This window comes from Pseudomonas sp. 1L-C-7-B-C1, assembly GCF_057291635.1.
The window spans coordinates 1-57,050 of sequence record NZ_JBXAWH010000018.1; the positions used below are offsets into that span (position 1 = coordinate 1).

Annotated in this window: 49 protein-coding genes and 1 other RNA gene (1 of these 50 running past the window's edge); 26 read left to right on the forward strand and 24 right to left on the reverse strand. The window is 61.5% G+C overall.

Going from position 1 to position 57,050, the window contains the following annotated elements; translation table 11 throughout:
* Positions 1–754: 754 nt before the first annotated feature.
* Together AC0Z8Z_RS23665 and fliK are read right to left on the reverse strand one after the other, a co-directional pair.
* A complete protein-coding gene (locus tag AC0Z8Z_RS23665) occupies positions 755–1,075 on the reverse strand; it encodes an EscU/YscU/HrcU family type III secretion system export apparatus switch protein (RefSeq protein ID WP_122536808.1) in 321 nt (106 codons plus the stop codon).
* Positions 1,075–2,694 (reverse strand): flagellar hook-length control protein FliK, encoded by a 1,620-nt coding sequence (gene fliK, locus AC0Z8Z_RS23670; protein WP_485620730.1) that lies wholly within the window; start codon positions 2,692–2,694, stop codon positions 1,075–1,077. Before fliK ends, AC0Z8Z_RS23665 begins: the two co-directional genes overlap by 1 nt.
* A gap of 161 nt (positions 2,695–2,855) precedes the next feature.
* Here fliK and ccmA point away from each other — a divergent pair, with 161 nt between their 5' ends.
* From ccmA to AC0Z8Z_RS23720, 10 genes are all read left to right on the forward strand, one after another.
* Positions 2,856–3,491 carry a cytochrome c biogenesis heme-transporting ATPase CcmA gene (gene ccmA, locus AC0Z8Z_RS23675; protein ID WP_485620731.1) on the forward strand — a complete coding sequence of 212 codons (636 nt, stop codon included), beginning with the start codon at positions 2,856–2,858 and terminating at the stop codon, positions 3,489–3,491.
* A complete protein-coding gene (gene ccmB / locus AC0Z8Z_RS23680) occupies positions 3,488–4,159 on the forward strand; it encodes a heme exporter protein CcmB (protein ID WP_122536817.1) in 672 nt (223 codons plus the stop codon). Before ccmA ends, ccmB begins: the two co-directional genes overlap by 4 nt.
* A gap of 180 nt (positions 4,160–4,339) precedes the next feature.
* Complete coding sequence (locus tag AC0Z8Z_RS23685; protein ID WP_485620789.1) at positions 4,340–5,119, forward strand: heme ABC transporter permease; 780 nt, start codon at positions 4,340–4,342, stop codon at positions 5,117–5,119.
* The gene (ccmD, locus tag AC0Z8Z_RS23690) at positions 5,116–5,292 is read left to right on the forward strand and encodes a heme exporter protein CcmD (protein ID WP_485620732.1); all 177 of its coding nucleotides are present in this window, start codon (positions 5,116–5,118) and stop codon (positions 5,290–5,292) included. The genes AC0Z8Z_RS23685 and ccmD overlap by 4 nt, the downstream gene beginning before the upstream one ends.
* The gene (ccmE, locus tag AC0Z8Z_RS23695; protein ID WP_485620733.1) at positions 5,289–5,762 is read left to right on the forward strand and encodes a cytochrome c maturation protein CcmE; all 474 of its coding nucleotides are present in this window, start codon (positions 5,289–5,291) and stop codon (positions 5,760–5,762) included. Before ccmD ends, ccmE begins: the two co-directional genes overlap by 4 nt.
* 3 nt (positions 5,763–5,765) lie before the next feature.
* Positions 5,766–7,739: a heme lyase CcmF/NrfE family subunit gene (locus AC0Z8Z_RS23700; RefSeq protein ID WP_122536813.1), complete on the forward strand. Its 1,974-nt coding sequence runs from the start codon at positions 5,766–5,768 to the stop codon at positions 7,737–7,739.
* Positions 7,736–8,272, forward strand: a complete 537-nt coding sequence (locus AC0Z8Z_RS23705; protein ID WP_205482737.1) for a DsbE family thiol:disulfide interchange protein — start codon at positions 7,736–7,738, stop codon at positions 8,270–8,272. Before AC0Z8Z_RS23700 ends, AC0Z8Z_RS23705 begins: the two co-directional genes overlap by 4 nt.
* Entirely contained in the window at positions 8,269–8,805 is a 537-nt protein-coding gene (locus AC0Z8Z_RS23710; RefSeq protein WP_485620734.1) for a cytochrome c-type biogenesis protein, read from the forward strand. The genes AC0Z8Z_RS23705 and AC0Z8Z_RS23710 overlap by 4 nt, the downstream gene beginning before the upstream one ends.
* Positions 8,802–10,007 carry a c-type cytochrome biogenesis protein CcmI gene (gene ccmI / locus AC0Z8Z_RS23715; protein WP_485620735.1) on the forward strand — a complete coding sequence of 402 codons (1,206 nt, stop codon included), beginning with the start codon at positions 8,802–8,804 and terminating at the stop codon, positions 10,005–10,007. Before AC0Z8Z_RS23710 ends, ccmI begins: the two co-directional genes overlap by 4 nt.
* Before the next feature lie 30 nt (positions 10,008–10,037).
* Complete coding sequence (locus AC0Z8Z_RS23720; protein WP_485620736.1) at positions 10,038–10,454, forward strand: hypothetical protein; 417 nt, start codon at positions 10,038–10,040, stop codon at positions 10,452–10,454.
* A gap of 728 nt (positions 10,455–11,182) precedes the next feature.
* Here the strand turns inward: AC0Z8Z_RS23720 and AC0Z8Z_RS23725 are convergent.
* The 4 genes from AC0Z8Z_RS23725 to AC0Z8Z_RS23740 form a co-directional block, all read right to left on the reverse strand.
* Entirely contained in the window at positions 11,183–12,184 is a 1,002-nt protein-coding gene (locus AC0Z8Z_RS23725) for a sulfate ABC transporter substrate-binding protein (protein WP_485620737.1), read from the reverse strand.
* Positions 12,185–12,318: 134 nt separating this feature from the next.
* The gene (locus AC0Z8Z_RS23730; protein ID WP_485620738.1) at positions 12,319–13,185 is read right to left on the reverse strand and encodes an ion transporter; all 867 of its coding nucleotides are present in this window, start codon (positions 13,183–13,185) and stop codon (positions 12,319–12,321) included.
* A gap of 45 nt (positions 13,186–13,230) precedes the next feature.
* Positions 13,231–14,112, reverse strand: coding sequence for an urea transporter (locus AC0Z8Z_RS23735; RefSeq protein ID WP_485620739.1), 882 nt, complete (start codon positions 14,110–14,112; stop codon positions 13,231–13,233).
* Positions 14,113–14,267: 155 nt separating this feature from the next.
* Positions 14,268–15,899 carry a methyl-accepting chemotaxis protein gene (locus tag AC0Z8Z_RS23740; RefSeq protein ID WP_485620740.1) on the reverse strand — a complete coding sequence of 544 codons (1,632 nt, stop codon included), beginning with the start codon at positions 15,897–15,899 and terminating at the stop codon, positions 14,268–14,270.
* A 542-nt stretch (positions 15,900–16,441) separates the two neighbouring features.
* Here AC0Z8Z_RS23740 and AC0Z8Z_RS23745 point away from each other — a divergent pair.
* Entirely contained in the window at positions 16,442–16,840 is a 399-nt protein-coding gene (locus tag AC0Z8Z_RS23745) for a response regulator (protein WP_485620741.1), read from the forward strand.
* Between the two features lie 3 nt (positions 16,841–16,843).
* Here the strand turns inward: AC0Z8Z_RS23745 and AC0Z8Z_RS23750 are convergent, their stop codons facing one another.
* Entirely contained in the window at positions 16,844–17,452 is a 609-nt protein-coding gene (locus tag AC0Z8Z_RS23750) for a TetR/AcrR family transcriptional regulator (RefSeq protein WP_485620742.1), read from the reverse strand.
* A gap of 224 nt (positions 17,453–17,676) precedes the next feature.
* Here AC0Z8Z_RS23750 and AC0Z8Z_RS23755 point away from each other — a divergent pair, with 224 nt between their 5' ends.
* Entirely contained in the window at positions 17,677–17,901 is a 225-nt protein-coding gene (locus tag AC0Z8Z_RS23755; RefSeq protein WP_065988731.1) for a hypothetical protein, read from the forward strand.
* Between the two features lie 138 nt (positions 17,902–18,039).
* Here AC0Z8Z_RS23755 and AC0Z8Z_RS23760 read toward each other — a convergent pair whose 3' ends face one another.
* The 7 genes from AC0Z8Z_RS23760 to puuE form a co-directional block, all read right to left on the reverse strand.
* A complete protein-coding gene (locus tag AC0Z8Z_RS23760) occupies positions 18,040–18,828 on the reverse strand; it encodes an outer membrane protein OmpK (RefSeq protein ID WP_485620743.1) in 789 nt (262 codons plus the stop codon).
* 357 nt (positions 18,829–19,185) lie between these two features.
* Positions 19,186–20,541 carry a nucleobase:cation symporter-2 family protein gene (locus tag AC0Z8Z_RS23765; RefSeq protein ID WP_485620744.1) on the reverse strand — a complete coding sequence of 452 codons (1,356 nt, stop codon included), beginning with the start codon at positions 20,539–20,541 and terminating at the stop codon, positions 19,186–19,188.
* Positions 20,542–20,672: 131 nt separating this feature from the next.
* A complete protein-coding gene (locus AC0Z8Z_RS23770) occupies positions 20,673–22,007 on the reverse strand; it encodes a urate hydroxylase PuuD (protein ID WP_485620745.1) in 1,335 nt (444 codons plus the stop codon).
* A gap of 48 nt (positions 22,008–22,055) precedes the next feature.
* Positions 22,056–22,559: an ureidoglycolate lyase gene (locus tag AC0Z8Z_RS23775; RefSeq protein WP_074889347.1), complete on the reverse strand. Its 504-nt coding sequence runs from the start codon at positions 22,557–22,559 to the stop codon at positions 22,056–22,058.
* A gap of 181 nt (positions 22,560–22,740) precedes the next feature.
* A complete protein-coding gene (gene alc / locus AC0Z8Z_RS23780) occupies positions 22,741–23,736 on the reverse strand; it encodes an allantoicase (protein WP_485620746.1) in 996 nt (331 codons plus the stop codon).
* 43 nt (positions 23,737–23,779) lie between these two features.
* The gene (uraD, locus tag AC0Z8Z_RS23785) at positions 23,780–24,295 is read right to left on the reverse strand and encodes a 2-oxo-4-hydroxy-4-carboxy-5-ureidoimidazoline decarboxylase (protein ID WP_485620747.1); all 516 of its coding nucleotides are present in this window, start codon (positions 24,293–24,295) and stop codon (positions 23,780–23,782) included.
* A complete protein-coding gene (gene puuE, locus AC0Z8Z_RS23790; RefSeq protein ID WP_485620748.1) occupies positions 24,292–25,218 on the reverse strand; it encodes an allantoinase PuuE in 927 nt (308 codons plus the stop codon). Before puuE ends, uraD begins: the two co-directional genes overlap by 4 nt.
* Positions 25,219–25,616: 398 nt before the next feature.
* Here puuE and uraH point away from each other — a divergent pair, with 398 nt between their 5' ends.
* Positions 25,617–25,970 carry a hydroxyisourate hydrolase gene (uraH, locus tag AC0Z8Z_RS23795; RefSeq protein WP_485620749.1) on the forward strand — a complete coding sequence of 118 codons (354 nt, stop codon included), beginning with the start codon at positions 25,617–25,619 and terminating at the stop codon, positions 25,968–25,970.
* A 99-nt stretch (positions 25,971–26,069) separates the two neighbouring features.
* Here the strand turns inward: uraH and AC0Z8Z_RS23800 are convergent, their stop codons facing one another.
* The gene (locus tag AC0Z8Z_RS23800) at positions 26,070–26,696 is read right to left on the reverse strand and encodes a LysE family translocator (RefSeq protein WP_122622641.1); all 627 of its coding nucleotides are present in this window, start codon (positions 26,694–26,696) and stop codon (positions 26,070–26,072) included.
* A 110-nt stretch (positions 26,697–26,806) separates the two neighbouring features.
* A complete protein-coding gene (locus AC0Z8Z_RS23805; RefSeq protein ID WP_485620750.1) occupies positions 26,807–28,153 on the reverse strand; it encodes an NCS2 family permease in 1,347 nt (448 codons plus the stop codon).
* A 358-nt stretch (positions 28,154–28,511) separates the two neighbouring features.
* Between AC0Z8Z_RS23805 and AC0Z8Z_RS23810 the strand changes: the two genes are divergently transcribed.
* Complete coding sequence (locus AC0Z8Z_RS23810; RefSeq protein ID WP_192174191.1) at positions 28,512–29,276, forward strand: GntR family transcriptional regulator; 765 nt, start codon at positions 28,512–28,514, stop codon at positions 29,274–29,276.
* 260 nt (positions 29,277–29,536) lie between these two features.
* On the opposite strand, the gene guaD is transcribed toward AC0Z8Z_RS23810, so the two are convergent.
* From guaD to xdhA, 4 genes are all read right to left on the reverse strand, one after another.
* Positions 29,537–30,853, reverse strand: a complete 1,317-nt coding sequence (gene guaD, locus AC0Z8Z_RS23815; protein ID WP_485620751.1) for a guanine deaminase — start codon at positions 30,851–30,853, stop codon at positions 29,537–29,539.
* A 24-nt stretch (positions 30,854–30,877) separates the two neighbouring features.
* A complete protein-coding gene (gene xdhC, locus AC0Z8Z_RS23820) occupies positions 30,878–31,717 on the reverse strand; it encodes a xanthine dehydrogenase accessory protein XdhC (RefSeq protein WP_485620752.1) in 840 nt (279 codons plus the stop codon).
* A 148-nt stretch (positions 31,718–31,865) separates the two neighbouring features.
* Positions 31,866–34,319, reverse strand: coding sequence for a xanthine dehydrogenase molybdopterin binding subunit (gene xdhB / locus AC0Z8Z_RS23825; RefSeq protein ID WP_485620753.1), 2,454 nt, complete (start codon positions 34,317–34,319; stop codon positions 31,866–31,868).
* Entirely contained in the window at positions 34,312–35,781 is a 1,470-nt protein-coding gene (xdhA, locus tag AC0Z8Z_RS23830; RefSeq protein ID WP_485620754.1) for a xanthine dehydrogenase small subunit, read from the reverse strand. Before xdhA ends, xdhB begins: the two co-directional genes overlap by 8 nt.
* A gap of 317 nt (positions 35,782–36,098) precedes the next feature.
* On the opposite strand from xdhA, the gene AC0Z8Z_RS23835 reads away from it, so the two are divergent.
* The 6 genes from AC0Z8Z_RS23835 to AC0Z8Z_RS23860 all read left to right on the forward strand — a co-directional run bounded on the left by AC0Z8Z_RS23835 (position 36,099) and on the right by AC0Z8Z_RS23860 (position 47,929).
* Complete coding sequence (locus AC0Z8Z_RS23835; protein ID WP_122537308.1) at positions 36,099–36,758, forward strand: GntR family transcriptional regulator; 660 nt, start codon at positions 36,099–36,101, stop codon at positions 36,756–36,758.
* 3 nt (positions 36,759–36,761) lie between these two features.
* Positions 36,762–40,250, forward strand: a complete 3,489-nt coding sequence (gene smc / locus AC0Z8Z_RS23840; RefSeq protein WP_485620755.1) for a chromosome segregation protein SMC — start codon at positions 36,762–36,764, stop codon at positions 40,248–40,250.
* Between the two features lie 274 nt (positions 40,251–40,524).
* A complete protein-coding gene (zipA, locus tag AC0Z8Z_RS23845) occupies positions 40,525–41,376 on the forward strand; it encodes a cell division protein ZipA (protein ID WP_122537306.1) in 852 nt (283 codons plus the stop codon).
* A gap of 74 nt (positions 41,377–41,450) precedes the next feature.
* Positions 41,451–43,799: an NAD-dependent DNA ligase LigA gene (gene ligA / locus AC0Z8Z_RS23850; RefSeq protein WP_485620756.1), complete on the forward strand. Its 2,349-nt coding sequence runs from the start codon at positions 41,451–41,453 to the stop codon at positions 43,797–43,799.
* Between the two features lie 985 nt (positions 43,800–44,784).
* Complete coding sequence (locus AC0Z8Z_RS23855; RefSeq protein ID WP_485620757.1) at positions 44,785–45,951, forward strand: zinc-binding metallopeptidase family protein; 1,167 nt, start codon at positions 44,785–44,787, stop codon at positions 45,949–45,951.
* Positions 45,952–46,123: 172 nt separating this feature from the next.
* Positions 46,124–47,929, forward strand: a complete 1,806-nt coding sequence (locus AC0Z8Z_RS23860; RefSeq protein WP_485620758.1) for a putative bifunctional diguanylate cyclase/phosphodiesterase — start codon at positions 46,124–46,126, stop codon at positions 47,927–47,929.
* Between the two features lie 3 nt (positions 47,930–47,932).
* Here the strand turns inward: AC0Z8Z_RS23860 and AC0Z8Z_RS23865 are convergent, their stop codons facing one another.
* Entirely contained in the window at positions 47,933–48,427 is a 495-nt protein-coding gene (locus AC0Z8Z_RS23865; protein ID WP_485620759.1) for a GNAT family N-acetyltransferase, read from the reverse strand.
* Between the two features lie 235 nt (positions 48,428–48,662).
* Between AC0Z8Z_RS23865 and ffs the strand changes: the two genes are divergently transcribed.
* An RNA gene (gene ffs, locus AC0Z8Z_RS23870) (signal recognition particle sRNA small type) lies at positions 48,663–48,759 on the forward strand.
* Between the two features lie 396 nt (positions 48,760–49,155).
* Positions 49,156–50,238: a type I restriction endonuclease gene (locus AC0Z8Z_RS23875; RefSeq protein WP_485620760.1), complete on the forward strand. Its 1,083-nt coding sequence runs from the start codon at positions 49,156–49,158 to the stop codon at positions 50,236–50,238.
* 472 nt (positions 50,239–50,710) lie between these two features.
* Here the strand turns inward: AC0Z8Z_RS23875 and AC0Z8Z_RS23880 are convergent, their stop codons facing one another.
* A complete protein-coding gene (locus AC0Z8Z_RS23880) occupies positions 50,711–50,926 on the reverse strand; it encodes a hypothetical protein (RefSeq protein ID WP_485620761.1) in 216 nt (71 codons plus the stop codon).
* A 314-nt stretch (positions 50,927–51,240) separates the two neighbouring features.
* Between AC0Z8Z_RS23880 and coaA the strand changes: the two genes are divergently transcribed.
* From coaA to AC0Z8Z_RS23895, 3 genes are all read left to right on the forward strand, one after another.
* Positions 51,241–52,167 carry a type I pantothenate kinase gene (gene coaA / locus AC0Z8Z_RS23885; RefSeq protein WP_074889248.1) on the forward strand — a complete coding sequence of 309 codons (927 nt, stop codon included), beginning with the start codon at positions 51,241–51,243 and terminating at the stop codon, positions 52,165–52,167.
* The gene (locus AC0Z8Z_RS23890) at positions 52,167–52,535 is read left to right on the forward strand and encodes a Rap1a/Tai family immunity protein (RefSeq protein ID WP_485620762.1); all 369 of its coding nucleotides are present in this window, start codon (positions 52,167–52,169) and stop codon (positions 52,533–52,535) included. Before coaA ends, AC0Z8Z_RS23890 begins: the two co-directional genes overlap by 1 nt.
* A gap of 100 nt (positions 52,536–52,635) precedes the next feature.
* Positions 52,636–53,847, forward strand: a complete 1,212-nt coding sequence (locus tag AC0Z8Z_RS23895) for an MFS transporter (protein ID WP_485620763.1) — start codon at positions 52,636–52,638, stop codon at positions 53,845–53,847.
* A 220-nt stretch (positions 53,848–54,067) separates the two neighbouring features.
* Here the strand turns inward: AC0Z8Z_RS23895 and AC0Z8Z_RS23900 are convergent, their stop codons facing one another.
* Together AC0Z8Z_RS23900 and AC0Z8Z_RS23905 are read right to left on the reverse strand one after the other, a co-directional pair.
* Entirely contained in the window at positions 54,068–55,774 is a 1,707-nt protein-coding gene (locus AC0Z8Z_RS23900) for an acid phosphatase (RefSeq protein WP_485620764.1), read from the reverse strand.
* A gap of 228 nt (positions 55,775–56,002) precedes the next feature.
* On the reverse strand, positions 56,003–56,740 hold the full coding sequence (locus tag AC0Z8Z_RS23905; protein ID WP_485620765.1) for a substrate-binding periplasmic protein: 738 nt from the start codon (positions 56,738–56,740) through the stop codon (positions 56,003–56,005).
* A 234-nt stretch (positions 56,741–56,974) separates the two neighbouring features.
* Here AC0Z8Z_RS23905 and dnaX point away from each other — a divergent pair, with 234 nt between their 5' ends.
* Positions 56,975–57,050 carry the start of a DNA polymerase III subunit gamma/tau gene (dnaX, locus tag AC0Z8Z_RS23910; protein ID WP_485620766.1) on the forward strand. 2,084 nt of this gene lie beyond the right edge of the window, so the window shows 76 of its 2,160 coding nt (coding positions 1–76); it begins with the start codon at positions 56,975–56,977; its stop codon lies off the right edge, out of view.

Below are 57,050 nucleotides of genomic sequence, written 5' to 3' on the forward strand. Positions count from 1 at the left end.
TCGTTCGAGTAAGAAGTACGCATGCCCATAACACCTCCGATTTGGGCGCCATCTTAGCGCCCGATTGAGATGTCCAAAATCATTAGGCCAGTTCAAGCTCACTCCCACAGGTCTTGCGCCAACCGGAAATCCCGAGCCGAATCACCCTCCCGTGGGAGTCGAGCTTGGTCTCGAAGACTTACTTTCAGCCCCAGAGAAAGTGGCTGAATGCCCCGGCCTCTTCGTGAGCAAGCTCACTCCCACAGGTCCTGCAACAACCGGCGATTTTGGTCAGCCCACCGTCATGTGGGAGCGAGCTTGCTCGCGAAGGCTTACTTTCAGTCCCCGAGACAGTGGCTGAATGCCCCGGCCTCTTCGTGAGCAAGTTCACTCCCACAGGTCTTGCGCCAACCGGGAATCCCGAGCTGAATCACCCTCCCGTGGGAGTCGAGCTTGCTCGCGAAGACTTACTTTCAGCCCCCGAGAAAGTGGCTGAATGTCCCGGCCTCTTCGTGAGCAAGCTCACTCCCACAGGTCCTGCAATGACCGGCGATTTTGAGTCAGCCCACCGTCATGTGGGAGCGAGCTTGCTCGCGAAGACTTACTTTCAGCCCCCGAGAAAGTGGCTGAATGTCCCGGCCTCTTCGTGAGCAAGCTCACTCCCACAGTTTTTAGGCGTCTACCGAGAAACCGTAGAGCACAGAATACGGGTGGGAGGGACCGGGGTGGCGCTCCAGCTTGCTCGCGAAGGCGTCCGGTCATGCGCCACACACCTTCAACGCGGTGTGATGTCCCGCTCCACCGGCCCGGCGTCCGGGTCAAACCCCACCGGGAACTTGCCTTTCAGGCGCCAGGCAAAGGCGATGATTTCGGCGATGGTCAGGTACAGCTCCTGGGGAATGCTGTCGCCCAGTTCCAGGCGGGCGAGCATTTTCACCAGTTCGGCGTTTTCATAGATCGGGACTTTGTACTCTCGGGCGATCGCCAGTATTGCTTCCGCCAGGGCGTCGTCGCCCTTGGCGGTCAGCGTCGGGGCCTGGTGGCCGTCGTAGCTCAGGGCAATGGCCTGACGCGGGTTCTGCTCGGGTGTGCTCATCAGGCGTTCTCGTCAATCCAGCGTTGTTCGAGCACGGTACGTGGGCCCTGGGGCGGCACGCCTCGGTTGCATTCCAGCGCCTTGACGTTCAGACCGCACGCCACCAACCGCGCACGCAGATTATCCAGCTCGCCGGAAATCAACTCAGCGCTGCCTTCGCGTTCCGCCCACAACTGGCTGGCGATGCTGCCGGCCATCAGTTGCGCCTGCACGTGCAGCGGGCCGAGGGGCTCCAGATCGAATGCCAGCTCCACCCGCCAGAGCTTTTCTCGCTCCTTGGTCTCCTGCACTGGCGTGTCGGAATGCTCGTCCCGCTCGGGCGTCTCTTCGCGCTGAACCTTGACCTGCAACGGCACGATGTCGTGGGCGTTGCGCATCGGGATCTCCAGCTGCCATGTGGTGACCTGGGTGCCATCAGCATGGGTACGCGTCTGCTCCAGCCCGCCCAGCTGATGGCTCTGCAGGCGTGAAATCGCCCCCGCCGCGAGCTTCAGCAGCATCTCCAGATCGTCCTTGCTGCCTGGGTGCCCGAGGGTGCGCGGTGGCAATGGAAAGTTGATCGGATCGCTCGGCGGCGCCACCAGCCCCAACGTGCCGAAGGCGCTGCGCAACACGCTGGGCATGGCCCGCGCCAAGGTATTGCCGGCCGCCGCAGCGTCATAACTGACGTTGCCCGGCAGGCCCGGCATGATCTGTGTGACAAGCCGCAGCAGGTTGGCTTTCATGTCCGGCACCAGCGTCGGGTTTTGCCCGACGAGCAAGCGCGATTCCATGAACAGCCCGCTGGCATTCAGCGCCTGGGCCACGCCCTTGGCGGTGGTCATCTGCGGGACATCCGGCAGATCGGCCAGCAGTTGCTCGATGGTGGCCCGCAGCGACGGCGAAAGATTGTCGCCATCGGCAGCCGGCGGCGGCATGTTTTGCAGTGCGGCGATCAGGCCCTGCAGCGAGCCCTGACGGCTTTGCTGGGTCGATAACTGCTGGGCCAGGGCCAGTTCATCAAGGCGATTGGGCAAGGCGACGAAATTCAGCGCCTGACTGTTCTGCACTTGGGCGCTGAGCAGACTGCCGACCCGCAGCGGCTGCGGGCTGTCGACGGTCAGGCTAGTTCCGGCGAGGGCCGTGTTGAGCAGGATGACGATGGAACGGTAACTGGTTGGCAGCGCGCTGGCGGAGGACTGGCCGCTTAATTGCGCGACATTCTGCGCCGCCACTTGAGTGGTCAGTACCTTGCCCTGTAGCAGCGTGCCCGCGGGCAATTGCCGCGTGTCGATGCTGGTCAGGCTGTTGGTAGCGGCTTTCTGCAGGTCCTGCACGCTGATGGTCAAGGTATCCGCCGAACCCTGGGCGACATTGACGTTGGTGCCGGGGGTCAGCGGCAGCGAACTGCTGACGGGGAGGGTGGTTTGCCGGCCGTTGTCCATGGTCAGTTTGAGCAGCAGCTGAAAGTCCTGCCCCAGTTGCTTGAGGCTCACCACTTCAGCGCTGGCCACCTGACCCGAGGTCAACAGCCCTTCACGCGGCTCCATCAGCTTGAGCACTTCGCCCGCCGGCACGCCTGCACGGAGCAAGGCCGTGGCCGCTGCTACTGGAGAAAGATTGGGTATATCGCCTGTCATCAGATCCCGACTCGGTAAATTTGCGCTCTGGGTGGCGGGTCCGGGTATGTATAATCCGGCACCGACTGCGTCGGCGGTCCACCGTTAAGCTGCATCAGTATAACGGCCGTCATGATCCCGACTTGAACCGCCGTGCCGCTGCTACTGAAAAGAAGGTCCCCATGCCGATCCCCGTTCTTGAAGCCGTGGCGCTGACTTGCGAGCGTGACTGGCGCCTGCTGTTCGAGCACCTCGAATTGCGGCTGAGCGCAGGCGACATGGTGCAGATCAGCGGCCCCAACGGCAGCGGCAAAACCAGCTTGCTGCGCCTGTTGTGCGGGCTGATGCAGCCCACCGCCGGCAGTGTGCTTCTGAATGGCAAGCCCCTCGCCAGTCAGCGCAGCGAGTTGACCCGTCACCTGCTGTGGATCGGCCACACCGCCGGCATCAAAGATTTACTCACCCCTCTGGAAAACCTCGCCTGGCTCTGCGCGCTGCACACGCCCGTGGAAACCGCCGACATCTGGCGCGCCCTCGAAGCGGTCGGCCTGCGCGGCTTTGAAGACGTGCCGTGCCACACCTTGTCGGCGGGCCAGCGCCGTCGCGTGGCGCTGGCCCGCCTGTATTTGCCGGGCCCTCGCTTGTGGATGCTCGACGAGCCCTTCACGGCGCTGGACAAACAGGGCGTCGCGCAACTCGAAGCGCACCTGGCGGCGCACTGTGAAAACGGCGGCGCCGTAATGCTGACCACCCACCACACCCTGAGCCGCACACCGTCAGGCTATCGCGATCTGGACCTGGGGCAGTGGGCGGCATGAGTCACGTGTTTACCCTGTTGATCGCCCGCGAAGCGCGCCTGCTGTTTCGGCGCCCGGCCGAGCTGCTGAACCCGCTGGTGTTCTTCGCCATCGTCATCGCCCTGTTTCCCCTGGCCGTCGGCCCTGACACGCAGCTGCTGCAACGCCTGTCGCCGGGGTTGGTGTGGGTGGCGGCGCTGTTGTCCGTGCTGCTGTCGCTGGACGGTCTGTTCCGCAGCGATTTCGAAGACGGCTCCCTCGAACAATGGGTGCTGTCGTCGCAACCGCTGGCGCTGCTGGTGCTGGCGAAAGTGCTGGCGCACTGGGCGTTTTCCGGGCTGGCACTGGTCTTGCTGTCTCCGCTGCTGGCGCTGATGCTGGGCCTGCCCACCGCCTGTCTGCCGGTGCTGCTGCTGTCGCTGCTGCTGGGCACGCCGGTGCTGAGCCTGCTTGGCGCGGTGGGCGCGGCGTTGACCGTCGGGCTCAAGCGCGGCGGTCTGCTGCTGGCGTTGTTGATCCTGCCGCTGTACATCCCGGTGCTGATTCTGGGCAGCGGCGCGTTGCAGGCTGCACTTGAGGGCATGCCCGCGACCGGTTATCTGCTTTGGCTTGGCAGCCTGACCGCACTGGCGGTAACCCTGACGCCTTTTGCAATTGCCGCTGGTTTGAAGATCAGCGTTGGCGAATAATCGCACCCTGACCGAGCGGACAGTTTTTCCGCCGGCAGGTCCTAGACGCTTCAGTCATAAGAAGTGCCTTGCCCTGATAGCGCCTCTGGCGGAGACGCACTGTGATAACGAGCACCGTGATGAAAAGCACCGTGATGAAAAGGCAGCGTGATGAACACAAGCGCCAAGGCTAAAGGCGGCATGAGTTGGGCCTGGTTCCACAAACTCGGTTCGCCCAAATGGTTTTACGGCATCAGCGGCCGTCTGCTGCCGTGGCTGAGCATTGCTGCGGCGCTGTTGATCGGCATCGGCGTGGTCTGGGGCCTGGCGTTCGCGCCGCCCGACTACCAGCAAGGCAACAGCTTTCGCATCATTTATATCCACGTGCCGGCGGCGATGCTGGCGCAGTCCTGCTACGTGATGATGGCCGTGTGCGGCGTGGTCGGGCTGGTCTGGAAAATGAAGATGGCCGACGTCGCCCTGCAATGTGCGGCGCCCGTCGGTGCGTGGATGACCGCCCTGGCGCTGGTCACCGGCGCGATCTGGGGCAAGCCGACGTGGGGCTCGTGGTGGGTCTGGGACGCGCGCCTGACGTCGATGCTGATTTTGCTGTTTCTGTACTTCGGCCTGATCGCGCTGGGCAACGCCATTACCAACCGCGACAGCGCCGCCAAGGCCTGCGCCGTGCTGGCCATCGTCGGCGTGATCAACATCCCGATCATCAAATATTCTGTGGAATGGTGGAGCACCCTGCACCAGGGCGCGACCTTCAGCCTGACGGAAAAGCCGGCCATGCCTGCCGAAATGTGGCTGCCGCTGCTGTTCACCGTTCTGGGGTTTTACTGCTTCTTCGGTGCGGTGCTGCTGATGCGCATGCGCCTGGAAGTGCTCAAGCGCGAGGCCCGCGCCGGGTGGGTCAAGGATGAGTTGATGAAGCACTCAGGCCGCCCAGCGTCACCTCGCCATGGAGCCGAACGATGAGCTTCGAGTCTTTCAGCGATTTTCTCGCCATGGGCAAGCACGGTCTGTATGTCTGGTCGGCTTATGGCATCTGCTTCACCGTGCTGGCGATCAACGTGCTGGCACCGGTTGTCGCGCGTCGGCGTCACCTGCAACAAGAGGCGCGTCGTCTGCGCCGGGAGAGCATTACGTGAATCCGCTGCGAAAAAAGCGCCTGTTGATCATTGTGGCGATCCTCGCCGGGGTCGGCATCGCGGTCAGCCTTGCACTCAGCGCGCTGAAGGAAAACATCAATCTGTTCTACACCCCGACCCAGATCGCCGGCGGCGAAGCGCCCCATGATACGCGAATTCGCGCCGGTGGCATGGTGGTTCAGGGCTCGCTGCAGCGCTCGCCGGATTCCCTGGACGTCACCTTTGCCGTCACCGATTTCAACAAGTCGGTGCCCATCACCTATCGCGGCATCCTGCCTGACCTGTTCCGCGAAGGGCAGGGCATCGTTGCGCTCGGCAAGCTCAATGCCGACGGCGTGGTCGTCGCTGATGAAGTACTGGCCAAACACGATGAGAAATACATGCCGCCGGAAGTCGCCAAAGCGCTGAAAGACAGCGGCCAGCTCGCGCCCGCCACGACGCCCGCCGCTCTCCCGGACAAACAGGGGTAAACGATGATTCCCGAACTCGGCCATCTGGCCATGATTTTGGCCCTGTGTTTCGCCATCGTGCAGGCCAGCGTGCCGCTGCTGGGCGCCTGGCGCGGCGACCGTCTGTGGATGAGCCTCGCCCAGCCTGCCGCCTGGGGGCAGTTTGCATTCCTGGTGTTTGCCTTCGGCTGCCTGACCCATTCGTTCATGGTCGACGATTTTTCCGTGGCCTACGTGGCTGAAAACTCCAACAGCGCGTTGCCGTGGTACTACAAATTCAGCGCTGTCTGGGGCGCACACGAAGGGTCGTTGCTGCTCTGGGCGCTCATCCTCGGCGGCTGGACCTTCGCCGTGTCGATCTTTTCCCGGCAATTGCCCCAGGTCATGCTCGCCCGGGTGCTGGCGGTGATGGGCATGATCAGCGTCGGCTTTCTGCTGTTCCTGATCCTCACGTCCAACCCCTTCAGCCGCATCCTGCCGCAGATTCCCCAGGACGGCCGCGACCTTAATCCGTTGCTCCAGGACATCGGCCTGATCGTCCACCCGCCGATGCTGTACATGGGGTATGTCGGGTTCTCGGTGGCGTTCGCCTTCGCCATCGCCGCCTTGCTTGGCGGTCGGCTTGATGCGGCATGGGCGCGCTGGTCGCGTCCTTGGACCATCGTTGCCTGGGCCTTCCTTGGCATCGGCATCACCCTGGGTTCGTGGTGGGCCTATTACGAACTCGGCTGGGGTGGCTGGTGGTTCTGGGACCCGGTAGAAAACGCCTCGTTCATGCCATGGCTGGTGGGCACGGCGCTGATTCACTCCCTGGCGGTTACCGAGAAGCGCGGCGTGTTCAAAAGCTGGACTGTGCTTTTGGCCATCGCGGCCTTTTCGTTGAGCCTGCTCGGTACCTTCCTCGTGCGCTCCGGCGTACTGACGTCGGTGCACGCCTTCGCGTCTGATCCGGCCCGTGGTGTGTTCATTCTGATCTTCCTGCTAATGGTGGTCGGTGGCTCACTGACGCTATTTGCCATCCGCGCGCCGGTGGTGAAAAGCCATGTCGGTTTTGGCCTGTGGTCCCGGGAAACCCTGCTGCTGGGCAATAACCTCGTGCTCGTTGTGGCCGCGTCGATGATCCTGCTCGGCACGCTGTACCCATTGGTGCTGGATGCGTTGAGCGGGGCGAAGATGTCGGTCGGCCCGCCGTATTTCAATGCGTTGTTCGTGCCGCTGATGGGTTTGCTCATGGCGGTCATGGCGGTGGGTGTCCTGGTGCGCTGGAAGGACACGCCGGTCAAGTGGCTGTTGAGCATGCTCGCGCCGGTGTTGGTCGGCAGCGCGGTGTTGGCGGTCATCGCCGGTTTCGCCATGGCCGACTTCCATTGGGCGGTGCTTGCCACCTGTTTGCTGGCGGCCTGGGTATTGCTGGCCGGCGTGCGCGACCTGTTCGACAAGACACGCCACAAAGGCCTGCTCAAGGGCGCGCGCTCGCTGACCCGCAGTTATTGGGGTATGCAGGTGGCGCACCTCGGCATTGCGGTGCTGGCGCTGGGCGTGGTGTTGTCGAGCCAGAACAGCGCTGAGCGCGACCTGCGCATGGCCCCCGGCGAATCGGTAGAACTGGGTGGCTATATGTTTGTGTTCGAGGGGGCCCAGCATTACCAGGGCCCGAACTTCACCTCCGATCGCGGCACCCTTCGCGTGCTGGAAGACGGCAAGGAAATCACCGTGCTGCACCCGGAAAAACGCCTGTACACGGTGCAGCGTTCGATGATGACCGAGGCCGGCATCGACGCCGGTTTCACCCGCGATCTGTACGTGGCGTTGGGCGAACCGCTGGAAAACGGCGCGTGGGCGGTGCGTGTCCACGTCAAGCCGTTCGTGCGCTGGATCTGGTTCGGCGGGCTCATCACCGCGCTGGGCGGTCTGCTGGCAGCGCTGGACAAGCGTTATCGCGTCAAGGTCCGCACGAAGGTGCGTGACGCATTGGGCCTGACGGGAGCGGCGGTATGAAGCGCTGGATGTTGCTCGGTCCGCTGGTGCTGTTCCTTGGCATGGCGGGGTTGCTGTATCGAGGCTTGTATCTGGATCCGTCGGAATTGCCGTCGGCGCTGATCGGCAAGCCGTTCCCTGAATTCAGCTTGCCTGCGGTGCAGGATGGCAAGCCCCTGACTCGCGCCGACTTGCTTGGCAAACCGGCGCTGGTCAACGTCTGGGGCACCTGGTGCGTGGCCTGCCGCGTCGAGCACCCGGTGCTGACCAAGCTGGCGCAACAGGGCGTGGTGATCTACGGCGTCAATTACAAGGATGTGAACGCCGAAGCGCAGAAGTGGCTCAAGGACTTTCACGACCCGTATCAGCTGAACATCAATGATGAGGCCGGCAGCCTGGGTCTGAATCTGGGTGTGTATGGCGCGCCGGAGACCTTTCTGATCGATGGGAAGGGCGTCATTCGTTACAAGCATGTGGGCGTGATCGATGAGACCGTGTGGCGCGAGAAGCTGGCGGGGCAGTATCAGGCGCTGGTGGATGAGGGCTCAGAATGATCAGCCGGCATGATGTGGCGGCTGTTCGGGCCTCTTCGCGAGCAAGCTCGCTCCTACAGGGGGCTCGGCGGCTGGCGGCTGCTGCGGTACTGGCGTTGGGTTTTGCAGGTGTGGCCCAGGCAGCGATTGATGCCTACACCTTCAAGGACGACGCCGAGCGGGCTCGCTACACCGAACTGACTCGCGAGCTGCGCTGCCCGAAGTGCCAGAATCAGGACATCGCCGATTCCAACGCGCCCATCGCGGCCGACCTGCGCAAAGAAATCTACCGCATGCTTGGCGAAGGCCAAAGCAATCAACAGATTATCGATTTCATGGTCGATCGCTACGGCGAGTTCGTACGTTACAAGCCCGAGCTCAATGCCCACACCTGGCTGCTCTGGTTCGGTCCAGCCGGGCTGCTGCTGGTCGGCGCGGTGTTGATTGGTGTGATTGTCGTGCGCCGTCGCCGCTCAGACCGCGAAGACGCCGACGTGCTTTCCGACGAGGAGCGTCAGCGCCTCGCCCACTTGCTGGATAAAAACCGCGAATGATCGATTTCTGGATGGCCGCCGGCCTGTTGTTGCTGGTGGCCCTGAGTTTCCTGCTGATCCCGGTGTTGCGCGGCCGTCGCGCGCAGACTGAAGAAGATCGCACCGCCCTCAACGTCGCCTTGTATCAGGAACGCATCACCGAGCTGCAGACGCAGCAGGTGGAGGGCGTGCTCTCGGCGGCGCAACTGGACGGCGGCCGTGCCGAGGCTGCCCGTGAATTGCTCGCCGACACCGAAGGCGTGGGTCCCGAGCGGGTGTCCCGCCTGGGCAAGCCGCTGCCGTTGCTCGCCGCGATTCTGGTCCCTGTATTGGCGTTGGGCCTGTATCTGCACTTCGGCGCGTCGGACAAGGTCGAGCTGACCCGGGAATTTTCCCAGCCACCGGGTTCGCTGGCGCAGATGACCGAGCGCCTGGAGCGCGCGGTCAAGGCACAGCCGGATTCCGCCGAGAGCGCTTATTTCCTCGCCAGGACTTACATGGCCCAGGATCGCCCGGCCGACGCAGCGCGGATGTTCGAGCGCGCGGCCAAGCTGGCCGGCCGTCAGCCCGAACTGCTGGGGCAATGGGCCCAGGCGCTGTATTTCGCCGGCAACAAGGCCTGGAGCCCGCAGATTCAGGGGATTGCCGAAGAGGCGCTGAAGCTGAATCCCAAAGAAGTCACCAGCCTGGGCCTGATGGGGATCAACGCCTTCGAAAGCCAGCAGTTTGATCAGGCGGTGAGCTACTGGACGCGGTTGCTGGCGGTATTGCCGCCGGACGATCCCTCCCGCGGAGCGCTGGAAGGCGGGATCAAACGCGCCCGTGACAAGCTCGTACGAAGCGGCGGCACGCTTGAAAACACCCCGCCGGTGGCGGTGCAGGGCGCGCATCTGAAGGTGCGTGTCACGCTGTCGGAGACATTGAAAGCCAAAGTGCAGCCAGGCGACACGGTGTTTGTGTTTGCCCGCGCGGTGTCAGGCCCGCCGGCGCCGCTGGCGGTCAAGCGCGTGACCGTGGCCGACTTGCCAGTGGAAGTCGAGCTGACTGACGCCGACGCGATGATGCCGCAGCTGAAACTGTCGAACTTCGCCGAAGTCCAACTCGTGGCTCGGGTGTCCCGTGCCGGTCAGCCCACAGCGGGCGAATGGGTCGGTCGTAGCCAGCCGTTGCCGAGCAACGTGACGGCGCTGCAGGCCCTGACCATCGACAGCCCCGATCAGTAATCCCGTTAACGCAGCGAGTAGAGAGTCCTTATGTATCGCGTCGCCCGTTTTGCCTTGTTGACTCTGGTGGTGGGATTGACCGCCGCCTGTGCGGTGCAGCATCCAGGGCCGCAGAGTTCCGAGCCGATCCCGACCATCCCCGGTCCGTCGCCGACGCCGCAGCCCGGCACCCCGCGCACGGCGCCAGAGACGCCGCCGTCCACGCCGATCCCGGCGCCGGGCCCGAAAACTTCTTCGCACTTCGCCCCGCCGCCGGGTGGCAACAGTCACTGGGATGCGCGCCTGGGTGTGCATGTGCTGGATAATGTGCCGAATACGTTTTATCGCCAGCGCACGTATTACCGCTGGAACAACGGCTGGACCTGGTCGACTTCGCCCAGCGGGCCTTGGCAGGAAACCGATGCCAGCGGTGTGCCGCCGGGGTTGAGCAAGCAGTTCGGGAATTGAATTAGGCGGGTGGCCTAGTACGCCAAGATCAAGATCAAGATCAAGATCAGGATCAAGGGCGTCTGCCTGGGGGCAGACCGTATCGCCTTCGGCGAGTTACTTGGAAAAGCACCCCAAGTAACCAAGGGTGCTTGCTCCTGGTTGGGCCCTTCGTTCCTCAGGGTTCCTTCACTCCGGTCCCGCTCCGTGGGCCCGCGCCGAACGGGCATCCATGCCCTGACGGCGCTCTCGCCGCATCCATGCGGCTCGGCCCACTGCGCGAGACCTCCGTTCAGCCTGCACCCAAGTCGCGTTCTGCGGTGTCCGGGCTTTTTGTGTATGAAGATCAAGATCAAAAGCAGATCAAAGGCTTCCTGGCTGAAGCCGTTCCTACGGGCGGGCGCGGTCTGTTAGTGGGACTGGCTTTAGCCGGGAAGCTTTTGATCTGATCGTTCCCACGCTCCGCGTGGTAACGCCGCCCTGGACGCTCCGCGTCCCGCAGACGACGGGCATCAAGGCAGATGAACACGGCGGCTTTTCAGGTCGCCGAGATGTCGCGTGGCAAACCCGGTTCATGTGGGAGTGAGCTTGCTCGCGAATGCGATCTGTCTGTGACTTATGTGTTGTCTGGCACACTGCATTCGCGAGCAAGCTCGCTCCCACACGTTCTGCATTCCCCTGTGAATCACCGGTCAAGCCAAACAAAAACGGCGACCTCTTCAGGTCGCCGTTTTCGCATCGTCCGTTGCTTACTTGCCCGGGTAGATCTGATCAAACACGCCGCCGTCATTGAAGTGAGTTTTCTGCACAGTGCGCCAGTCGCCGAAGGTTTTTTCCACTGACAGAAAGTCCACTTTCGGGAAGCGGTCGTTGTACTTGGCCAGCACCGCCGGGTCGCGGGGACGCAAGTAATTGGCCGCCGCAATTTCCTGTCCTTCCGGCGACCACAAGTACTTCAGGTACGCCTCGGCCACCGCGCGGGTGCCTTTCTTGTCGACTACTTTGTCCACCACGCTCACCGGCGGTTCTGCCTCGGCGGAGACACTCGGGTAGACCACTTCGAACTGATCGCGACCAAACTCACGGGCGATCATTTCCGCTTCGTTCTCAAAGGTCACCAGCACGTCGCCGATGTGGTTGGTCATGAACGTGGTGGTCGCGCCGCGGCCGCCGGTGTCGAGCACGGGCACGTGGCTGAACAGCTCGCCGACGAACTTCTTCGCGGCCGCTTCATCGCCGCCGTTCTTCAACGTGTAGCCCCAGGCCGAGAGGTAGGTGTAGCGGCCGTTGCCGGAGGTTTTCGGGTTGGGCACCACCACTTCAACGCCCTCCTTGACCAAGTCCGGCCAGTCTTTCAGCGCCTTCGGGTTGCCCTTGCGCACGATGAACACCGTCGCCGAGGTGAACGGCGCGCTGTTGTTCGGCAGGCGAGTGACCCAGTCCTTCGGCACCAGCTCGCCATTGTCGGCCAGGGCGTTGATGTCGGTGGCCATGTTCATGGTGATGACATCGGCAGGCAGGCCGTCGATCACCGAGCGCGCCTGCTTGCTCGACCCGCCGAAGGACATCTGAATCGTCGCGTTTTCCTGATGCTCGGCGCTCCAGTGTTTCTGGAATGCAGCGTTGTAGTCCTTGTAGAAATCGCGCATCACGTCATACGACACGTTGAGCAACGACGGCGCGGCGGCCTGTGCAGCGCTGCCCAGGGCCAGTCCTGCGGCGAGCAGGGAAGCGGCGAAGATCTTTTTCACTGTGAATTCCTTGTGGCGTTGAGCAGGGGGCGTTTAGTGAATCGCTCTTGAAAGAGCCGCTGTTATAACCAAGCGCGATGGCGAATTGCTGGCGACTATAACCAAAGTCCTCAGCGGCCCAATAGATCAAAAACTCATGTGCTTATATCCCGTTGCGCGTCTGCCGGTGCAGGCATCGCACCGAGCTTGGGAAACAGCGCATTGCCGCAGCGCGAACAGAACGCCGCGTTGGGTTCATGGGCGTTCTTGGCGCAGACCGGGCAATCGTGCTGCAGCTGATCGCCGCGCATGGCATTGGCCAGTTCGGCGGTGAAAATCCCGGTCGGCACGGCGATGATCGAGTAACCGGTGATCATGACCAGCGACGACAGAATCTGCCCGATCGGGGTCTTCGGCACAATGTCGCCAAAGCCCACCGTGGTCAGCGTCACGATCGCCCAATAGATGCCCTTTGGAATGCTGGTGAAGCCGTGCTCTGGCCCTTCGACGACGTACATCAGCGTGCCGAACACCGTCACCAGCGTCGACACGGTGGCGAGAAAGACAATGATCTTCTGTTTGCTGCCACGCAGGGCCGCCAGCAAATAGTTGGCCTGCTTCAGATAGGGGCTGAGCTTGAGCACGCGGAAGATCCGCAGCATCCGCACCACGCGCACGATCAGCAGGTACTGCGCATCGCTGTAATAGATCGCCAGGATGCCCGGCACGATGGCCAGCAGATCGATCAGGCCGTAGAAGCTGAACGCGTACTTGAGGGGTTTGGGCGAGCAGTACAGGCGCACAAGGTACTCGACCGCGAAGATGAAGGTGAAAGCCCACTCGACCCAGGCCAGGGGCGTCGCGTAGTTGCGGTGGACGGCCTCGATGCTGTCGATGATCGCCACGAGCAGGCTGCAGAGAATGAGCACCAGCAGGATCTTGTCGAAGCGTCGACCGGGTTTGGTGTCACTCTGAAAAACGATGATGCGTAGCTGTTCGCGCCAGCTGATGGTGCTGTCCATGGGGTCGTTCCGCGTGCAAGGTCGGCAGAGCGTGGGACAAAGCGCTCAGGAGCGCAACCTGTCATCGCTGATCGACTTGTGCAGCAGCCGGGCGCTGGCCTGCACCAGCCAGCAGGCCAGAATGAACGGCGCGGTGAGGGTCGGAAGCCCCATAGCTGCAAACCCCGGCTGCAGCAGAATGGACAGCGCGATGGCGCTCGCCGGGAGCCAGGGTTTGTGCCGCGCCTGACTGAAGGCCAGTCCGGCCAGCGCCGGGTTATAGCCGCACAGGCCGGGCAGCGGCAAATCGGGCTGCGACTGCCACAGCACGAAAGCGAGGCCGCTGATGCAACCGACAAAGGCCCAGAGCGCGGCGCGCCGATTGGCGATCAGCAGCCCGACACCGATCAGCAGCCCTGCCAGCGGATGATCGAGCAAGAAGACCTGACCAAACCCCAAGGGCAGGGCGTGGATCGGGCTCATGTCTGCGACGCCGATTGAAGTCGGCTCGACAAACATCAATAACAACCAGCCAAACAGCACGAAGGGCGCGGTGTAGGCGTTGAGGCACGTAGTGCGCGGCGTGCGTTCCAGCCAGGCGTGCATGAGCATCGCGCTAAGTCCGCCGCAGGCAATGGTCAGCAGCGGCACCAGTGGCGACCATTCGACCTGAGAACCGATCAGCAGCCCGAGCAAGATGCCGTTGTAGCTATAGAGCCCGTCTTGGCGCCGGCTTTTCGAGTAGCCGCGACGTTGCGCCGTGAGCAAACCGGCGACGGCACCCAGCAGCGCGCCGCCCAGGGAGGAGGGCGCGCTGATCAGAATCGCCAACAGACAGAAAACCCCGCAGACGGGGCTGCGTTGCAGCAGCACCTGACTGAACCCGTTGAGCAGGGCTTCGGCCCAGTCGGGGCAGTGGTGGGGGGATGCAGTGGGAATGGTTGGCATATATGTATTCAATAGTTTTAGTTATTGTATACATAATGACTTGAGGTACGTAGCTCAGCAAGGTTGTAGGCAAGCTACATCCGCTTCATCGCCACTCTCGCTGACACACCGCATATCCCTGTGGGACCGGCTTCAGCCGGGAAGGCGTCAGTTGCTTAAACCCGAAACTGCCGCAACAACCCATTCAGCTGTTCACTCAACCCCTTGAGCTGATGGCTCGCCGCGCTGGACTGTTCCGCCGCCACCGCCGTGCTCTGGGACAACTGCGCCGCCTGAGTGACGTTCTGGTTGATGTCTTCCACCACATGGGATTGCTCAAGGGTCGCGCTGGCGATGGAGGCGTTGAGGCCGTTGAGGTTGCGCAGCGCCTGGCTGATCGAGGTCAGGCTTTTGCCGGCCAGATTGGCCTGCTCGATGGTCAGCTGCGACGAACGACTGCTGTCGGCGATCACTTTCACCGCCGCATCCGAATGCGCCTGCAGGCGCTCGATCATCGCCTGGATTTCCGCCGTGGATTTCTGCGTGCGCTGGGCCAGCAGGCGTACTTCGTCTGCCACTACGGCGAAACCACGGCCGTGATCACCGGCGCGGGCGGCTTCGATGGCGGCGTTGAGCGCCAGCAGGTTGGTCTGCTCGGCAATTGAACTGATCACCTCCAGCACGCCGCCGATTTGCGTGCTTTCGCTGGCCAGTGTGCGAATCACTTCCACAGCCTGATCGATCGTCCCGGACAGGTGCCCGATCTGCCTCAGGCTGCTGTCGATGTTGGCCTGACCCTGCTGCGCCTGGGACTCGGCGTTGCGCATCTCGCTGGCGGCGTGCTCGGCGTTCTTCGCTACGTCCTGCACGCCGTAAGTGACCTCATTGACCGCCGTCGCCACCTGCTCCATCTGCAACGACTGCTGCTGGCTGCGTTCCTGGGCTTGTATCGCATTGCTGCCCAGCTCACTGGACGCCTGACCAAGGCCGACGGCCGAGGATTGCAACTCGCTGACCACGCCACGCAGCTTGGCGGTAAACGCGTTGAAGTGCCGGGCCAGTTGGGTGACTTCGTCGTTGCCCTGAGTTGCCAGGGTGCGGGTCAGGTCGCTTTCCCCGCTGGCAATGTTGGCCATCGCCTCGACGGTGGCCTTGAGCGGGCCGGCGATGCTGCGCGCGATCAGAATCAACAGCAGCGCCATGACCAGAATGATCCCGGCACTGATCGACAGCGCCTTGACCACCTGCTTGTAGAACTCGGCCTGCACGTCATCGATGTAGACGCCTGAGCCGATGATCCAGCCCCACGGCGCGAACAGCGAAATGTAGGAGGTCTTGCCCACCGCGTCAGTGGCGCCGGGCTTGGGCCAGCGGTAGTTGACCATGCCGGCGCCTTTGGCCTTGGCCAGTGTCAACATCTCGTTGAAGACCTGAAAGCCGTCCGGGTCTTTGATGCCGGACAGGTCTTGGCCCACCAGCTTGGGGTTGGCCGGGTGCATGATCATCACCGGGCGCAGGTCGTTGATCCAGAAGTAGTCGGTCTGGTTGTAGCGCAGCCCGCGAATGGCATCCATCGCCTGCTGCTGCGCTTGTTCGCGGGTGAGGGTCCCGGCGGTTTCCAGGCCATGGTAGAAGTCGAGCAGGCCGCTGGCGGTCTGCACCACGTGCATGGTCTTGATGGTTTTGGCTTCATACAGATCGTCGTGGATCTGCTTGAGCATCGCCGCCGCCAGTGTAAACAGCATCACCACGGCGACGATGAGAATCAGCCACAAACGCCGGCTGATCGAGAGATTGCGCATATTCATGATCGTCACTCCGCTTCTTTATTCTTCTTGTCCGGGCAGGCCGCCCTGTCAGCGCTTGCACGACAGCGCATTGACCCGCGCCCTTTAACGAAGGGAAGCCACGGTGTCATTAAGCGTCTCGGCCTGACCGGTATAAACCTGAGCGTGGACGCAGGCAACTGACACAGGTATAGCGAAAGGCTTACACGACCTGAGGAACTTGGCTCTAGGTTGTAACACGCGCTCGCGGTACATTGGATCCATCAACTGCAGCAACGGATCGCTGCAGGATCAAGGACGATCGACCGTTGCCAGGCATTGGCGGCCAACAGGAAGTTGGACGGTGTTGCACAAACCCGCTTCGGCGGGTTTTTTATTGCCTGCGATTTGGCGAACACCCTTGTGTACCCATTCATTTGCCGAATCTGTACAACGTTTCGACCAAATGTTGCTTCCCGATGGAATTTCCGGCGCTTGCGCCGCTCACAGTACGGACTACACCCGAGTCCAGGACAGGGCCGGCCGGGCAGGCATGGGAAATAATTATTGTGGATGTGGCGCAAATGGCAGCAGACGTACCAAACATGGGACTCATTCTGGTGGTTGAGGACGAGCAAATCATTCGCGAGTTTGTGTGCGAGATCCTCGCTGATGAAGGCTTCGCCACCCATGCGATGGAGACTGCAGACGAGGCGGCGACGTACCTCGAAAGCAACTCGGGCGACGTGGCGCTCCTTCTCACCGATATCCTCATGCCGGGCAGCTTGAACGGTGCGGACCTTGCGAACCTGTCGAGCAACAAGTACCCGCACATTCCGATCCTGATCATGTCAGGTCATGAAACGCCAGAGAGCTCCGGTGTCGTAAATCCGGTCGAGTTCATCCGCAAGCCCTGGAGCTTCGGCCAGCTGTTACAAGGCGTGAACAGGGCCTTGGGCTACGACAAAGAAGAAAGCCAATGACCCTCAGCGGTCCGGCTCACAGCCCTTGAGTACCAGCCGGACGATGGTCTGCGCGGCGGCTTCGTAATCAGCGTCGTCCAGACTTGCTTTGCCCGTCACCGTGGAAATCTGCCAGTCGAAGTCGGCATAGGTCTGGGTTGCGGCCCAAATGCTGAACATCAGGTGATGGGGGTCGATCGGCGCAATCAGGCCGTCATCGATCCAGCCCTGAACGCATTCGATGTTGTGCCGGGCCTGCCCATTGAGTTGCTCAACTTGTTCGGGTGTCAGATGCGGCGCGCCGTGCATGATCTCGCTGGCAAACACCTTTGAGGCGAAGGGCAGGTCGCGAGAGATGCGGATCTTGGAGCGGATATAACGCGTCAACACGTCAGCGGGCACGCCCTCGCGATTGAATGGCGTGGACGCCTGCATGATCGGCTCGATGATGCTTTCGAGCACCTCGCGATACAGGTTGTCCTTGGACTTGAAGTAGTAATAGACGTTGGGCTTGGGCACACCCGCCTTGGCGGCGATGTCGCTGGTCTTGCTGGCGGCGAACCCCTTGTCGGCAAATTCCTCGCTGGCTGCGCGCAGGATCAGTTCTTTGTTGCGCTCGCGGATGCTGCTCATAAACCGGTCTGTCCTTGCCTGCTCGGCGGTGGCGAATGTTAGCACCGGCCTCCCGACAGGCTCAACATTGTCACTGCCACCCGACCCCGTCCCTTCCCCGCACCGGCTTGCCGCTGTTTCAATGGCGCGCCAGTGGTATTGTGTGGCGGGTTGTACCGAGAGCAGTAGCAGAACTGGCGCCTTATCAAGGCTGAACGCGTATTCGGTGGCGAGGTGTCGGCAGCATGAACAGCCCATTGTTTTCCAGCGTCGTTGCGTATGCCCAGCATTGCGAGCGGCAGTTGGTTGAAATCCTGCACCGCCGGCCGACGCTCGACCGGCAGCAGGTCATGACCTGGGTCGACGAGCAGAGTCATGCGATGAAGGACCGTGATCCCCTCGACCTGTTGCGCTCGCTGAATGCGAGGGTGCGAGCGGGCAAGCCGCTGCCGTGGGAAGGGCACTCCTGAAAGGGGGTTGTCAGCAGGCCTTGAGAAAGTGACAGCGCCGGATCAGCCACCCGCCCGGGTGTCTGATCCGTTGCGTTCCACGCCGGTTGATAACGATCTTCCCGGTCAGCCAGTAGTCGGCCTCAGATCAATCTTTACTTAGAAGAACACTTTCACCAGCAAACTCGCGGTGTTCTGGTCGGTATCGAAAGAGCGCGTGTCGTTGATGCCGTACTTGTTGCTCCAGTAGTCGTATTCGACGCCCACATACAACTGCCGGTCCGGAAGATTAAGCGCCTTGCCCAGGTCGTATTTGATCTGCGGGTTGAAGTGCAGGTTGGAGTGGTAATCGCCTTTGCTGTTGGACTGTTTATTGTCCACGACCCAGTCCATGAAACCGTCGATGAGAATGTCGGACTTGCCCACCGGAATCGTGTAGGACCAGACCGGCGTAATCTGCCAGGCGCCATAGCCTGCGCGGTGGCCGTCGGTGTAACGCTTGTAGAAGTTGAGCTGGAAGTAGTCAAAGCCAGGCACCTTCAAGTCAAAACCCGGGCCGATCAGATATGACTCGACATCCCCTTCGCCAAACTCGTACGTCGTCGCCAACAACACGTCAGTGATCGGCCCCAGCTGAAACTTCTGATCGAAGATCTTGCCCAGGGACAGGCGAGGGGAGATCTCCCCGTACGTCGATGCGTTGCCCAGGCTGCCGTCTTTTTCACCGTTGTAGCTGATGTAATCGAGGAACACGAAGTTATCGCCGTATTTCCAGCCATCGGCATGTTCGTAGGTGAACGTCTGCTGGTTCTCAGGGTTCACGGCGAAGTTCTTGCCGTAAAGGTAAGTCAGGCTGTTGCTCTGCCACTGCAGCAGATCACCCGACATGGCAGGCGCGGCCGCCAGCAGGCTACTGGCGGCCATCAGGCTGGAAAGCGTGCGGTTCATGTAAGACTCCCTTGGATTGACGTCGTGGTTTTTTTCGAACGGACGCTCTGTTATGGCGCCTTGGGTTTAATTAACTAAGTTGTCTGTTTGGTCAGCTTTGAGTGGTTAGCAAGAGCTGAGCCAACACCTTGAAAAAAGACAAAAAAGTCCTGCCGGCTGTTTAAAGAACAGTCGATTGGTCGTTTTTTCGATGCCGTTTGGAAGATGCACGGGCTGATCGGAGAGTTGTCCGGTCAGTCAGGTTAGTTGCAGTGTTGTTATTGGGCTGAATTCGAGCGGCGGCGGAGGATACTGGCTCGCGCAGCCGTGCTCAAGTGCTCTGTCACAGAGCACTCCCGTCGAAAACAGGGCAACCCCTCAGTGTGAATGCAGCGGCCCGGCCATCGCTGCACGCTCGGCACCGCCCAGCACGTTGAACAGCAGGTTCAGCAGCACGGCGCTCAATGTCGCCATGGCGATGCCGCTGTGGGTGATCGGCCCCATCCACTGTGGCAACTGGCTGAAGAATTCCGGCCTTACCACCGGGATCAGGCCCATGCCGATGCTCACCGCCACCAGCAGCTGATTACGCCGATCGGCGATGTCCGCCTCCTGGAGGATCTTGATCCCGGTGGCGGCGACCATCCCGAACATGGCGATGGCCGCGCCGCCCAGTACGGCGGGCGGAATCGAGGCCACCAGATAAGCCGCTTTCGGCAGCAGGCTGAGGAGGATGAGAAACCCGCCCGCGACGATGGTCACCGAGCGGCAGCGCACGCCGGTCATCTGCACCAAGCCGATGTTCTGCGCAAACGAGGAGTGGGTGAAGGTGTTGAGAAAGCCCGCAAGAAACGAGGCTGCCGCGTCGCAGAGCAGGCCCCGACGCAGCATGCCGGGCGTGACGTCGCGGTCGGTGATCTTGCCCAGGGCGAGGAACATTCCTGTGGATTCGACGAAAATAATCACCACCACCAGGCACATCGACAGGATCGGCGCGAGACTGAATTGCGGCAGGCCGAAGTGCAGGGGCGTGACCACCTTCAGCCATTCGGCCTGACCCAGTCCACTGAGGTCGACCATGCCGATGAAGCCGGAGAGGATGTAGCCCAGGCCCATACCGATCAGCACCGAGATGTTCACCCAGAAGCCGCGCATGAAGCGGTTGATCAGCAAAATCGTCAGCAACACCAGCGCGGCGACGCCGAGGTAGACCGGGTCGCCGAAGCTCACCGCCTTGCTGCCGCCGCCCGCCCAGTTGACCGCCACCGGAAACAGCGACAGGCCAATCGAGGTGATCACCGTGCCGGTCACCAGCGGCGGGAAGAAGCGCACGATTTTCGACATGAACGGGGCGATCAGCATGCCGAAGAAGCCTGCTGCGATGGTCGCGCCGAAGATCCCCGGCAGGCCGACGCCGCTCATTCCGGCCATCGCCACCATGCTGCCGACGGCGGCGAAGCTGGCGCCCATCATGATCGGCATGCGAATCCCCAGCGGACCGATGCCCAGGGATTGCACCACTGTGGCGATGCCGGCGACCAGCAGGTCGGCGTTGATCAGAAAGGCGATTTCTTCCCGGGAAAGCCCGGCGGCCTGGCCGATGATCAGCGGCACCGCAACGGCACCGCCGTACATCAACAGAACGTGTTGCAGGCCCACCAGGATCAGTTGCAGCAGTGGCAGGGGCTGTCGTGGCGGCGCGGCAGGGATGCGCGCGTGAGTTGACTCGGACATGCAACACCTCATTTGTTCTTATTTTGGGGTTGAAGCGGGTGGAGCGGTTAGCTGCAAGCTGCAAGCTGCAAGCTAAAGCCGACCGCTTACTGCTTCTAGCTTGTGGCTTGCCGCTTGCCGCTTGCAGCTGCTTAGTTCGCCTGCGCCCCTTTATCGATCCATTGCCCCAGCAGGTCGCGTTCCTGTTGGGTCATCTGGGTGATGTTGCCCAGCGGCATGATCTGCGCGGTCACGGCCTGGGCCTGAATGCGCGGGGCCAGTTGCTGGATCTGTTGCGGCGTGTCGAACATGATCCCGGCCGGCGCGCTGCTGAACAGCGGGCTGGTGGGTTTGGCAGAGTGGCAGACGGTGCAGCGTTCCTGAATCACGCTGTGGACCTTCTCGAAATCAACACCGCCGCTGCTGGCTTGCGCCGGTTGGGCTGCGGCCTCTGCGGCAGGTGCCGGGGCGGCGGCAGGGGCTGGCGCTGGTGCGACCTCAGGCTTCGCCTCGTCGGCGCGATGGCCACCGATGGCCGTACCCGGCAGCGGCTGGTACTGAATTTTCTCCGCCACGTCCGGGCCACGGGTCATTTGCGCCGGGCCGGTGACGTAGGCCAGGCAAATCATTCCCAGTGCCCCGACCGGCAAGGCCCAGGCGTATTTGTGGCTGTTGTGACGGGTGTTGAAGAAGTGACGCACCAGCACCGCACACACTGCGATCCCGGCCAGGATCAGCCAGTTGTACTGACTGCCGTAGGTGCTCGGGAAGTGGTTGCTGATCATGATGAACAGCACCGGCAGGGTGAAGTAGTTGTTGTGCCGTGAACGCAGCAGGCCTTTGGCAGGCAGCGACGGGTCCGGCGTGCGGTTCTCGGCGATGGCGGCAACCAGCGCGCGCTGGGCCGGCATGATGATGCGCAGCACGTTGCCGACCATGATGGTGCCAATGATTGCGCCGGTGTGCAGGTAAGCCGCCCGCCCGCTGAACACCTGGCTGAAGCCGAAGCAGGCCGCGATCACCAGCACGAACAGTACGAGGCCCAACAGGGCGGGGCGCTTGCCCAAGGGCGAATCGCAGAGGATGTCGTAGATCGTCCAGCTGGCGATCAATGAACCGACGCCGATGGCGATGCCGGCGCCGCCGCTCAGCGTGCTGCCGGGTGCCAGCAGGTAAAGGGTGGGGTTGGAATAGAACACGATGCACAGCAGCGCGACGCCCGACATCCACGTCCAGTAGGCTTCCCATTTGAACCAGTGCAGGTCGTCCGGCATGGTAGGTGGGGCCAGTTTGTACTTTTCCAGGTGATAGATACCGCCGCCGTGAATCGCCCAGAGGTCGCCCGACAGCCCGTCACGGGGGTTGGCGCGGTTGAGGTTGTTCTCCAGCCAGACGAAATAAAAGGACGCGCCAATCCAGGCGATCCCGACGATCATGTGAATCCAGCGCACGCCCAGATTCATCCATTCCATCAGATGTGCAGCCACAGTCTTTACCCTTTGCCTTCCACCGCTTAGCGGGTGGTCGGGCCCTTCTTATAGTTGGGGATCGAGAACCATCTTCTGACTCTCTTCGAAGAAATGCTCATCGCAGTTATTGCCACTGCCACTGCGATCAACCACCAGGAAGTCATCCCGCTTTTCGATCGTCAGCACCGGGTGGTGCCAGACGCCGCGATGGTAATTAACACCCTGCCTGCCATTGGTGATGAAGGCGCGGGTCAACTCGGGTTCAGGTGCATCGCCAAGTGGCGCGACCACGACCAGAAAAGGATGGCCGAGCAGCGGAATGAAAGCCTGGCTGCCCAGCGGGTGGCGCTCCAGCATGCTGATGGTCAACGGCATGTCCAGCGCCTCGGCACGGAAAATGCTGATGATCGCCTTGTCGTCCGGCGTGGCCGTTTCAACCTCGGCCAGACGGTGAAAGCGCATGGTCGAGCCGTTGTTGATCATGAAATGATCGCTGCCATCGGTTTCGATGACATCGCCGAACGGGGCGAAGGCTGCCTTGGTCAACGGCTCGATGATCAGTGTGCGCATGCGGGGTCTTCTTTCTCGAAATTCGTAAATTGAGGTGCATCTGGCGTAGACGTGAACTCTGTGGGAGCCGAGCTTGCTCGCGAAGAGGCCAGTGAATTCACCCCATCTCCGGCGATCATCCCACCGCATTCGCGAGCAAGCTCGCTCCCACAGTTAACCGCTCAGCCGCGCTCGTCAGGCGTTATTTCGCAACCTTGCCCAACACCCGCAACCGGCTCACACCGCCATCCGGGAACACGTTCAGGCGGATATGGGTAATCGGCCCCAGCGCCTTGATCTGCTCGACAAAGGTGTGTTCGGCGTGCATTTCCAGCTTCTGGCTCGGCAGCAGTTCGCGCCAGAACAGGCTCTGGGTCTCGATCTGGCTGTCGGTACCGCCTTTGACGAAAGCGGCCTGAATCGAGCAGCTGTCCGGGTAGTTGCCCTTGAAGTGCAGGGTGTCGACGACAATCTGCTCAACCTCGCCCGCATGTCCCAGCGCCACGATCACCCAGTCATTGCCAGGGGTGCGGCGACGGGCGGTTTCCCAGCCGTCGCCCATGTTCACGCCACGGCCGGGGTTGAGGATATTGCTCATGCGCCCGAAATGCTCGTCGGAGCAGGCCAGCGCACGACCACCATTCAGCGCAGCGGCCAGATCGATCTGCTCGTTGTCACCCACCGCCGACCAGTCCCGATGAGGCACGCCGTACACCCGCAGACGGGCCACGCCGCCGTCCGGGTAGATGTTGAAACGCAAATGACTGTAGGCCTTGGCGTCAGCGATCTCGTGGTAGTGGTGGCTGTCACCCTTGAGCTCGACGGCGGGCAGCACTTCGGTCCATTCGGTGTGCTCGTCCGGCTCGCCCGAGGCCAGGAAGCACGCTTCTAGCGAGGCCGAGGGCGGGTAGTTGCCGGTGAAGAACGAGGTGTCGATGTTCACGCCCTTGATCGAACCGGCGACGCCCAGACGGATCACTGCACTGTCGTAACCTTCGAAGCGCTTGCGGCGCGACTCCCAGCCGTCCATCCACTTGCCGTTGTCGTCGAACACGCCTTCTTTCCAGACCGCAGGGGTCGGCTGGAACAGGCGGTTGGCGTCGGCGAACCAGTCATCGGTGACGGAAAGGATCTTCGTCCCCAGACGCGCATCGGCCAGGTTGACGAACTTCTCGAAGGGTGCGGCGTAAGCTTTCATTCTTTTTGTCTGCCTTAGATAGGGGGGGCGTGGGAACGGTCGGTCAGAGGGCTTGCAGGCGGAACATCGCGATCTTGTTGATCTCGGCGAGGGCGCAGGCAAACTCGGCGTCGGCCGTGTTGTGAATGCGCGTCTCGAAAGCCGCGAGGATCTGATGCCGGTTGCTGCCTTTTACCGCCATGATGAAGGGGAACGCGAACGTCGCTTTATAGGCGTCGTTCAGCTCGGTGAAGCGCTGAAACTCTTCGGCCGTGCATTGGTGGATACCGGCGCCAGCCTGTTCAGAGGTACTGGCTTCGGTCAGTTGGCCTTGCACGGCGGCTTTGCCGGCAAGGTCCGGGTGAGCGTTGATCAGCGCCAGTTGCGCGGCGTGATCGGCACTCAACAGGATGTCGCTCATGCGTGCGTGCAGCGTCTCGATGTCATCGAGCTCGTGCAGCTGGCCCCGGTCGTACGCCTGTTTGGCAACCCAGGGCGAGTGTTCGTAGATGTCGGCGAACGCCTGGACGAATTCGTCGCGGCTGAGGGAAGAGGGCGTCAGGATCTGAAAACGGCTCATTCGGCAGCTCCGTTGAAGGGATGAACCTGGTGCCAGTGCCGCGCGATCTCGACGCGACGGGCGAACCAGACCTGCTCGTGACCTTTGACGTACTGAAGAAAACGCTGCAGCGACGCCAGTCGGGCAGGGCGGCCGATCAACCGGCAGTGCAGGCCGATCGACAGCATCTTCGGCGCCTCGGCGCCTTCAGCGTAGAGCACGTCGAAGGCGTCTTTCAGGTAATCGAAAAAGTCATCGCCCTTGTTGAAACCCTGCACCTGGGTGAAACGCATGTCGTTGGTGTCCAGAGTGTAGGGGATCACCAGATGCGGCTTGCCGGCGGGAGTGTTCGGCTCCCAATAGGGCAGGTCGTCGTCATAGGTGTCGCAGTCGTAGAGAAAACCGCCTTCCTCCATCACCAGTCGCCGGGTGTTGGGGCCGGTGCGCCCGGTGTACCAGCCCAGTGGACGCTCGCCGGTGAGTTCGGTGAGGATGCGGATCGCTTCGAGCATGTGCTCGCGCTCCTGGGCCTCGTCCATGTTCTGGTAGTCGATCCAGCGATAGCCGTGGCTGCAGATCTCATGGCCGGCGTCGACCATGGCGCGGATCACGTCCGGATGACGCTGGGCGGCCATGGCCACCGCGAAAATGGTGAGCGGGATATCGAATTGCTTGAACAGCTTGAGCACGCGCCACACGCCGGCGCGGCTGCCGTATTCATAGAGCGATTCCATGCTCATGTTGCGCTGGCCCTGCAGCGGTTGCGCGGCGACCATTTCGGAGAGGAACGCTTCGGACTCCTTGTCGCCATGCAGAATGTTGCGCTCGCCGCCTTCCTCGAAATTGAGCACGAACGATAGCGCGATACGGGCATTGCCTGGCCAGCGGGGATGGGGCGGGTTACTGCCGTAACCGATCAGGTCGCGTGGGTAGTCGGCGCTCACTGCAATCTTCCTTATCTAGCCTGTGTTCTGTGGCGGTGGTCGTCAGGGCGATGCATCAAGGTGCCGCGACGGTCATTGCGATGGTGAGATTGTATACAACTTTTTTTACAACTTGTAACCCTGTTTTTTCACTTCCCGCCGCTCTGGGCCTCATGGGATCACTGTGCAAGAAACCTGCCTGAGTGGTCAGATATGCCGTTTGTTATCGCGTATTCATCTGGCTTGTGTCGCTATCCGGGGCACGGGGCCGCGGCGGGCGATCAGTGAAAATTTAGGTGATTTTAATTGTGTACAATCTGCGCTCGAACTGTCTTAATCCTGCTCATGTCTTATCGCTGATGCCCTTTTCGGGTGCAGGCCCTCTCTTAATCTCTCACTGAATGAGGCAATGACACGCCATGGGACGACTCACCACTCACGTGCTGGACGCTGCATATGGCTGCCCCGGCAGCTCAATCCGCGTCGCACTTTATCGGGTCGAGGGCGACCGGCTGGAGAAAGTCGCAGAGGCGCTGACCAACAGCGACGGTCGCTGCGACGCGCCGCTGTTGCAGGGCGATGACTACCAGTCTGGCGTCTATCAATTGCAGTTTCAGGCCGGCGAGTACTTTCGCGGCAAAGGCGTGCAGTCCGGCACGCAGGCGTTTCTCGATGAAGTGGTGCTGCGCTTCGGCATCGATGCCGGGCAAGACCATTACCACGTGCCACTGCTGATTTCGCCATACAGCTATTCGACCTATCGCGGCAGCTAGATCGCTGCCGTTTGCGGCTCCCCCTGTTCCTCTTGCCCGCCCACACTGCGGGCTTTTTTTGCCTTTGGTTTCTGCCCCGAGTTTTTGGCTTTTAAGACGTCAGCGGCTGATCAGGGCGACGGTGCCCGCAGTGCCGAACAGGCCGGCGCTGATGCGGTTGAACCAGGTCTGGCCCTTGCCCGTACGCAGATAGCGGGCCGCGCCCTGGGCGCTGAGCCCGTAGAACAATTTGCAGCTCAGGTCGAGGACGGTCCAGGTGATGATCATGGTGATCAACTGGCCGAAGAACGGCTCATCAGCCTTGAGAAACTGCGGCAGAAAGGCGGCGAAAAACAGGATGTCTTTCGGGTTGCTGCCGCCCAGCACGAAGGCGCGCCAGAACAGTGAGCCAAACGCCGGTTTGCTGGACGCCTCGGGCACTTCGGCGGCGGTGGCGGGCCGGCGCGACTGTTTCCAGCTCTGCCAGGCGAGGTAAAACAGGTACAGGCCGCCGACGATTTTCAAGGCGCTGAACAACTGCTCGGACGCCAGCAGCAAGGCGCCCAGTCCCAGGGCCGAAGCGCTGAGCAGGCAGATCGATGCGCAGACGCCGCCGAGGAAGGCGGGGTAGGAGCGCAGCAGGCCGTAATTGAGGCTGTTGCCGATCATCAGCAGTGACAGCGGCCCCGGAATCAGAATGACCACCAACGCCGCGCCGCTGAACAGCAGCCAGGTCTCGAGTGTCATGGGGTGTTCTCCTTGTTTATTCGAAAGCGCAAACGCCGCGGGCTGCGCGGCGCTTCAGGTCATGAGCGGTTACGACTACCATCCATCAGCAGTGCGGCAGCCGGAAAGCGTTACAAAAACACGAACTTGGCGATGAAGATTGCGCACAGCACCCACAGGCTGATGGAGATTTCCCGATGGCGGCCGGTGCCGGCTTTCAGCACCACGTAGGTGATGAACCCCAGCGCAATCCCGTCCGCCACCGAAAACGTCAGCGGCATCATGATCGCCGTGACGATCGCCGGAATGCTGTCGGTGGCTTCGTCCCAATCGATGTGCGCCATGCCGCCCATCATCAGCATCGCCACGTAAATCAATGCACCTGCGGTCGCGTAAGCGGGAATCATGCCAGCCAGCGGGGCGAAGAACATCGCCGCCACGAACAGCACGCCCACGGTCACGGCGGTCAGACCAGTCCGACCCCCGGCCGCCACGCCCGAGGCGCTTTCCACGTAGCTGGTGACCGGCGGCACACCGACCATCGCACCGAACACGCTGGACGCGCTGTCCGCCTTCAAGGCCCGCGAGAGGTTCTCGATGCGGCCGTCTTCGCGCACCAAACCGGCGCGCTGTGCCACACCCATGAGCGTGCCGGCGGTGTCGAACATGTGCACGAACAGAAACGCCAGCACCACGCTGATCATGCTGACGTTGAACACGCCCGCCAGGTCCATGGCCATCCAGGTTGGCGCCAGGCTCGGCGGCATGGAGAAGATACCGTTGTAATGCACCAGCCCTAGGCCCCAGCCGGCCAGCGTCACCGCGATGATGCTGATGAGGATCGCGCCGAACACCCGGTGATAACTGAGCACGGCAATCATCAGAAAGCAGATGGCGGCGAGCAGCGGACCGGGCTCGCGCAACGAACCCAGTTTGATCAGCGTCGCCGGGCTGTCGACGACGATGCCGGCGGTCTTCAGGCCGATCAGCCCGAGAAACAGACCGACCCCCGCGCCCATGGCGTAACGCAGGCTGACCGGGATGCTGTTGAGCAGCCATTCGCGTATCCGCGACAGGGTCAGGACCATGAAGATGACGCCCGAGACGAACACCGCGCCCAATGCCGTTTCCCAGCTGTAGCCCATGGTCCCGACGACGGTGTAGGTAAAGAACGCGTTCAGGCCCATCCCCGGCGCCAGGCCCACCGGCCAGTTGGCGTACAGCCCCATCAACAGACAACCCAGCGCGGCGGCGATGCAGGTCGCGACGAACGCCGCGCCATGATCAATGCCGGCGTCGGCCATGATGTTGGGGTTGACGAAGATGATGTAGGCCATGGTGATGAAGGTCGTGAGCCCTGCCAGCAGCTCGGTTCGGACGGTCGTGCCGTGCAGGCTGAGCTTGAACAGGCGTTCAAGCAGGCCTTTGCGCGGCAGCGTGAGATCCAGCGGCGTGGCTTCGGTTTTGCGACTTTCCACAGTGAAATCCTCGGGACGTTTTTGTTGTTATGACTGAGCCGGTTGCGGGCTCCGGGAGGGGTATGGACCTGTCAGGCAGATTTGTTGACTGAAAGGTCAGAAACGTGCACGAACGGATTATGCTTTTGTATACAAATAATGCAAATAATGTTTTCGATCCTGTACAGAATATTTGGCGGATTGTGTGCATAACGCCCCGTCATTTCGGGGCCTGTGCAGACTTTGCCGGCTGTGTACAATGCGCCATTACTTTTACTGTGACTTTGCCGGGATATCTGCTATTGGTTGCGCCAACAGTGGTCGTACCCGCCCTGATCACGGCAAGGCCCCGCGCCGGATTCTGTTACCACGAGTGCCCATGAACGATCAGTTGCAACCCCTCAAGAAACACTCACGCACGGCCAAGTCCGGCCGTAGCGGCACCCAGGACGACATCGTCTACGCCCACATTTTCGAGGCGATCCTCGAACAGCGTCTGGCGCCCGGCACCAAGCTGAGCGAAGAAGCCCTCGGTGAAATCTTCGGCGTCAGCCGCACCATCATTCGTCGCGCATTGTCGCGTCTGGCCCACGAAGGCGTGGTGCTGCTGCGTCCGAATCGCGGCGCGGTGGTGGCCAGCCCGAGCGTCGAAGAGGCACGACAGGTGTTCTTCGCCCGGCGTCTGGTGGAGAAGGCAATCACCGAACTGGCGGTCGAGCACGCCACGGCGGAACAGCTCAGCGAGTTGCGCCAGATGGTCAGCGACGAGCGCGACAGTTTTTCGAAAGGGGATCGCGGGGCGGGTATTCGTCTGTCGGGGGAATTCCATCTGAAGCTGGCGGAAGCGGCGAAAAACGCCCCGCTGATCAGCTTCCAGCGCAGCCTGGTCTCGCAGACCTCGCTGATCATCGCCCAGTACGAAAGCGGCAACCGCTCGCACTGCTCGTACGATGAACACACCCAACTGATCGACGCCATCGAAGCCCGCGACGCGACCCTGGCGGTGAACCTGATGATGCATCACATGGATCACATCGACAGCAAGCTCAACCTCGACGAAGACAGCGCCTCCGACGACCTCCACGCCGTGTTCTCGCACCTGATGCTGCCGAAGAAAAAAGCAGGGCGCAGCACGGCGGTCTAAATGTGGCAGTGACGGGGGTGGCGCTCCACCTTGCTCACGAATGCGGTGGGTCTGCCACATCCAGGCTGACTGACAAAACGCCTTCGCGAGCAAGCTCACTCCTACAACTGCTTAGCCGTACCCAAGATCAGCGCTGAACGCAAATCTCTTGTAGGAGCAATCTGCGGTTACGACGGTCGCGAAGCGGCGGGCCAGTGACATTACTGTCGGCTGGCACACTGCATTCGCGGGCTAGCGCTTCTACCGTTTGCGGCACTGCCTCAACGCCTATGCACCAACGCCCCCGCCGAATACGTTTCGCTCACGGCCCGGTCATCGCCCAAGGTCATCAACACAAACAGCTGCTCTTCAATGCTCGTCGCCTGACTCATGCGGTAGGAGAGCAACGGGGTGGCGTTGGAATCCAGCACCACAAAGTCCGCTTCGCTACCCGGCTGCAGATTGCCGATCTTGTCTTCCAGCCGCAGCGCCCGTGCGCCGCCCAGCGTCGCGAGATACAGCGATTTAAACGGGCTCAGTTTGGCGCCTTGAAGCTGCATCACCTTGTACGCCTCGTTCAGCGTGTGCAGCAGCGAGAAGCTCGTCCCGGCGCCGACATCGGTGCCCAGGCCGACATTGACCTTGTGTTTTTCGGCCATCGGCAAGTTGAACAGCCCACTGCCGAGAAAGAAGTTGGACGTCGGGCAGAAGGCGATGGCTGACCCGGTTTCTGCCAGGCGCTCACACTCCTGGTCGCACAGGTGCACGCCGTGGGCAAACACCGAACGCTCGCCGAGCAGGTTGAAATGGTCGTACACGTCCAGATAATTCTTGCGCTCCGGGAACAGCGCCTTGACCCACTCGACCTCCTTCAGGTTTTCACTGATGTGGGTCTGCATGTACAGGTCGGGGTATTCAGTCAGCAACTGCCCGGCGAGGGTCAATTGTTCAGGTGTACTGGTCGGGGCGAAGCGTGGGGTGACGGCGTAATGCAGGCGGCCCTTGCCGTGCCAGCGCTCGATCAGCGCCTTGCTGTCGACGTAGCTGGATTCGGCGGTGTCCACCAGATAATCCGGGGCGTTGCGGTCCATCATCACCTTGCCGGCGATCAGGCGCAGATTGAGTTTCTCGGCGGCACTGAACAGCGCCTCCACCGACTCCTTGTGCCGGCTGCCGAACACCAGCGCAGTGGTGGTGCCGTTGCGCAGCAATTCCTTGAGAAAGATGTCAGCCACCTGGGCCGAATGCTCGGGGTCTTCGAACTGTCTCTCGCAGGGAAACACGTAGGTATTCAGCCAGTCGAGCAACTGCTCACCGTAGGAACCGACCATGCCGGTCTGCGGCAAATGGATGTGAGTGTCGATGAAACCGGCGGTGATCAGCGCGTCCTGATAGCTGACGATTTCGACGTCGGCGGCGAGCGTGCCGATCAGGTCTTCGGCATTGCCGAGGGCAATGATCTTGCCGTTTTCGACCACCATCAGGCCGTCTTCGAAATACTCGTACGACGCTTCCACCGCCACGTCGGCAGGGTCGGCGATGCTGTGAATGATGGCGGCGCGGTAGGCTTTTTGGGTGGTGCTGATATCAGGGGTCATGTCAGTTGATCGTTCTTCCGGGATTCATTGGGCCTGGCTGCGGCGGGACACCGGCAGCAGCTTGGCGACAGGTTCGGCGATGGTGCTTTGCTCGCCGAAATGAGCGTTGTAGGTGGCGATCACTTCGCCGGCGATGGACACGGCGATTTCCATGGGCAGTTTGCCTTTGACTTCGGTCAGTCCCATGGGACAACGCATGCGCTGCACTGCAGCGGCGTCGAAGCCGCGATCCCGCAGGCGATGCTCGAATTTCACGCGTTTGGTTTTCGAGCCGATCAGGCCGAAATAGCTGAAATCGCCGCGCTTGAGAATCGCCTCGGTAAGCTCCAGATCCAGCTGATGGTTGTGGGTCATGACGATGCAATAGCTTCCAGCGGGGAGGTTGTCGACTTCTTCGATGACGTCCTCGCTGAGGATCTGCGTCACGCCTTCCGGCAACTGCGCAGGAAATTCGGCCTCGCGGGAATCGATCCAGCGCACGCGGCAGGGCAGGCTGGCGAGCAACGGCACCAGCGCCCGACCGACGTGGCCGGCGCCGAAAACGGCGATATGCGCCTGGGGCTGGCCCATGGGTTCGAACAGCAACACATTCACGCCGCCGCAGCACTGACCCAGGCTGGCGCCGAGGCTGAAGCGCTCGAGACGGGTTTGCTGGCTGCCGCTGGCGAGCATCTCCCGGGCGATTTCCATGGCCTTGTATTCCAGATGCCCGCCGCCGATGGTGTCGAAGATTCGCCCGGCGCTGACGACCATTTTCGAGCCGGCATTGCGCGGCGTCGAGCCACGCTCCTCGATGATCGTCACCAGCACGCAGGCCTCGCCCTGCTGCTGCAAGTCGGCGAGGGCGCTGATCCAGTTATTCATGTGATTTCTCCTGATCGGCGGGTTGGCAGATCAAACATCGTCATTGCCCGTGCTGGCCTCATCGCGAGCAAGCTCACTCCTACACGGATCGCATTTGCACTGTAAGAGTGAGCTTGCTCGCGAAAGCGTCAGCACAGGCCGCCACTGCTTAATCGACGCGAAGCGTCTCGGGCTGCATTCCCACGCGGAGCCCCGGAGCAGGTTCTGAAACGATCTCGGCAGCGTTCTCGGCAGCTAACTCCGCATCGCGACGCAACGCCCGCATCTGCTCACACCCCCACAACACCCGCTCCGGGGTCGCCGGCGCGTCGATTTTCGGCTGATGCTTGTAATCGCCCAGACTTGCCACCGCATCCTTGATCGCGCACCACGCGGCGATGCCCAGCATGAACGGCGGCTCGCCCACGGCTTTGGAATGAAACACCGTGTCTTCCGGGTTCTTGCGGTTTTCCACCAGCTTCACGCGCAGGTCCGCCGGCATGTCGGCCACGGCCGGAATCTTGTAGCCGGCCGGTCCGTTGGTCATCAGCTTGCCCTTGTCGTTCCACACCAGTTCCTCGGTCGTCAGCCAGCCCATGCCTTGGATGTAGCCGCCCTCGACCTGACCGATGTCGATGGCCGGATTCAGGGAGGCGCCGACGTCATGAAGAATATCCGTGCGCAGCATTTTGTATTCGCCGGTCAGGGTGTCGACCAGCACTTCGGTGCAGGCCGCGCCGAAGGCAAAGTAATAGAACGGCCGACCCCGCGCCTGGCTGCGGTCGTAGAAGATCTTGGGTGTCTTGTAATAGCCGGTGCTCGACAGCGACACCTGGCCCATCCACGCCTGCTGCGCGAGGGTATCGAAGCTGATGACCTGCTCGCCGACGCGCACATGGCCGTTGCGAAACTCAACCCGCGACTCATCGCACTGGTAATGCTTGGCCGCAAATTCCACCAGCCGCTGCTTGAGGATTTCTGCAGCGTTCTGCGCCGCCTTGCCGTTCAGGTCGGCGCCGCTTGAGGCTGCGGTTGGCGACGTGTTCGGCACCTTGTCGGTGTTGGTCGCGGTGATCTGCACGCGGTCGATGTCGACCTGGAACACCTCGGCCACCACCTGCGCCACCTTGACGTTCAGGCCCTGGCCCATCTCGGTGCCGCCGTGATTGAGGTGGATGCTGCCGTCGGTGTAGATGTGGATCAGCGCGCCGGCCTGATTGAGGAAGCTGGCGGTGAAGGAAATGCCGAATTTCACCGGAACCAGGGCCAGGCCTTTCTTCAGAATCGGGCTGTTGGCGTTGTAAGCCTTGATCGCCTTGCGCCGCTCCGCGTAGTCACTGCTTTCCTCAAGCTCGGCGGTCATTTCTTCGAGCATGTTGTGCTCGACCGTCTGGTAGTAATGGGTGACGTTGCGCTCGGTCTTGCCGTAGTAGTTGGCCTTGCGCACTGCCAGCGGGTCCTTGCCCAGATGCCGGGCGATGACGTCCATCACTTCTTCAATGGCGACCATCCCTTGAGGGCCGCCGAAGCCGCGGTAGGCCGTGTTCGACGCGGTGTTGGTCTTGCAGCGATGGCCGTTGATCGTGGCGTCGCCCAGGTAATAAGAATTGTCGGCATGAAACATCGCCCGGTCGACGATGGACGCTGACAGGTCTGGCGAGTAGCCGCAGTTGCCGGCCAGCTCCAGCTGAATGCCGTGCAGGCGCCCGTCGTTGTCAAAGCCCACGTCGTACTCGACGTAAAACGGGTGGCGCTTGCCGGTCATGATCATGTCTTCCATGCGCGGCAGGCGCATTTTGGTCGGCTGGCCGGTCAGGCGCGCCACCACCGCACACAGGCACGCGGGGCTCGCGGCCTGGGTTTCCTTGCCGCCAAAGCCGCCGCCCATGCGGCGCATGTCGACGACGATCTTGTTCATCGACACATCCAGCACTTCGGCCACGAGCTTCTGCACTTCGGTGGGGTTCTGCGTCGAGCAGTAAACGATCATGCCGCCGTCTTCCGTGGGCATGACCGACGAAATCTGCGTCTCCAGGTAGAAGTGTTCCTGACCGCCGATGTGCAGCGTGCCCTGAACCCGGTGGGGAGCGGAGGCCAGCGCCGCCGCCGAATCACCGCGCTGGTGGGTGTGGCTGTCGAGCACGAAGTGCTTGTTGCGGTACGCCTGAACCACGTCGAGCACGGGCTCCAGGTCTTCGTATTCGATGATCGCGGCCATCGCCGCCTTGCGTGCGGTTTCCAGATCCCGGGCGGCCACGGCAATCACCGGCTGACCGACGAACTCGACCGTGTCGACGGCCAGCAACGGATCGCCGGGCAGCAGCGGGCCGATGTCCTTGAGGCCCGGAATGTCTCCGTGGGTGATGGCGATGCGCACGCCGTCGAAGGCGTAGCAGGGCGACACGTCGACGCGGACGATGCGCGCGTGGGCCCGGTCGGACAGCCGCGCATACACGTGCAGCTGATTGGGGAATTCGAGACGGTCGTCGATGTAGATCGCTTCGCCGGAGACGTGCTTGTCGGCGCTGTCGTGCTTGACGCTGCGGCCCACGCCGGTGGTCAGGTCCTGTTGAAACAGGGCGACCATTTCTTCCTGGGACCTGGCTGAATGATGATTAGACATAAGCTGTCACCCGCGTCTGGATGTGAGGCGTTTGCACTTCAATGAAGTATTTGCGCAGCAGGTTCTGCGCGCTGAGCAGGCGGTATTCCTTGCTCGCGCGGAAGTCCGTCAGCGGCGTGAAATCCTCGGCCAGCGCAGCGCAGGCGCGCTCGATGGTGGCCGACGTCCACGGCTGGCCGATCAGTGCCTGCTCGCAATGGGCCGCGCGTTTGGGGATTGCCGCCATGCCGCCAAAGGCCGCGCGGGCGTCGACGATGGCGCCGTTTTCGACGTGTACGCGGAACGCCGCGCAGACCGCCGAGATGTCGTCGTCCAGCCGCTTTGAAACCTTGTACGCGCGAAACGTCTGCCGGGCATTGGCGCGGGGCACGATGATGCGCTCGATGAACTCGCTTTCCTGACGCACCGTCACCCGGTAATCGATGAAGTAATCCTCCAGCGCCAGGGTGCGGGTCTGCTCCCCTTTGCGCAGCACGATCTTCGCGCCCAGTGCGATCAGCAGGGGCGGGGAGTCGCCAATCGGCGAGGCGTTGCCGATGTTGCCGCCGAGGGTGCCCTGATTGCGGATCTGCAGCGATGCAAAACGGTGCAGCAATTCACCGAAATCCGGGTACTCGCGGCTCAAGGCTTCGTAGCAATCAGTGAGGGCCGTTGCCGCGCCGATCTCGATGCGGTCTTCGAAGTGCTCGACTTTCTTCATCGCCGCGACGTTGCCGACGTAGATCATCACCGGCAGCGGGCGATGGAATTGCGTCACTTCAAGGGCCAGGTCGGTGCCGCCGGCCAAGAGCCGGGCCTGGGGATTGGCCTCGTAGAGTTCGGCCAGATCCGCCACGGTCAGCGGCACCAGGCAGCGCTTGTCGCCGCTGTTCAGCTCGCCGGTTTGCGTTGGCGCGATGGCCTTGAGGCGGGCGATGGTCTGCGCCTTCAGGGCATCGAACTGGTCCGACGACGGCTGACTGCAGCTTTGCTCGGCCGCCGCGAGGATCGGGCGATAACCGGTGCAGCGGCACAGATTGCCGGCCAGGGCTTCGTGGGCCTGAGCATGTTTTGTTTCAGAGGAGGCGGATTCGGCGCTGTTCTTTTGCAGCGCGAACAGCGACATGACAAAGCCCGGCGTGCAGAAGCCGCATTGGGAACCGTGGCAGTCGACCATCGCCTGCTGAACGCTGTGCAAGCGGCCCTGATGCTTGAGGTCTTCGACGCTGATTAGCTGCTTGCCGTGCAGCGAGGCCACGAAGGTCAGGCACGAATTGAGGCTGCGATAGCTCAACTGCTCACGGCCCGCCGCGTCGGTGGTCAGCTCGCCGACAACCACGGTGCACGCGCCGCAATCGCCGCTGGCGCAGCCTTCTTTAGTGCCGGATTTGTGCAGGTGCTCGCGCAGATAGTTGAGCACCGTCACATTGGGGTCCAGAGCCTGTTCGGTTTTCAGCTCTTGGTTCAGGAGAAACTGGATCACGGGTCGCGCCTCGTTCTTGTCATTAAAAGCACTGGTCACAGCTGCCGGCGGATGGGTCATCGAACATGTCGATGAATCTATCAGCTCTGACTATCGGGTCAATTAGTTTCTGACTCAAAGGTCAAGAAATTCATTATTTCGAGAAATGGCCGATAACCCACAAGACGATAACGTCTAAAGACTGAGTGCTCGTGAGCAGAACATGTCCGTGTTTCTGCTTAATTCGTGCCAGTTTCCACAGTATGGCCCTGCGCCACAGACCTGCAGTGCGATACACTCCGCCGCTTGTTTGCGACCAAAGAAGTTGAAGGTAAGAAATGACGTTCAAGGCACCTGACAGCCTCGCCGAGCAGATCGCTCACCACCTGGCCGAGCGCATCATCCGCGGCGAGCTCAAGCCAGGGGAGCGGATTCAGGAGCAGAAGGTCACGGCCGCGCTGAACGTGAGCCGAGGCTCGGTGCGCGAGGCCTTGTTGATCCTCGAGCGCCGCCATCTGATCGTGATCCTGCCCCGTCGTGGCGCGCAGGTCTCGGTCCTGACCCCGCACAACATCACCAGCCTCTGCGCCCTCATGAGCGAGATGTACATCCTCCTCGGTCTGGCCGTGGCGCGCAGCTGGAAAGAGCCGGTTGACCTGGCGGCGTTCCAGCAGATTCAGCAGCGGCTCATCGCCAGTTGCGAACGCCAGGACGTCAAAGGCTTCGTCGAAGAGAGTTTCAACGTGATGCGCGCGGCCTATCCGTTCGCCAACAACCCGTACCTGGAAGAGACCGTCGAGAACCTGCAGCCGTCCATGAGCCGCTTCTACTTCCTTGCCCTGGATCAACGCCAGGCGGAAATGAGCGAGTACCTGACCCTCTTCGGCCAGTTGCTCGAAGCGGTGGTGGCGCGGGATCTGGTGCGGATCCGCGACGTACTGACCTGCTACGCCGAGCGCAGCTGCCAATCGGTGTTGTCTGCCCTGGCGGCCAGCTGATTCATGCGCCTCAAGTGCATCAGGCTGGCGGGGTTCAAATCGTTCGTCGACCCGACGACGGTGAACTTCCCCAGCAACATGGCGGCCGTGGTCGGCCCCAATGGATGCGGCAAATCCAACATCATCGACGCGGTGCGCTGGGTCATGGGCGAAAGCTCGGCCAAGAACCTGCGCGGCGAGTCGATGACCGACGTGATCTTCAACGGCTCCACCAGCCGCAAACCGGTGAGCCAGGCGAGCATCGAGCTGGTTTTCGATAACTCCGACGGCACCCTGGTGGGCGAATACGCCAGCTACGCGGAAATCTCCATTCGCCGCAAAGTGACCCGCGACAGCCAGAACAGCTACTACCTCAACGGCACCAAATGCCGTCGCCGCGACATCACCGACATCTTCCTCGGCACCGGCCTGGGCCCGCGCAGCTACTCGATCATCGAACAGGGCATGATCTCCAAGCTGATCGAAGCCAAGCCCGAAGACCTGCGCAATTTCATCGAAGAAGCCGCTGGCATCTCCAAGTACAAGGAGCGCCGCCGCGACACCGAAAACCGCATTCGCCGCACCCACGAGAACCTCGCGCGCCTGACCGATTTGCGCGAAGAACTGGGTCGTCAGCTGGAGCGTCTGCAGCGTCAGGCCCAGGCGGCCGAGAAGTATCAGGAATACAAAGCCGAAGAGCGTCAGCTCAAGGCACAACTGTCGGCGTTGCGCTGGCAGGCGCTGAACGAGCAAGTGGCCCAGCGTGAATCGGTGATCGGCAATCAGGAAGTCGGCTTCGAGTCACTGGTCGCCGATCAGCGCAGCGCTGACGCTGCCATCGAGCGCCTGCGGGACGGTCATCACGACCTGTCCGAGCGATTCAATCTGGTGCAGGGGCGTTTCTATTCGGTGGGCGGCGACATCGTCCGGGTCGAGCAGAGCATTCAGCACGGTCAGCAACGTTTGCGGCAGTTGCAAGACGATTTGCGCGAAGCCGAGCGCGCGCGCCTGGAAACCGAATCCCACCTGGGCCACGACCGCACGCTGCTGGCGACCCTCGGCGAAGAGCTGGAAATGCTCGAGCCGGAGCAGGAGATCACCCTCGCCGCCGCCGAAGAATCCGCCGCCGCGCTGGAAGACGCCGAAACCGCGATGCACGCCTGGCAGGAACAGTGGGACGCCTTCAACCTCACGTCCGCCGAACCCCGGCGTCAGGCAGAAGTGCAGCAGTCGCGCATTCAACAGCTGGAAACCAGCCTGGAGCGTCTGGCCGAGCGTCAGCGGCGTCTGGGCGAAGAGCGTCAATTGCTCGCGGCGGACCCTGAAGACGCGGCAATTCTCGAACTCAGCGAAGACCTCGCCGCCCGGGAAATGGCTTTCGAAGAGCTGACCGCCGAAGAAGAACACCTGATCGAGCGCCTTGAGCAACTGCGTGTCGATCTGCAACAGGCCACCCAGGCGCAACAGCAGGCCCAAGGCGATCTGCAACGCTTGAACGGCCGGCTTGCGTCGCTGGAGGCGCTGCAACAGGCAGCACTCGATCCCGGCACCGGCACCGCCGAATGGCTGCGTGATCATCAGTTGAGCGAGCGTCCGCGTCTGGCCGAAGGGCTGCGGGTCGAGGCGGGCTGGGAAATGGCCGTGGAGACCGTGCTGGGCGCTGACCTGAATGCGGTGCTGGTGGATGATTTCGCCGGTCTCGATCTGGTCGGATTCAGTCAGGGCGACTTGCGCCTGGTAAGTCCCGGCGCTGACGTCACGCGGATCCCTGGCAGCTTGCTGGACAAGGTCGACACGCAGGTCGATCTGACCCACTGGCTGGGCCAGGTCAAACCCGTTGAAACCCTGGACGATGCGCTGGCGCTGCGCGGCCAACTGGGCGCCGGTGAGAGCTTGATCAGCCGCGACGGCTACTGGGTCGGGCGGGATTTTCTCCGTGTGCGCCGTGCAAGCGAGGCCGAAAGCGGCGTGCTGGCGCGGGGTCAGGAATTGCAGCGTCTGGAAGGCGAGCGCGAAGAGCGCGAAGCGACCCTGGCCGCGCTTGACGAGCAGCTGTCGACCCAGCGCGAGCAGCAACGTATCCAGGAAGACAACCGCGAGCAATTGCGCCGCCGCTTGCAGGACGAAGCCCGTCAGCAGAGCGAGCTTAAAGCGCAGTTGTCGGCCGCCAAAGCCAAGGTCGAGCAACTGACCCTGCGCCGCACGCGGCTCGACGAAGAATTGACCGAGCTCGCCGAACAGCGGGCCATGGAGCAGGAAACCCTCGGCGAATCCCGCCTGCAGTTGCAGGACGCCCTCGACAGCATGGCGCTGGACACTGAACAGCGCGAGTTGCTGCTGGCACAGCGCGACAGCCTGCGCGAGCGTCTGGACCGGGTGCGTCAGGAAGCCCGCCAGCATAAGGATCACGCCAACCAGTTGGCCGTGCGCCTGGGTTCGCTGCGCGCGCAGCATGATTCCACGCGCCAGGCCCTGGAACGTCTGGAGATGCAGTCCGAGCGCCTGACCGAGAAGCGCGAGCAACTGAGCCTGAATCTGGAGGAGGGCGCCGCGCCGCTGGAAGAACTGCGCATGAAGCTCGAAGAGCTGCTGGAAAAGCGCATGGTGGTCGACGAAGAGATGCGCACCGCCAAGAACGCCCTGGAAGATGCCGACCGCGAACTGCGCGAGGCCGAGAAACGCCGCAACCAGGCCGAGCAGCAATCAGCGCTGTTGCGTGGGCAACTGGAGCAGCAGCGCCTTGAATGGCAATCGCTGACCGTCAGACGCAAGGCGCTTCAGGAGCAACTGCACGAAGACGGCTACGACCTGGATGGCGTATTGGCGACGCTCACCGCCGAGGCGAACGAGAAGGCCGCCGAAGAAGAACTGGAACGCATCGCTGCGCGAATTCAGCGTCTGGGCGCAATCAACCTCGCCGCCATCGACGAGTATCAGCAGCAGTCCGAACGCAAACGCTATCTGGACGCCCAGGACGCCGATCTGGTCGAAGCGCTGGACACGCTGGAAAGCGTGATCCGCAAGATCGACAAGGAAACGCGCAACCGTTTCAAAGAGACCTTTGATCAGATAAACAGCGGAATTCAGGCACTTTTTCCAAAAGTTTTCGGTGGTGGCAGTGCTTACTTGGAACTGACGGGCGAAGATTTACTCGATACAGGGGTGACGATCATGGCGCGTCCTCCCGGCAAGAAAAACAGCACGATCCATTTGCTGTCCGGGGGTGAGAAAGCCTTGACCGCGCTGGCGCTGGTTTTCGCCATCTTCAAACTCAACCCGGCGCCGTTCTGCATGCTCGACGAAGTCGATGCGCCGCTGGACGACGCCAACGTGGGGCGCTACGCCCGGTTGGTCAAAGAGATGTCGCAGACCGTGCAGTTCATCTACATCACCCACAACAAGATCGCCATGGAAATGGCTGACCAGTTGATGGGCGTCACCATGCACGAGCCAGGCTGTTCAAGGCTGGTGGCAGTCGACGTAGAGGAGGCGATGGCGCTGGTGGAGTCGTAGCAGGATGCGCAGTTGATCGCGTGGCGATCATGCAGATTTGCAGGGAAAAGTGGTGCACGGGCGTCCAGTACAGGAACCACCGCCGCAGCGTAACAGATGCTTGTGACCTGCCAGATGTAACAGACGGTGTAAAGTTGCCTTTGGTCGTGCTAGCTTAATGTCCACTTTTCCATTTCGCGTGGGTAAAAGGCCATTCAGAACATAGAGTTGGCTCCACGTTTTAAAGGGGTTTGCGCCCTTAATTTTCAGAATTTCATTAGAGGCACGGGACTACATGGAAATCGGTCTGCGAGAGTGGCTGATCGTCATCGGCATTATTGTCATCGCCGGTATTCTGTTTGACGGCTGGCGCCGGATGCGCGGTGGCAAGGGCAAATTGAAATTCAGGCTGGACCGCAACTTGTCCAACCTGCCGGACGACGACGAACCGACGTCCGCTGAAGTGTTGGGCCCTGCGCGCGTTCTCGACACCCATAAAGAACCGAAACTCGACGAGCATGACCTGCCTACGATGAGTGCAGCGCCCCGCGAGCGCGCCGAACGTGAACCGCGACGCGGCAAGCGCAAGGACGAGCCGCACCAGGGTGATCTGAACCTCGGCGCCAACGGCCCGGACCTGTTCAGCGCTCGGGACGATGATTTCCCGGACGACAAGCCGAACCAGCGCATCACCGAAGACAAGGATCTGCCACCGGTTGAGGAAGTGCTGGTGATCAGCGTGATCTCCCGTGACGAAAGCGGCTTTAAGGGACCGGCGCTGTTGCAGAACATTCTGGAAAGCGGTCTGCGCTTCGGCGAAATGGACATTTTCCACCGTCACGAAAGCATGGCCGGCAACGGCGAAGTGCTGTTCTCGATGGCCAACGCAGTCAAGCCGGGCGTGTTCGATCTGGACGATATCGACCACTTCAGCACCCGCGCCGTGAGCTTCTTCCTGGGTCTGCCAGGGCCGCGTCACCCGAAGCAGGCGTTTGATGTCATGGTCGCAGCGGCTCGCAAGCTGGCCCATGAGTTGAACGGTGAGTTGAAAGATGACCAGCGCAGCGTCATGACCGCGCAGACCATCGAGCATTATCGTCAGCGCATCGTCGAGTTCGAACGTCGCGCCCTGACCCAGCGTCGTTGACTGGCGCTCCCACAGATTCAAGCATCACCAAATGAGCAGCTTCGGCTGCTCTTTTGCATTTCGAGAACACACCTATGAAAGCCGCCGAAACCCGCATCCTTGAACTGCGCGCTGAGCTGGATCAGCACAACTACCGCTATCACGTCCTCGACGAGCCGAGCATCCCGGACGTCGAATACGATCGGCTGTTCCACGAGCTCAAGGCGCTGGAAGCGGAGAACCCGCATCTGGTGACCCCGGACTCGCCGACCCAGCGTGTCGGCAGCGCGGCCCTGTCGGCGTTCACCCAGGTGCGCCACGAAATCCCCATGCTCAGCCTGGGCAACGCCTTCGAAGAAACCGACATGCTCGAGTTCGATCGTCGGGTCAACGAAGGCCTGGACCTGCCGGCTGCTTCGAAGAAAGTGGAATACAGCTGCGAGCCGAAACTCGACGGCCTGGCGGTCAGCCTGCTGTATCAGAACGGCGCCCTGGTGCGTGGCGCCACCCGCGGCGATGGCACCACCGGCGAAGACATCAGCGTCAACGTGCGCACCGTGCGTAATATCCCGCTGAAGCTGCACGGCAAAGGCTGGCCGGACACCCTCGAAGTGCGCGGCGAAGTGTTCATGTCCAAGGCCGGCTTCGAGCGTCTGAACGCCAGCCAGCTTGAAGTGGGTGGCAAGACCTTCGCCAACCCGCGCAACGCGGCGGCCGGCAGCCTGCGTCAGCTGGATTCGAAAATCACCGCCAATCGCCCGCTGGAATTCTGCTGCTACGGCATCGGTCAGGTGTCCCATGACATCGCCGAGACCCACACCGGCAACCTGCAGCAGTTGAAAGAGTGGGGCATGCCAATCAGCCGCGAAATGAAGATCGCCCACGGCATCGAAGACTGCCTGAAGTACTACCACGACATCGGCGAGAAACGTCTGTCGTTGCCGTACGAAATCGACGGCGTGGTGTTCAAGGTGAACAGCATCGCCGCCCAGCGTGAGCTGGGTTTCCGCGCCCGCGAGCCGCGCTGGGCGATCGCCCACAAATTCCCGGCCATGGAAGAACTCACCGAGCTGCTGGACGTGGAATTCCAGGTGGGCCGCACCGGCGCCGTCACGCCGGTGGCCCGTTTGAAGCCGGTGAAAGTCGCCGGTGTCACCGTCGCCAACGCGACGCTGCACAACATGGACGAAGTGGCGCGTCTGGGCCTGATGATCGGCGACACGGTGATCATCCGCCGCGCCGGTGACGTGATTCCTCAGGTGGTACAAGTGGTGCAAGAGCGCCGCCCGACAGACGCCCGCGCCGTCGAGATCCCGCAGACCTGCCCGGTGTGCGGCTCGCTGGTCGAGCGCACGCAGCTGATCAAACGCAGCAAGGGCAAGGAAACCATCAGCGAAGGCGCGGTGTATCGCTGCGTCGGCCGTCTGGCCTGCGGCGCGCAGCTGAAACAGGCGATCATCCATTACGTGTCTCGTCGCGCGATGGACATCGAAGGCTTGGGCGACAAAACCATCGAGCAACTGGTGGACGAGAAGCTCATTGGCTCGCCGGCCGATCTGTACAAGCTGACGTACGAGCAAATCATTGATCTGGAGGGTTTTGCCGACATCTCCAGCAAGAAGCTGCTCAAGGCCATCGACGACAGCAAGCAGCCGACGCTGGCGCGGTTCATCTATGCGCTGGGCATTCCGGACGTGGGCGAGGAGACGGCGAAGGTGTTGGCGCGCTCGTTGGGTTCGCTGGATCGGGTGATTGTGGCGCTGCCGGAGGTGCTGACGTATCTGCCGGACGTGGGTCTGGAAGTGGCCCACGAGATTCACAGTTTCTTCGAGGACGAGCACAACCAGAACGTGATCGGTGCCTTGCTCGGCGAATGCCAGATGCAGCTGCAGGACACGGGCGATCTGGGTGCCGAGTTTGCGGCGAGCGCGACGTTGGGCGGCCTGCTGGATAAGTTGAATATTCCGTCGGTGGGGCCGGGTGCGGCGCAGAAGCTGGCGGACAAGTTCGGCACCCTTGAGGCGGTCGTCAAGGCGGACTGGCTGGATATGCGGCAGACGCTGCCGGAGAAGCAGGCGCAGGCGGTGCGGGCGTTTTTCGATGTGCCGGAGCATGCGCAGCGGGCCTTGGCGATCGAGCAGCAGCTGAAGGATTTCGGCATGCACTGGCAGAGCGAGAAGAAGGTGGTGGAGGGTTTGCCGCTGGCCGGGCAGACGTGGGTCCTGACCGGGTCGCTTGAGCTGATGAGCCGGGATGTCGCGAAGGAGAAGCTGGAGGGGCTGGGCGCGAAGGTGTCCGGTTCGGTGTCGGCGAAGACCCACACGGTGGTGGCCGGGCCGGGGGCGGGCTCGAAGTTGACCAAGGCCAATGAGCTGGGGCTTACGGTTTTGGACGAAGCGGCGTTCGTGGCATTTCTGAAAAATCATGGCGTTGACTTAGGCTAGAGCAAAATCAAGAGCGTCTGCCTGGGGGCAGACTGTTTCGCCTTCGGCGAGTTACTTGATAAAGCCCCAAGTAACCAAGGGCTTGTGCTCCTGGTTGGGCCCCTCGTTCCTCGGGGTTCCTTCACTCCGGTCCCGCTCCGTGGGCCTGCGCCGAACGGACATCCATGTCCTGACGGCGCTCTCGCCGCATCCATGCGGCTCGGCCCACTACGCAAAACCTGCGTTCAGCCTGCACCCAAGTCGCGATGGGTGGTGACTGAGCCTCTTGTGTTTGAAGAGCAAAAGCACATCAAGTGCAAGATCAAAAGCTTCCCGGCTAAAGCCGGTCCTACAGTCGAGGTTTTCCGCGAGTCCTGCGAGATGCATGCGCTGCCGTTCGTGGGACCGGCTTCAGTCGGGAAGGGGGTGGCTCAGGCGCCATCCATTTTGCTGATGGCACCTCCTCCCTGTGGGAGCGAGCTTGCTCGCGAATGCTTTATCCAACACGCCAGATATCCGATGGATGTACCGGCCCCTTCGTGAGCAAGCTCACTCCCACAAGTCCGTAGCGACTGATCTGCCCTCGATCTGCTCTTGATCTGCCTTGCTTTGCTTTTGATCTTTCCTACGAAGCAAGTCCAGACACCGCCAAACGCGACTTTGGTGCAGGCTGAACGCAGGTCTTGCGGAGTGGCTCGAGCCGCATGGATGCGGCGAGAGCGCCGTCAGGACATGGATGTCCGTTCGGCGCGTGCCCACGGAGCAAGACTGGAGTGAAGGAACCCTGACGAAGGAAGGGCCAAACCAGGAGCAGGCACCCTTGGTTACTTGGGGTGCTTTTCCAAGTAACTCGCCGAAGGCGAAATGCCCGCCGTTAGGCGGGTCCCCGGATCTGGACCTGAGTGAAGTAGTCCCGCCGATAAGCGGGACCCAAGAGTAAGAAAATCCCACGGAACCCCGGTCACCCTGGGGAATCTAGTGCTTGCAGCCCCATCAGGATATCGCCATGTTCCAGTTCTTCGAACAACTCAGCACACGGATCGCGGCGCCGTTCGCCGGTGAGAGCAAGCGCAACAGCAAGGTCTGGCAATGCCATTGCGGGCAGTCGGTGTTTTTCCGCAACAGTCAGTGCCTGGCCTGTTCGTCTGCGCTGGGGTATCTCCCGGAGCAGAGCAAGATTGCCGCGCTGGAACCGGGCCCCGAGGCGCAGACCTGGCGTCTCACCGACGAGCCCCAGGCCGGGCTCTACCGCCGTTGCGCCAACCTCGACACGGCAGCCGCCTGCAACTGGGTGTTTCCGGCGCCGAATGCCGGAGATTTCTGCATCGCCTGTAGCCTCAACAAGACCATCCCCGACCTGTCCGTGCCGGAAAACCCCGAGCGCTGGGGCAAGATCGAGACCGCCAAGCGCCGGCTGGTTGCGCAATTGATCACCCTCGGGCTTCAAGTCATTCCGAAAAGCGTGGATGAAGAGCGTGGGCTGGCCTTCGAATTTTTGGGCGTCGACCTGGAAGGCAACCTGCCCACCACGGGGCACGCCAGTGGCCTGATCACCCTCAACGTCGAAGAAGCCGACGATGCGATCCGTGAGAAGGTTCGTGTGCAGATGCACGAACCCTACCGCACGCTGCTTGGGCATTTCCGTCATGAGGTGGGGCATTACTACTGGGATCGTCTGATCGCCGACACTTACTGGCAAGACGGATTCCGCCACCTGTTCGGCGATGACCGTGCCAGTTACGCCGACGCCCTTGATCACCACTACCAGAACGGCGCGCCCGCCGACTGGCAGCAGAATTTCGTCAGCGCTTACGCGACCATGCACCCGTGGGAAGACTGGGCGGAAACCTGGGCGCATTACCTGCACATGATGGACGCCGTCGACACCGCACTCAGCCTGGGCATGAGCGCTCGGGACATGGACCTCGACTACCAGCCGTTCCTGCTGGAAACCTTGTACGACCCTCAGCATCCGGGCGGGCCGGCGTTCCTCTCTTTCGTCAATGCGTGGATCGAGCTGGCCGGCATGCTCAACGAGTTGTCCCGCGCCATGGGCCAGGCGGATTTCTATCCGTTCGTGCTGCCGCCGGCCGTCATCACCAAACTGCATTTCATCCATTTGGTCATACAGGGTGCGGGCGGCAAGGCGGATGAGGTCCTGCATGCGCAATAAATCACCCATGTGGGTGACTGCAAATTGTCCTCTGGTACGAAGCGGTGAAAGGGAATCGCCGCTTGTCCGCGACGCCTGCATCGCACAAAAAGCGGTGGTATTTTCCCTATACATATCGTTTTGATACTACTGGCGAAGCGGTTTGCGAAGCGGTCTAAAAGGGATTTCAGTTATGGCAACCCGTGCTCCATTGCCCAAAAACGAGCGTTCCCGGCTTTCGCGCATCACCCACATGGGGCTCATCGATGCGACGGCCGACGATGTGCTCGATCACATTGTCTCGATGGTGACCCATTATTTCGAGGTCCCCATCGCCCTTGTTTCCATCGTCAGTGCGCACCGCCAGTGGTTTCGGGCACGGGCAGGCCTTGATGAGCGCGAGACGCCTCGCGAAATCGCCTTCTGCGCGTACACCATCCTTGGCCACGAGACGTTTCAGGTCCCTGACGCGATCCTTGACCCGCGTTTCAGCGCCAACCCACTGGTGACCGGCGAGCCTCACATCCGTTTTTACGCCGGCGTGCCCCTGGTGACTGCCGACGGCCTGGCCCTGGGCACGCTGTGCATCATCGACAGCATACCTCGGCCGCCACTGGGCCCGCGCGACCTGGCGATGCTGGAGATGTATGGCCAGTTAGTCATGAAGCGGCTCAACAACCTGCGCCACGCCAGCTACGTCGACCAGCCCACCGGCCTGTTTAACCGCCTGCGCCTCGAAGAAGACCTCGGCGCTCTGGCGGATCGACGCAAATTCGCGCTGGTCGCGCTGGACATGGTGGCGCCCGCGTTTCTCGACAGCATCGTCAAAGCGCTGGGTTACAGCTTCGCCCAGGAGCTGGTGCGCTGCATGATCGAGAACTGCCGCAGCCAGTTGCCTGCCGATACCGCGCTGTACAAGGTCAGCCCCACGCGCATCGCGCTGATCACCCGAAACGCGCGCCCGGAGCAGGCCGAGCTGCTGTTTCGGCAGTTGCTCGAGCATTTTCGGCGGCCGCTGATCTGCCGCAACATCCCCATTCAAATGGATGTCGGCATCGGCGTGCTGCCGTTGGGCCTGGACCGCTGCGATGAGCGGGACTGGATTCGGCTGGTGGTCAGCGCCGCGGACGAAGCCCGCGGCAAGTCGACGGGCTGGCGGTGGTACGAGCCCCATCTGGACTTCGCCCAGCAACGGGCCTTTCTGCTATTGGCGGCGCTGGCCGAGGCCGTCCGCAGCCCGGATCAACTGTCGCTGGTCTATCAACCAAGGCTGGAAGTGGCGACCGGGCGCATTGTGACCGTCGAAGCGCTGTTGCGATGGCAGCACCCGGTGCTGGGTCCGATCAGTCCGGCGGAGTTCATCCCGCTGGCGGAAAAGACCGCGCTGATTCGCTCGCTCAGCCTCTGGGTGTTGAGAAAGGCCGTCGCCCAGGCGGTGATCTGGCAGGCGCAGGGCTACGCCTTCAAAGTGGCGATGAACGTATCGGCCATCGACCTCGCAAACTCGTCGTTCAGCGACGCCTTGTTTGAGCAGCTGTCGATCAGCGATCTTGATCCGAGCGGCTTCGAACTTGAGTTCACCGAAAGCGCGCTGTGCGACAACCCTGAAGTGACCCGCCTGCAGCTGGAGCGCCTGCGTGGATTGAACATCGACATCGCCATCGATGACTTCGGCACCGGCTACAGCAACTGGACGTACCTGCGGCAATTGCCGGCCACCACGGTCAAGCTCGACAAGTCGCTGGTGGAAAACATCGACAGCAATGACAAGGACCGCGGCCTGGTGGAAGCCATCGTCGACCTCGCAAAGCGCCTTGGTTATCGCGTCGTCGCGGAAGGCGCGGAAACCGAAGGCGTCTACGAAATTCTCTGCGAACTGGGTTGTCACGAAGTGCAAGGCTTCCTCGTCGCGCGGCCCATGACCGTCACCGCCCTCGAGCACTGGATGAACGTCGAGCGCAGCGGCAAGGTCCGGCAGTTGCGCTCTCTGGCCCATTGAGCGTTACAGCGGGAGCAGCATCAACCGCTCAACGCTGGCGTGAGCCGCATCGCTTTCGGGCAAATCCTGCCAACCCAGCGCCAGGTACAGCTGGCGCGCCGGGTGATTGCTGGCCTCCACCGCCAGCATCAATTGCTCGGTGTCTGGCCATAACGCCTGCGTCAATTCGGGCAGCGCGCGCAGGCACTGCTTGCCCAGTCCTAACCCCTGAAACCCTTTATCAATCATCAGCGCGTGCAATGTGGTGGTGATGCGCGGGCGGTCACGTGCCCAGTCCGGCAGCAGCGACCTGCGCTTGAGGACGAAAAAGCCCCGGGGGATGTCGTCGATCAGCAGTACGAAGCCTTGCCGGTCGACGACGGGACGGGCGGTCAGCGTGTGCAGACCGCCATGGATGTCGCCGACGTGGCGGACCTGCTCGGGGAGCAGCGCGATCTCCAGCAACTGGCGCTGCTGGGTGGGGGAGAGGGATTCGTAGCGGGTGAGCACGAACTGCATCGGTGATTCCTGGGTCTTGCGCCCTGGTGGGCTCGGGCAGGGGGAAGCCACTGGCTTGCCGGCGGTAAAAATTCAGGCCCCATTGTGCCGCATCCCGCGGTTTGTTGGCTGCGTCATGCACACCGCGAGGGCTTGGATACGCTCGAAATCTTAATCTGAAACAAGAGGTTGTAACTTCGCGCGAGACCGGTACAATGGCGCGGCTCGCCACTGGCGAGCGTCGTTATGGTGACCCCATCGGTCCCCCCGCAACGATTACCCGTGAACCTGGTCAGAGCCGGAAGGCAGCAGCCACAGCGGGAACATTGTGTGCCGGGGTGTGGCTGGTGGGGTTGCCTCCATAACGAGCCCCCTCCCTGGCTCCGCCATTTCCCTCTCCGATTACCACTACCGACTGCATCGCGTTTTTATGCGACCGTCTGCAGTATGGGTGCTTACGCCCTTCGATATTTCCATTTATTTGTGATCGTTTCGGTCGGCTGCACACATACCTGCACTGTGGAAAATTTAAAAAAACTTCTGGCCTTTTCATCTGATCGATAGAAGTGACCACGTCGTTAAGTCTTTGAGCTTTTTGCATTGAGTTTTAGGTATTGCTGGATCGCGCTTTGTAGGATTGTGGTGGCGTTGTTGCAAGACCTCTCTGATTCTGGAAATTTCGCTCTGATTTTGAATTGCCAGTATGGTTGGTTGCTACTACTCTGATTTTCCCGAGCAAGGAGCGAAATATGGAATTTCTAGCGAGAGTCAACGCGTTATCAGCCAAAATCCAGCAGCAATCTGCCGCCATCCAGACTGAGGAGGCGACGAAGACAGCATTCGTGATGCCGTTCATCAATTCAGTACTTGGCTACGATGTGTTTGACCCGCTGGAAGTGGTGCCAGAGTACATCTGCGATGTAGGTACAAAAAAGGGGGAGAAAATCGATTACGCCATTATGAAAAATGGCGAGGTACAAATCCTGATCGAATGCAAGAAAATCGGTGAGCCCCTTCATATCAATCACGCGAGTCAACTTTTCCGTTATTTCCATGTGACCAGTGCACGTATTTCCATACTCACAAACGGACGGGTCTATCGGTTTTATACCGACCTCGATGCGCCAAATAAAATGGACGACAAACCGTTTCTGGAGCTGGATCTGCTCGATCTCGATGAACACGCGTTGCCTGAATTGGAGAAACTCACGAAATCCGCTTTCGACGTCGACTCCATTATCAGCGCGGCTGGAGAGCTAAAGTACGTAGGCCAGATAAAGAGGGAGATAGCCGCTCAGTTCACCAAACCTGACGATGAGTTTATTAAGTTTTTCGCGGCACGCGTTTATGAAGGGATCATTACACAGAAAGTTCGCGAGCAATTCGCAGTGTTGACGCGAAAGGCAGCTGCACAGTTCTTGGGCGATCAAGTCAATGACCGCCTTAAGTCGGCTATTAGTGGCCCGATCCAGCCGACGTTCGCCATGGCGCCGGTGGATAGCAGCCCAGCAAGCGAGCCGGTGGAAGAGACCGAGGATGATCGTGTACAAACCACGCTTGAAGAGCTGGAAGGCTTCCATGTCGTTAAGGCAATCGTCAGGTCGGTTGTTGACGCGAAACGTATTGTGCATCGGGATACCCAGAGCTACTTCGGCATCCTGCTCGATGACAACAATCGGAAACCCATATGCCGGCTGCATTTCAATCGGACCCAAAAGTACCTAGGTATTTTTGATCGTGAGAAAAATGAAACCCGGCATGCAATTGATTCGGTCGACGATATCTATAGCTTCTCCGACCAGTTGAAGGGTGTGATTTCCCACTACAGTTGAATCGGTTCCTTATTAGAGGCTGCATGCGCCGGCATACGCTTGAATGCGTTGCCAGCGGGCGGAAGAGCAAGTTGGCAGTCACGGCAAAAAACTCTGTCGGCTAGAAACACTTAAGGCTGAATCGACCACCCTGTCGTTAAGTCACGCTGAATCATAGACCTGGTCCGTGCGAGGTCGCTGGTGACATCAGCGGCTTAAAATGGGCCCCTCGCGAAAACGCCGCCGATGCTGATACCGCTGACTGGCCGGGCATCCACCGGCTGCCACCCCTGAACTCAGGAATCACAACAATGGCAACCGACACCCCATCACACTTCCATCCATCAGCCCCTTCAAGCTCGTACTCTTCGAGCTGCTCACCGCGTACAGCCGCAACGTTTGTTGAGGTCTTGCCATCCGCCGAAAGCACCACTGAACATATTCCCGTGCTGCCGCAATCAAGCTCTGACCTCATGCTCAGGCGGCTGGACTTTCATTCGTCTGTATAAAGTTCGCTCACAATCTCCCGGCCTGATGGCGACAAACGCGCTTCGATGAACGCGTCCCCGTTTTCATCAGAAGCGTCCTTGCCCGCTGCATACCCTTTAGCGATCAACTGGCGAAGTGCGTGCGCCTCGTCACCCTTGACCACAGACTGTCCTGCTTGAAGGGCGAGCAGAAGCTTGATTTCAGCTGATAGCAATTTCATACGGTGTTCCCCTCTTGAGTTGGAAATCTCATCGTGCAGCCTAGCCTGTGGCAGGTTTTCCGGGACGAACTCAAAGAACCTGCGGGCCCTGAAGTCATGGTCTGGGGCGGGGATCGCCATCAAGTGTTTCTCAAGCGATTGCAGGCGGTGTAGCCCTATTCTGCAAGCCGGACCCGGCGCCGTATCGTCTGGCTCTGGACACTTGGAGGTAGCCCAATCGCCCTGGCAGATCCAAATAAATTTGCCCTCCATTTGGATCAATACGATAGTCTTCGCACCATTGTCGATATGGACACCTGACTGGAACGCGATTGATGGCCCCTGATGACTATCTGGTAATGAGCAGCGCGGAGTGGGCGGGGCTGCGCGCCAGTACGCCATTGACGTTGTCCGAAGAAGACCTCGCCGCGTTGCGCGGGGTGAACGAGGACATTTCGCTGGAGGATGTCGCAAACATCTACCTGCCGTTGTCGCGCCTGATCAATCTGCACGTGAGCGCCGCGCGCAATCTCGACAGCATCAAGGACACCTTTCTCGGGCGCCCCGCCAAACGTCAGACCTACGTGGTCGCGGTGGCGGGCAGCGTCGCGGTCGGCAAGAGCACCTTCGCCCGGGTGTTGCAGGCGCTGATGGCGCGCTGGCCGGATCATCCCCGGGTCGATCTGATCACCACCGACGGCTTTTTGCATCCCAATGCCCGGCTTGTCGCCGATGGCATCATGCACCGCAAGGGCTTTCCGGAAAGCTACGATCGCAAGCGCATGGTCAAGTTTCTCTCCGACCTGAAGGCTGGCACGCCGGAAATCACCGCCCCGGTCTATTCCCACATCAGCTACGACATCGTCCCGGACCAGTTCTTCAAGGTCAGCCAGCCGGACATCCTGATATTCGAAGGGCTGAACGTGTTGCAGACCGAGGGCAATGACGGCCAGAAGCCGGGCAGCATCGTCTCGGACTTCTTCGATTTTTCAATCTATCTGGACGCCGAAGAAGGCGACATCGAGCGCTGGTACGTCGAGCGCTTTCTGATGCTGCAACGCACCGCGTTCCGCGCGCGAGGCGCCTACTTTCGCGAGCTGGCCGACCTGCCGCCGGAGAAATCCCCTGACGCGGCGCGCAAGATCTGGCACGACATCAACCGGCCCAACCTGCTGGAGAACATCCTGCCGACCCGCGAGCGCGCCAGCCTTGTCGTGCGTAAGGCGTCGGACCATTCGGTGAAGGAATTGTGGCTACGCTGATGGGTAAATCGATCGCGGGCGCGTCGGCGTTATTCGCGCTGTGCCTCAGCGCTGGCGCTCTGGCGGACGGCAACAAGTTGCTGCTCGAATGCCAGGACGGCATCAACAGCATGAGCGGCGGCGTGGCGCAGAATGGCGTGGGTGTCGGGCATTGCGTCGGGGTGCTGCAAGCGACGATGGACACCCTGGATCTGTTCCACGAAGCGGGCGGACTGCCCCGGCTGGTGTGCGTGCCTGAGGGCGGCATTCCGATGATTCAGTCGATGCGCATCATTGTGCAGTCCCTGCAGGCTCATCCCGAGAGCTTGCATCTGAACGAATCAGTGCTGGTCGTCGCGGCGTTGAAAAACGCCTTTCCCTGCCAGTAACCCTCGAGTTCTCAGCTAGCCTGTTGCTTGACCCAGAAGTGATTCTAGGGGTCGACCTGCGCCGCCGCGCCCGCGACGGCCATCAGCAAGGATGCCGACAATGCGTGTCAATGCACTGATTGTGCTGCTGCTCACCGGACTAGTGGCCGCCACTTACGGTTTCGGAATCTACCTTTTTGCCCAATTGGTGCCGGACATGCGTGCCAGCCTGGGCTTCGACATCGCCTATGTGGGCACCATTACCGCAGCGGGGCAGGCCGGGTTTCTCGCCAGCGCGTTACTGGCGGCATGGCTGACGCCTCGTGTTGGCGGCGGCTGGGTGATCTTCGGGTCGGGCGCCGTCTGCGCGCTGGCCTTGCTGCTTTTGCCCCTGGCGCAGAGCGTGGTGCTGATCGGTCTGCTGCTGACGATTCTGGCAGGCACGGCGGCGACCGTGTTCGTGCCGATGGTCGACGTGATCGCCCGAGCCGTGCCTTACAAATACCGCGGCATGGCCATGGGGTTGGTGTCGAGCGGCACCAGTTATGGGGTGTTCATCAACAGCCTGCTGGTGCCTTTTTATGCGCCACAAGGCGAGTGGCGCACGGTGTGGTGGATCGTCGGGCTGATCACCCTGGTGCTGGTGGCCGGGGTCTTTCTGGTATTCAAGCGCGCGCGGTTGCTTGTTCGCGAACCCGAGGACGACAGTGATGGCGCACCACGCAAAGGCGTACTGCGTGAGGCGCTACAGGGTTGGGTGTACACAGTTTGGTCGATGAATTTTCTGATCGGCTTCTCGACCTTTCCGTTTCAAAACTACCTGTCGTCCTACCTGCGCACGGAGCTGCATTTCGGTGTCGAGTACACCGCGCAGATCTGGGCCAGCATCGGCTTCGTCGGGATGTTCAGCGGCCTGGCGCTTGGCGCGCTATCGGACCGCATCGGCCTGCGGGCGGCGATGTTGCTGGTGTACGTCTGCGTGGCGACGGCGGCGGTGATTCTGGTCGTTGCGCCGACCGGTTACTGGCCGCTGGTGGCAGGGGTCGTGTTCGCCGTGGCGTTCTACCCGATCTTCGGGCTGATCCCGGCGTACGTGTCGAAGATGGCAAGGGGCGCGGCGCTGGCCGTGACCATCTTCGGCATCGCCAACATCATGCAGGGCGTCGGCGGCATGCTCGGCAATTACTGCGCCGGGCTGCTGGCGAGTCTGAGCGGTTCGTTCGTTGCGGTGTATGGGGTGATTGCGGGGGTCGCGGTGGTGCTGGCGGTGTTGACGGTTTGCTTGCCGAACGAGCGCACCGCCGGCAGGAGTAATCAAGGTCATCGAACGTGACAACACCCCAAATGTGCCCGTAGACGCAGGAATTGTGGGAGCGACCGGGGTGGCGGTCCACCTTGCTCGCGAGGAGGCCGGTAAGTCCGCTAAATCTTCAGCGGCTGAAATGCCGCTTTCGTGAGCAAGCTCACTCCCACATGGACCGTGTTTGCTTCGCGATAGCGCCGCGTCCGAACTACGGGGAAGCTACCGCCTATTAGCGGTGGATGAGTCACCGCTACACCGGAAACTGCAGCGCGTTGCTCAGATCACCCATCGGCGTCTGCCCGCGCGCGGCCATGGCGTTGTCGCGCTCGGTCAATCCGTCCAGCTTCTCCAGACCATGCACCCGCGTAACCAGACGCAGGATCGAGGCGGTGTCGTACACCGTATGGTCGACCGTGCCCTTGCGCGCGAAGGGTGAAATCACGATCGCCGGCACCCGCGTGCCCGGTCCCCAGCGATCGCCTTTCGGCGGCGCAACGTGGTCCCACCAGCCGCCGTTTTCGTCGACCGTGATCACAATCACCATGTTCTTCCACTGCGGGCTGTTGCGCAGCACTTTGATCGCGCGATCGATGTGTCGATCCCCCGCAGCCACGTCGGCATACCCAGCGTGCATGTTGAGGTTGCCCTGGGGTTTGTAGAAGGTCACCGCCGGCAACTTGCCGGCCTCGGCGTCGGCCAGGAATTTATTGGTGCTCGACTCATCCCCCAGTCCGCCGTCACGCAAACGCTTGTGGCGCTCGCCCGGGTTCTCCGGGCCTTGCTGCTTGAAGTAATTGAACGGCTGATGGTGATACTGGAAATTCGGGATTTTCGGTATGCCGGTCGAGTCCTTGTACTCGTCCAGCGTCACCTGCCAGGCGCCGGCGTACCAGGCCCAGTCGACGTTCTTCTTCGACAGCTTGTCGCCGATGTGGTCATGGGTCTGCGGCACCAGCACGTTGGCCAGCCCGGGCTGCGAATAGTCCGGTTTTTCCTTGTCACGCAGCCAGGTCGGCCAGTAGGGCGGGGCCATGGTGTTGACGCCGTAGCCGTCGGGCGTCAGCGCGCTCGGGCCGAATTGTGGCGGGCCGGTCATGGCGCTGGCCGGTGATTTCTCCAGGGGTTTGAGGCGATAGTCCAGAGGATCGCTGCTCTCCAGCACGGCGATCTGCGACTTGGCCGGGGAGTTTGCCGCGTCGGGGTAAAAGGGCGCTCGTGCCGAGATCAGGTATTGATGGTTGAGGAACGAGCCGCCAAATGCGCCCTGGAAGAAGTTGTCACAGAGCACGAACTCCCTGGCGACGTCCCACAAGCGCAGGGAATATTGGGTCTGGGCGTAGTAGCCCATGGTCAAGCCGCCGGAATCCGCCCACGCCACGAAGGCGTCGTTCTTGCCGCCGTTGATCTGCATCTGGTTTTGATAAAACACGTGCCACAGGTCGCGGGTGACGACGCTCAATGGCAGGTCTTCACCGCCCGGGCCTTTGAGGGGGAAGGGCGCGTTGGGCAGGTTTTCCTGATACTGCACGCCTGTAGCGTAGGTCACGCCGTCGACGCTTTGCGGGCCAATCTGGCAGACGCCACCCCAGCACTGCGGCAGGTTGTCGAGGACCTTGCCGTCGCGGTCGCGCTGGCGATATTGGTCGGCTTTCACGGCGGAAAGCGGACGCTCGACGCCGGGGAAATTGGCGAACAGGTTATTGAAGCTGCGGTTTTCGCCGTAGATGACCACGATGGTTTTGACGTTGTCTTTCAGCGCCTGGTCCAGCGCCGGGCCGGTCAGCATCGTGTCAGCCGCTGGCTTGCCTTCAACGGCTGCTTCGGCGGCGCCTACCACGCCACTGAGGGTCGCACCTGCGCCCAGTACCGCAACGCCGCCCAGAAAGCGTCGACGGCTGCCGTCCACAGGCGCCTGGGGGGCCGAAGCCTGTGCGGGATCTTCCGGTTTTTTGCTCATGGCGGGGCGCTCGCAGGTCGAGTTGTTACAACATGTGTCGCCGGAGCCTAGCGAGGGAATATGACGGGATGGCTACAGCGATAGGCGCGCCCCCCTAGTGGGACTGGCTTTAGCCGGGAAAGGTCCACCGCAGGCGACATCCAATTTGCGGTGTGACGCGTGACGCTTTCCCGGCTAAAGCCGGTCCTACAATCGGCGCCAGTCCCACGATAGGAAAACGGCGCAGGCTCAATACGGGTCTGCTGCATTACCCGAATGCGCCTGATACCGCTCGGCGATCCGCTCGATTTCCCCGGACATTTTCATCCTCAGCAGCGTGCGCATGATGCGTTGCGCCGGTACGCTCGGGTCGTTGCGGGCGACGCATCCCACAGGCTGCTCATCGATGACCCAGACGGCCTTGAGTTTCTCGTCGGCTTTCCGGTCGCGGTTGTACCAGTCCAGCGACCACTGGGTGTCCACGGCGTAACGGTAGCGGTGGGCCGAAAGCTTGGGCAGCACTTGCTCCTGCAGCCTGGCGTCTTCGCGGATCAGGTCGCGGGTGGCGAACAGCGGGTCCAGCACCGGATAGGCATAGCCCAGCACGGTGCCGATGTGGTCTCCGAGAATCGCGCTCAACTGAAAAGGCGCGGTGTCGTAGGCGCTGGCGACCAGCACGTTGCGCTGGGTCAGCAGTGGCAGGCTCCAGGTGTAGTCGCCCGACATGTCCGGCAACCAGGATTGCGCGGCGTAACAGCGCACATCGACTTCACCGCGCTCGGTAGCCGCCTGCACACGCAGGCGCGGATAGACGCGGTACTGGGCGTTCTGGCCGATCTGTCGGGCCAGGCTTTCCATGATCTCGAAAAGGATACCGGCCTCGGGTCCGTTGGGCCCCACCTGCATCAGCGGCATCGACCAGCTGTCGGCCACGGCAAAACGCAGCGGCGGACCATCTGCCGCCGCAGACGCGCTCAACAGCCCCATGGCACTCATCATCCACACTCGCATCCGGATCCCTCGAAATAACAGCGCGACGATCAAGGCCTGCTGTCGCTTCGCGACGTCCGGTCAGGGTTCCCGTGGTGGAGACCTTACTTAGGACCGTTTTGCGGAGCCAGGCCAGCCATCATAAAGCGAAAGCAGCGGACATCAGATGCAATTTTGCCCCTGCTCCGCTAGCATTGGCGGTCTTCCGCAACCCAGTCGCGACGGTTTTCAATGAGTTATCAGGTTCTTGCACGTAAATGGCGTCCGCGCTCGTTCCGCGAAATGGTCGGCCAGACCCATGTGCTCA

Bases quoted from the DNA above. Each gene is read 5' to 3' on its own strand.
- AC0Z8Z_RS23880 (WP_485620761.1), bottom strand. From the start codon at position 50,926: ATGAAATTGCTATCAGCTGAAATCAAGCTTCTGCTCGCCCTTCAAGCA.
- AC0Z8Z_RS23750 (WP_485620742.1), bottom strand. From the start codon at position 17,452: ATGAGCAGCATCCGCGAGCGCAACAAAGAACTGATCCTGCGCGCAGCC.
- AC0Z8Z_RS23760 (WP_485620743.1), bottom strand. From the start codon at position 18,828: ATGAACCGCACGCTTTCCAGCCTGATGGCCGCCAGTAGCCTGCTGGCG.
- AC0Z8Z_RS23890 (WP_485620762.1), top strand. From the start codon at position 52,167: ATGGGTAAATCGATCGCGGGCGCGTCGGCGTTATTCGCGCTGTGCCTC.
- uraH (WP_485620749.1), top strand. From the start codon at position 25,617: ATGGGACGACTCACCACTCACGTGCTGGACGCTGCATATGGCTGCCCC.
- AC0Z8Z_RS23740 (WP_485620740.1), bottom strand. From the start codon at position 15,899: ATGAATATGCGCAATCTCTCGATCAGCCGGCGTTTGTGGCTGATTCTC.
- AC0Z8Z_RS23735 (WP_485620739.1), bottom strand. From the start codon at position 14,112: ATGCCAACCATTCCCACTGCATCCCCCCACCACTGCCCCGACTGGGCC.
- AC0Z8Z_RS23730 (WP_485620738.1), bottom strand. From the start codon at position 13,185: ATGGACAGCACCATCAGCTGGCGCGAACAGCTACGCATCATCGTTTTT.
- AC0Z8Z_RS23875 (WP_485620760.1), top strand. From the start codon at position 49,156: ATGGAATTTCTAGCGAGAGTCAACGCGTTATCAGCCAAAATCCAGCAG.
- xdhB (WP_485620753.1), bottom strand. From the start codon at position 34,319: ATGTCTAATCATCATTCAGCCAGGTCCCAGGAAGAAATGGTCGCCCTG.
- AC0Z8Z_RS23900 (WP_485620764.1), bottom strand. From the start codon at position 55,774: ATGAGCAAAAAACCGGAAGATCCCGCACAGGCTTCGGCCCCCCAGGCG.
- AC0Z8Z_RS23835 (WP_122537308.1), top strand. From the start codon at position 36,099: ATGACGTTCAAGGCACCTGACAGCCTCGCCGAGCAGATCGCTCACCAC.
- AC0Z8Z_RS23905 (WP_485620765.1), bottom strand. From the start codon at position 56,740: ATGGGGCTGTTGAGCGCGTCTGCGGCGGCAGATGGTCCGCCGCTGCGT.
- ligA (WP_485620756.1), top strand. From the start codon at position 41,451: ATGAAAGCCGCCGAAACCCGCATCCTTGAACTGCGCGCTGAGCTGGAT.
- zipA (WP_122537306.1), top strand. From the start codon at position 40,525: ATGGAAATCGGTCTGCGAGAGTGGCTGATCGTCATCGGCATTATTGTC.
- AC0Z8Z_RS23665 (WP_122536808.1), bottom strand. From the start codon at position 1,075: ATGAGCACACCCGAGCAGAACCCGCGTCAGGCCATTGCCCTGAGCTAC.
- AC0Z8Z_RS23800 (WP_122622641.1), bottom strand. From the start codon at position 26,696: ATGACACTCGAGACCTGGCTGCTGTTCAGCGGCGCGGCGTTGGTGGTC.
- ccmB (WP_122536817.1), top strand. From the start codon at position 3,488: ATGAGTCACGTGTTTACCCTGTTGATCGCCCGCGAAGCGCGCCTGCTG.
- AC0Z8Z_RS23685 (WP_485620789.1), top strand. From the start codon at position 4,340: ATGAGTTGGGCCTGGTTCCACAAACTCGGTTCGCCCAAATGGTTTTAC.
- AC0Z8Z_RS23705 (WP_205482737.1), top strand. From the start codon at position 7,736: ATGAAGCGCTGGATGTTGCTCGGTCCGCTGGTGCTGTTCCTTGGCATG.
- guaD (WP_485620751.1), bottom strand. From the start codon at position 30,853: ATGACCCCTGATATCAGCACCACCCAAAAAGCCTACCGCGCCGCCATC.
- uraD (WP_485620747.1), bottom strand. From the start codon at position 24,295: ATGAGCCGTTTTCAGATCCTGACGCCCTCTTCCCTCAGCCGCGACGAA.
- fliK (WP_485620730.1), bottom strand. From the start codon at position 2,694: ATGACAGGCGATATACCCAATCTTTCTCCAGTAGCAGCGGCCACGGCC.
- AC0Z8Z_RS23895 (WP_485620763.1), top strand. From the start codon at position 52,636: ATGCGTGTCAATGCACTGATTGTGCTGCTGCTCACCGGACTAGTGGCC.
- AC0Z8Z_RS23720 (WP_485620736.1), top strand. From the start codon at position 10,038: ATGTATCGCGTCGCCCGTTTTGCCTTGTTGACTCTGGTGGTGGGATTG.
- alc (WP_485620746.1), bottom strand. From the start codon at position 23,736: ATGAAAGCTTACGCCGCACCCTTCGAGAAGTTCGTCAACCTGGCCGAT.
- ccmD (WP_485620732.1), top strand. From the start codon at position 5,116: ATGAGCTTCGAGTCTTTCAGCGATTTTCTCGCCATGGGCAAGCACGGT.
- AC0Z8Z_RS23765 (WP_485620744.1), bottom strand. From the start codon at position 20,541: ATGTCCGAGTCAACTCACGCGCGCATCCCTGCCGCGCCGCCACGACAG.
- AC0Z8Z_RS23775 (WP_074889347.1), bottom strand. From the start codon at position 22,559: ATGCGCACACTGATCATCGAGCCGTTGACCAAGGCAGCCTTCGCCCCG.
- AC0Z8Z_RS23865 (WP_485620759.1), bottom strand. From the start codon at position 48,427: ATGCAGTTCGTGCTCACCCGCTACGAATCCCTCTCCCCCACCCAGCAG.
- AC0Z8Z_RS23860 (WP_485620758.1), top strand. From the start codon at position 46,124: ATGGCAACCCGTGCTCCATTGCCCAAAAACGAGCGTTCCCGGCTTTCG.
- AC0Z8Z_RS23810 (WP_192174191.1), top strand. From the start codon at position 28,512: ATGAACGATCAGTTGCAACCCCTCAAGAAACACTCACGCACGGCCAAG.
- coaA (WP_074889248.1), top strand. From the start codon at position 51,241: ATGGCCCCTGATGACTATCTGGTAATGAGCAGCGCGGAGTGGGCGGGG.
- AC0Z8Z_RS23755 (WP_065988731.1), top strand. From the start codon at position 17,677: ATGAACAGCCCATTGTTTTCCAGCGTCGTTGCGTATGCCCAGCATTGC.
- AC0Z8Z_RS23710 (WP_485620734.1), top strand. From the start codon at position 8,269: ATGATCAGCCGGCATGATGTGGCGGCTGTTCGGGCCTCTTCGCGAGCA.
- AC0Z8Z_RS23855 (WP_485620757.1), top strand. From the start codon at position 44,785: ATGTTCCAGTTCTTCGAACAACTCAGCACACGGATCGCGGCGCCGTTC.
- AC0Z8Z_RS23700 (WP_122536813.1), top strand. From the start codon at position 5,766: ATGATTCCCGAACTCGGCCATCTGGCCATGATTTTGGCCCTGTGTTTC.
- AC0Z8Z_RS23745 (WP_485620741.1), top strand. From the start codon at position 16,442: ATGGCAGCAGACGTACCAAACATGGGACTCATTCTGGTGGTTGAGGAC.
- smc (WP_485620755.1), top strand. From the start codon at position 36,762: ATGCGCCTCAAGTGCATCAGGCTGGCGGGGTTCAAATCGTTCGTCGAC.
- ccmA (WP_485620731.1), top strand. From the start codon at position 2,856: ATGCCGATCCCCGTTCTTGAAGCCGTGGCGCTGACTTGCGAGCGTGAC.
- ccmI (WP_485620735.1), top strand. From the start codon at position 8,802: ATGATCGATTTCTGGATGGCCGCCGGCCTGTTGTTGCTGGTGGCCCTG.
- xdhC (WP_485620752.1), bottom strand. From the start codon at position 31,717: ATGAATAACTGGATCAGCGCCCTCGCCGACTTGCAGCAGCAGGGCGAG.